Genomic DNA, 56926 nt, shown 5'->3' with positions numbered 1-56926 from the left:
ACCCTTACCAAGTAAGGGTTTTTCGCTTGTTTGGAGTCATTTGGTTAGCATGATTATGTGTCCAACCACACATATTTTTGCGGAACCTCTGACGAGAATGATATAAAGAACGCCCTCTATTTCCTGATTTCGGAATAAAGGGCGTCTTTTTTAATTACTATATAAGTTGATTGAAAGAAACGAAAGCGTGGAGCGGAGAGAGCAAATCGTTCTGGAGAAACGAAGTGGTCGCTTTTTGCAGTAAAACGTTACCTACAGGGTTTATATATTCAGATCATTTGGCTGGAACAGCGATCGTAAGAATGATTTGCTCTCGCAGCGATAACAGCTGATGTAAATCAATCGTTCAACTTATATAGACAAGCCTCTATTGTTGGATTCTTGCTCTAACGGGTTCACCCAGCTACGATTCCTGTGGAATATCGCATTTTGTTTGAATAAAGTGAATTTGATTCCGGATGCGATTGAGCTGCTGCTTTTGTTCTTCCGTATGGCTTGCCGCCGATGTTTGTTCCAGCTGCTCCAGCTCCTGGAGCAGATTCGGCAGGTCGGTTGAAGCGTTCGCGCAATTATAGTCGCTTTCCAGGTTATCAAGCATGGTCATTCCTCCAATTTGTTTAAGGCGAGCCCCATATTTTGATTTCTATTGACCCGATTAGTATGATCAGTTCAAGCGCCGATATGCACGTTTGAAAACGTATTCTATACGCAAGAGCTGCCGCATACGCTTAAAGAAAGCGTTCGGGAGGCGGTTTCTGATGGCTGCGCTATATGCTTTTTTGGCTATATGGGTAATTGGGATGTTTGGGATCATCTCTATTGTAATCGGAGCTGTCACGAAGCTCGTGCAAAGGGATTCCTTCGCTTATGACGAGCAGTTTGTTTGGGGAAGAAAGTTCCCGGCGGATGCGAAAAATGAATAATGACGAAAATCCGGCGTCCGCATCCGAATGCGAACGCCGTTTTTTTGTGTATTTGATGAATAAGATCAACGGCAGGCGGGGCAATATAGAAATTGGCGGCCCAAACGACTTACAATTAGGAGATGGAAAAAATGAATGAACAAGACGCAAGAGAGCAAATCGTTGCCGTTCAAAAAAATGGAGAAGGCGATATCACTGCATTTAAAACGTCCGGCGGGCGTGTTCTCGATTATACAACGGCGCTTCAGGAAGTGCAGTCCGGCCATATAGCAGGGGTTAACACATTTAAAGGCAGAGACGGGGAGACTTACATCCGCGGCGATGCAGACGGCGATCCGACGAACAATTTGGATAACCTGCCGAATTTCTAAAGAAGCAGCAGATGCCGCTTCTGGCGATCCATATGCATAACAAACCTCCAACTGCGACATGATGCGGTTGGAGGTTTTCATATTTCCTAGACTTCGTAACGCCGCTGCGGTTCCACGATACGCATATGACCGGTACGTCCTTGATATTGATCGATTGTGTCTCCATAATGCATGAGCCATGTTTTCTTCTGAACCGATTCGGGTAAAGTCAGAAGCTCATTCAGGCTGGCATGAACAACACCGGGTTCTTCCAGCTGGCAATCGTGAAAAATAGTTTGAACTCCTCCATCGGCCAACCGGAGCAGGAGCTCCTTATCAAACCTCATGTCTGCGGAGTAGAAGAAACGATCATTAAACAAAAACGAGTAGCTCGGTTTGTTCGGGATATGTTTGGTCGGCAGGAGCTTGACTCTCAAGCCGGGAAACAATTCCGTTTCCGTGTTCGCGATGATCGGCCGTACGTCAAAGAAATGCTCCAGCTTGTTCAGCGGATCCTGGGTTAACCCGCCGCGAAGCGTATGCTCCCATAACGGCTCGATCAGCGTATCGGCGATAAATAACACCGGTTTCCGGTTATATTTAAACATCATTTGAAAAGCAAATTCCTCCAAGCCTCCGACATGATCCGCATGAATGTGGCTGATCAATACGGCATCGATCTCCGGGAAGGCCAGTCCCATTTGATATAAAGCTTTTGGCAGCGTTATACCGCAGTCTATGAGCAGGCAACAGCCGTCCTGTTCCAGCAGTGCATTGTTGTTATCGAATTTTTTGGCAAAAGCGCTTCCTGTTCCAACCATTCGAATATGCATGGCAAGACCTCCTTATCATTCCGTAATTAATGTACCAAATAACCGATATCCCTGACAAATGCCGATGCATATTCGCCCTTCCTTACATACAATGCAAGAGCGATATGGGAGTGGGGGGAATTTGGATGAGTAAAGGAAAAGGGAAAACAGCGAAGAAAAAACTAGTATCGAACGACCGAAAACAAATATCGTATAAACTTGTCCTTTCGGATACGTGTGCGGTCTGTAAAACGCCTTGCGCAAAAGGAATGAGCTATTTGGCAAGGATGAGACAGCCGGGTGCGGTAGGAAAGGGAGTTCCTTGCATTTTAACGAGAACGTTCGGGTAATATCGGCTTATTTCCCAGGCAAGCGCAGCTTTCAACAGGATCTGACAGACCCGGTCGAAAGAAGCTGAGTTTAAAAAAGTTTGCGAACGAGCGCAACTTTGAATGATTTGTTGAGTATAACCATTCATCCAAGCATTCGGATGGAGGTTACAGCTATGAAAATCAGAAAAGTGGTTATTTTGCTGTTATTGCTGTCGCTATGGGGCGGTTCCATGCTGTTCGCCGACTCCGCTACGCAGAAGGTTCGCGTATTCATAAACGGGAGCGAGCAGGATGACGGCGGTCTGGTCGATGACGGCAAGACGTATTTGCCGCTTCGTCAAATTGCGTCCTCGCTGCAGGCAATCGTGGAATGGGATAACCAGTCTAAGCGAGCTGCCGTTTACAAGCCTAATGTACACATGTTTTTATTCGATGAAAAAGACAATAAAGTTTTTGGGAATGTGACCAAAGGGTATAAAGGCAGCTTTAAGGTATTTGCGCAGATTGATAATCTGAAGATTGATATTTCGGCTGTTAAGGTATCGATTTTCGATCCAAGCGGTAAAGAAAAAGTAATCCAAACGGGAAATGTAAATTCATCGAATGACAATTTCTGGTACGCGACGGAGTATATCGAATATAAATTCGAGTCCAGCGGGAAATATCCGATTCGATTCTTCGTTAAGCTGAAGGGCTCGGAGGAGTGGACTCCCGTATCGGAAAAAATCATTTCCTCGCTATAATCGTTTCCTTTCCGTCAACGGCTCTTCCTGGGAAGAGCCGTTTTGTTTGACCGGCTATATCGTGTATGGTACGATACGGTAGTCTGTACATATCACTGAAATGGGGTAATTTCATGAGCGAGCATCAGCATGGAGACGATTGCGGCTGCGGGCATGACCACGAGCATGAGGAGCATGTCTTTATCGTGACTGACGACGAGGGCCAGGAACGCGAGATGGTCATGGTTTATACGTTTGAATCCGAAAATAATGTGTACGCCGTTTTGCTGGATCGCAACGATCCTGAAGCGGATGGCGTTATTTTCCGAATCGAAGAAGAAAATGATGAATCGTTTCTGGTCGGTATCGAGGACGATGCCGAATGGGATCGAGTTACAGCGATTTACGAGGAAATTGCCCGTACGGAAAGCGAAGGCAAATAAAGCCTTCACCCGTAGGGACAAGTATACGAAGAGATCCGCGCGCATACGCCGCGGATTTTTTTGTATGCCTGATGCGTTCTCATTTTCTGGGATTATAATAAATCGTACGCCCATTGAACATGGTGAGCTCCGCTTGACATTGCTTGGCTAAATATTTGCAAAGCTCGTTCGCTTTGGCTTTATCGCCATGCGTGGCTTCGTCCGGCAGCACAACCTGCACGCAAGGAACGGATTGCCCTGCAGCGCTCCGCGTCTCGCCGGGACCGAATATAATATGCTTGTAAAGCGGGTTGGTTCCCTTCAAATAAAACCAGCGGTCATCCTGCTTGGATTCAATGGTATAAGGAAAAGCGGCATCCGCGTAATCCCAGTCCAGCTGCGAGCCGGTTAAGGCCGTCTGTTCCCGGTAATGCAGGAGCTTGCTCCGAATGTCTTCCAAGGTCATGGCTTCAACCGTAGATCCTTGCACGAATTTTATGTAAGCGCTTTGACTCATCGCCTCTCACCTCTGACAACATAATAGCATGCGGGGTATGGGTTTACAATATGTGGGTTGTACAGTTAGGGGACAAGAGAAATGCCGGCCGCAGCAGCCCTGTAACAGCTGTACGACCGGCATTCAGGATGAATTAAGAGATAGCCGTTTCTTCGACGATGACTTTGACGAATTCGATGCTGCGGTCCTCGGGTCCTTTGACCGGAAGTCCGACTTCGACATGATCGACGATGTAATCGATATTTTTTTGAGATATGACCTCGCCTGGCAGAAGGATCGGTATGCCCGGAGGGTATACGTATATAAATTCAGCGATAATCCGGCCAGCCGATTCCTTGAACGGAATGACCTCCGTCTCGCCATAGAAAGCGTCGCGAGGCGTGAGGGAGAGCTGCGGGATGTCCGGAATTTTGACGATCAGCTCTCTAGCCTCAGCGCCTTCATGGAAACGTTCGGAGAGGCCGCGCAGCGCAGCGATCAATTTCCCTATGGACTCGGAGGTATCGCCCGGCGTAACTAGGCAAAGAATGTTATACATGTCGCTCATTTCGATTTCAACATTATAATGATCGCGCAGCCAATTTTCCGTTTCGTAGCCGGTAATGCCTAGATGGCGGACATGGACGGATACTTTGGTCGGATCGTAGTCGTAAGTCGCTTCGCCGCCGAGAATATCTTCCCCGAAGCATTCCAGGCCGGGAATCTCGTTGATTTGCTTCCGGGCATATTGGGCAAGCTCGATGGCCTGTTCCGCCAAGGCATGTCCGTTCAAAGCGAGGTTCCGCCTCGATGTATCGAGCGATGCCAGCAAAATATACGATGTTGAGGTTGTCGTCAGCATGCTGATGACCGTTTGAATACGGTGCGGGTTGACCCGTCCTTTCCGGACGTTAAGCACCGAGCTTTGCGTCATGGAACCACCCAGCTTATGTACGCTGGTTGCCGCCATATCGGCGCCGGCTTGCATAGCTGACATCGGAAGCTTCTCGTGAAAATGGATCAGAACGCCATGCGCTTCGTCGACGAGTACCGGGATATCGTAGCTGTGAACCACATCGACGATTTCCTTCAGATTCGTGCAAATGCCGAAATAAGTCGGATTGATGACAAGCACCGCTTTGGCATCCGGATGGCGTTCCAGCGCCTTCCGAACGGAGCGCGTCGTTATGCCGTGATCGATTCCCAGGTTATTGTCTCTTGCCGGCGAAATAAATACGGGCCTGGCTCCTGCAAATATGATGGCAGCCATGATGGATTTATGCACGTTGCGCGGCACGATGATTTTCTCGCCGGGCGCGCATACCGTCAATATCATCGTCATAATCGCACCGCTGGTGCCCTGCACCGAGAAATAGGTATAGTCGGCGCCAAAGGCGTCTGCGGCTAGCTTCTGCGCTTCCTCGATGACGCCGATTGGCTGGTGAAGGTCATCGAGCGGAGCTATATTGATCAAGTCGATCGACAGCGCGTTATCGCCGATAAACTCGCGGAATTCCGTGTCGCTGCCTAATCCTTTTTTATGTCCGGGTATATGAAATTGAACGGGATCCTGCTCCGCATGCCGGCGAAGCGCACTGAAGAGAGGGGTTCTTGAATGATCCATCGCGTTCATCCCTGCCTTTCATTCGAGATTACAAACAAAGTTGAGTATAGCAAATACGGGTGGGATTGCAAGCTTCATTTTTTTTGCGGTCAGAGCCGGGAATCCGAATTTGTTCTTTAATTGTTCATACATGGCGGTTAAACGGTTATGGTAACATAGATTGGTGGAGGGGTTGCAGCATGAAAGATAAACGCATGTTAATCGTTATGGCCATTTTAATGACGACCTTTATAGGATTCGGAATTATCATCCCGGTAATGCCGGAAATTATTCAGGAAGCCGATCCGGCGAACGCAGAAATACATACAGGGTGGATGCTGGCCGTCTATTCCGCCGTTTCCTTCATTCTGTCGCCGATGTGGGGAAGTTTGTCCGACCGGATCGGCAGAAGACCGATCATTCTTGCCGGCGTGCTCGGATTCGCGGCAAGCTTCTTGTTGTTCGGATTGTCGTCGGGCAATCTGCTGCTTATGTATTTATCCAGAATCTTAGGCGGTTTCTTCTCCGGCGCGGTTGCTTCCGTTATCGTTGCGTATGTGGCGGATATTACGACGGCGGAGAACCGGACGAAAGGGATGGGGCTTGTCGGCATGTCCATCGGTCTCGGGTTTACGATCGGGCCAGGCTTCGGCGGTTTGCTCAGCATCATCTCATTGGAAACGCCATTTTACACGGCTTCCGCGCTGGCGTTGATTACATTCTTTCTTGCCGCATCCAAGCTGAAGGAATCGCTTGCGCCGGAGCGGCGGAGACCGAAGACAGAGAAACGGGTTTCACGCTGGTCCGCTTTTACGGGACCGCTTAAATACTTATACATACTCGCCTTTTTTGTTACGTTTACGCTGGCGGGCATGGAAGCGACGCTGCAGTTTTTCGGGATGCGCCGATTTGGCGTAACCCCGCTGCAGGTCGGCCTATTATTTTTTGTCTGCGGCTTTGTCGGCGCGGTTGTGCAAGGAGGCTTCGTACGGCGGAGGATCAAGGCGGGGGAGGAGCCAAAGTATATTGCGCTGGGGCTCATTATTTCGGCGCTGGGCTTCTTTCTTTTATTAGGCGCTCATTCCTTATGGTGGGCAACTATGTCGCTGGCCGTGTTCGGAATCGGCAATTCGCTCATCCGTCCATGCGTAACTTCGCTGATCACCCAGAAGACAACTGTCGGACAAGGGGTCGCTTCAGGTTTAAGCTCCTCCATGGACAGTCTCGGACGGATTGCCGGACCGCTGCTCGGCTCGTTTATTTTTACGATCCAAATGGGTCTGCCGTATTTGCTCGGCGGCATCTTGTGCTTGGCTGCGCTGCTTCTCCTGCTCCGCTTCCGCCAACTGGACAAAAACGGCGGTCGGACGGGTACTTCGGAAAGCGCGTAATAAGAAGAGGCTGTGCTCTAAGGTCGATCGTGACCTCGGGGCACAGCCTCTGACTTTGTTACAGGTTCGCCAAACGATAAATCGGCATAAGCGCCTCGCAGGTGGAGGAGGCGAACCGCAGCAGCGCATCTCCGTCTTGCAGCAGCGGATCGCCCGCCTGGACATGCCGGCCGATCAGAAGCTCCGCCTTCTGCACGTCGCGGAAGCGCACAAGCGCTTCTTTCCAGTCTCGTCTCGTCATTCCGCTGACGGCAGCGGAATCCTTCTTCATGTGATCCATGGAAAGCACGTAATCGTGCGGTACAGCGGCGATAACCTGATCGATCTGTTTCAATAAGGAAGCTGCAATCGCCTTTTTGTTCGGTACCTCATAAATAAAGGCCAGCCAAATGAACAAATGGTCGTCAAACAATCCGAGCTGGAAATGCGGATGAGCTTTATACCCTCTTTTATTGCTGCCTATCGCAAGCCACGTATCCTTTGGAGGATTTACTTTGCGGCGCGCATGCCTGGCCACATGCAAATGCATCTCTATGCCGGCGTGAACGGCTATGCCAGCGCTGAGCTGCTGGCCGATCGCGCGAAACTTAGGCTGGATTTGTTGCTGAATGGCTTCCATCCTCTCCTCAAGCCCCTGCAGCTGGAAAACGTCGAAGTCAGCCTGTGTAAAACCGGGCAGTCCGGCGGAAACGGTCTGTGTCGTCATCGGTTGTCTCTCTCCCTTACGTATGATCATTGATGTAATGATTTCAAATAAAAAATAGCGATTTGCGTGCGGTCCCGAAGCTCCAGCTTGTGTAAAATCTCGGAAATATAATTTTTGATCGTTCCTTCGCTAAGGAAGAGGGAAGCCGCAATCTCTTTATTCGACTTCCCGTCCGCAATTAGCCGGACGATCTGGGATTCGGCTTGCGTCAAGACGTCGAACGCAAGCGATTTGGATGAATCGCCGCGCGGCGATTCCAGCATGCCCGCCAGCTTCCTGGCGATGTCTGGATGAATAAGGATGGAGCCCTCATGGACCGTCTTAATGCCGTTGATAATCCGGCTGGGCGGGACATTTTTGAGCAAATAACCGTTTGCGCCGTTACGAATGGCTTGCGCGACATATTCATCATCATCGAAGGTAGTCAGAATAAGCACGGCCGGCGGCTGTTCAAGCCCCCGCAGCAGCTTCGTGCCTTCAACGCCGTCGCAGACGGGCATCCGAATATCCATAAGCACGACATCGACAGGCTGCCGGCGCACAAACTCGGCAGCTTCCTGTCCGTTGCCGCAAACGCCTGCGACAGACAGCTCCTTATCCAGATCAAGGATGACCTGCATGCTCTCCCGTATAAAAGGGTCATCATCAACGATTAATACTCGTATCATCATTACAAGCATCTCCATTCTTCAGCGGCTCATAAGGCGCTTATATTCCTAGAAGAGGCAAAGTCGTCGTTACCGAGAACCGGTCTGTTAACTGCCATTCCAGGCGCCCTCCGACCAGCGCGATCCGTTCCTTCATCCCCCGCATGCCAAGCCCCGCTTCGACGGGTCCTTCAGGGATCGCACCATTATTGGCTATCGTTAAGGAGACGCTTGACTCATCATACCGGAGCTCGATTTCCACTATTGTGGCATGTCCGTGACGGATAGCGTTCGTAATAGCTTCCTGCGCGTTTTTGAACAGGATGAGCTCCATGCTCGGATAGAGCGATCGAGGGATGCCGCGCACTTCAAAGCTGACTTGAATGCCTAATCCGTCCGCGGATTCTTGTACGAGCTTGTCCAGCGCATATTTTCTGGAGTCGCGCTCGTCGTCATCCGATAGCCTGCGCACCGTCCGGCGCATTCGCTCCATGCTGTCCTGAAGCTGGTCGCGGATTTGTTCAACCGTGCTCCTCGCCCTGTCCGTATCGGCATCGAACAAACGCAGCGCCGCTTCGGACATCATTTTGACGCGAATGAGCCGGTGGCCGAGATCGTCATGAATATCCTTCGCGATCCGGTTTCGTTCCTCCGTCTGGGCATATTGTCCGATCTGGGACGCATATTCCAGCATCCGCCGTCTGGCGGCGTCAAGCTCCTCATGACTGGCTGCCAGCGCTTCGTATAAATCTTCCATTCGATGGCGCTTGTCATTCAATTCATTGGCTGCATACAAAATAGCCGCAGTCGAAGCCCACAGCACAATAACGGCCACAAGCGTGACATGCCCGCTGCCGTGCATGCCCGTTATAAGCATGCCAAGCCCGAAGGCCGACCAGGCAATGCCTGTAAGACGGGCGGGTCCGGTCTGGAATATGGCGATTAACGTAGAGAATAATAGCAGAAACAGCACGCCGCCGTACGTATAGGAAAACCAGGCGAAGCTTATTAATTCGATGAGCAGCAGCAGTCTCGTTAGCCGGGGAAGCAGCGTCCCGGCCCTGATGATGAGCAGAGCCAGCAAGACAAGGGCGGTATACGAAGCATAGTCGTCCGCCTCAATGTCTGCAACGCTGATGACGATAGACGCGCCCGCAAGCATGATTCGAATCCGGTAAAGCAGTTTTTTCATGTCGAACGTGCTCCCGCAGCTGAATTTGCTTCATTATAGCACACGCCCGCACGACCCGACGAGCGCTTCGCTTTTAGAGAAATGACTTTTGTCACCTGGAGAAGGTGACTTTATAGACCTGCGGCTTAACCTTTCATTGGCTACAATTGACTTATCGAAGCAAATCGAAGGGAATGATCGCATAATGAGCCTAGTTGCATTTCGCGAGGTAGTCAAAAAATATGATACGGTCTTAACCGTTAACCATCTTACCTTTACGATCGAAGAGGGAGAAATTTTCGGCCTGCTCGGACCGAACGGCGCGGGAAAAAGTACGGCGATCAGCATGCTGTCGGGGCTGCTTGATTTGAGCGGCGGCGAAATTATGGTGGACGGTTACTCCATCCGCAAGCAGCCGCTTGAGGTCAAGCGGAGGATTGGGCTTGTTCCGCAGGAGCTTGCGATCTACGAGAGCTTGACGGCACGGGAGAACGTAACCTTTTTCGCCAAGCTGTACGGTTTAAGAGGGAAGCTGCTGCAGGAGAGAGCGGATGAAGCGCTGCAATTCGTCGGGCTGCGGGAGCGGGCCAAGGATAAGCCCTCCACGTTCTCCGGCGGTATGAAACGCAGGCTCAACATCGCTTGCGCCATTATGCACCGCCCTAAGCTTATTATTATGGATGAGCCGACGGTAGGCATAGATCCGCAGTCGCGGAATCATATTTTGGAATCGGTAAGAGAGCTGAACAGACTGGGCTCCACCGTTATTTACACAAGCCATTATATGGAGGAAGTCGAGACGATCTGTTCGCGCGTGGGCATCCTTGACCAGGGGAAGCTGATCGCCTGCGGAACGAAGGAGGAGCTTAAGCGGCAGGCCGGTCAGGAAGAAAAGCTTATTTTTGAAATTGACCGCCGGTCCGACTTGACGATGCAGGAGATGAAGGCCCATCCAAGCGTGAAGGAGCTGGCAGAGAGCGATAACGGCAGGACGGTTGAAGTAACGGTGAAGGAATCGCCGTCAATACTGCAGGACTTGTTGTTTATTATGCAAAAGCACGGGATTACGCTGCGCAAGCTGTCGCGGATCGAACCGAATCTCGAATCGCTGTTTCTGCAAATGACCGGACGTACGTTGAGGGATGAATAGGAGGTGTTCAGGATGCGGATTTGGTTGACAACCGCCTATTATGAGCTGGTGAAATACAGCCGGATGCGGTCGGTTCTTATTATATTAATCGGGCTGCCCTTACTGCTGATCCTTCTGCTCGGGAGCGCGTTCGATACGGAAATAAAGCCGGCAAAGCTTGCGCTTTACGTGGGGGATCAAGGTGAGCTGAGCGCAAGCGTTAACGAGTTCTGGATCGACGATTCCATCGCCTCCTATATTAAGGTGATTAAGGCGGACTCCGAGCGGGAGGTTCAGGATTTTGTGCAGGAGGGAACCGCCGATTACGGCGTGTATGTGCCCGCCGATTTCTCCAAGCGGGTGATGGCGGGGGAGAAAGCGGAATGGCAAACCTTCTCCGGGCGTTATGCCGAAAAAAATATTGCGGCGGATGCGGTTGTGAACAGCTATATGGCGAATATCAATCTTCAGCTTGCCGCGACGGCGGCGCTCGGCTCCGGTGCCGCCGTCCAAAGCGCCGGCCCAAGGGACGAGCCGCCGCTGATGATCGGCACGCTTGGAAATCCGGAGGACCGGCTGTTCGGCGAAACCTCGGCCATGCAGTATTACGCGGCGGCTTACTTGATCATGTTTCTATTATACAGCGGCATGTCGGCGGCTCTTGCGCTGCTGCAGCAGAAGGAGGATGGCACGCTTCAGCGGATGTATGCCTTGCCCGTATCCTTCCGGACCGTAGTGTCCGGTATACTTACAGGGGCCGTCTTCCTGGCGGCGCTGCAGTCCATTGTTATTATTACGTTTACCAAATACGTGTATCACGTGCAATGGAGCAGCCAATTTTTATGGATAGCATTAATATGTCTGCTGACGACTGCGTCGGGAGTCGGGCTTGCGATTATCGTAGCGTCAATTGCGGGATCGGCTAAGTCCACGCAAACCCTTTTCTCGATTCTCGTGTTTACGATGACTTTTGTAAGCGGCGGGATGATGGCGGGGATTCAAGACAGGATTGGAATAACGGGCAAGCTATCGGTCAATCACTGGGCGAACGAAAGCCTGCGCGCGTTGATGAGCGGCTCGGATTTCTCTGCCGTATCGCATGAAATCGGAATCTTAGCCGTCATCGCATCGGTTTTGTTTATGATTGCTATGATGAGGTTGCCAAAGGTGGTGAAGAAGCATGCCTAGCTTTCATATCGCTGTCCACCTCATAAGGAGAACGATGGGGTCGCGCCGCGGATTGCTGATGAATGTATTGATTCCTGCGGTCATTCTGGCGGTCATGATCGGTTTGTTCGCTAACTTGCAGGGCGGCAAAACCGTCATCATCGTAAATAATGCGGATATCGGCGGAATGGGCGAATATTTGGTTACACCTATAGAGAAGGAGAGCATATACGACGTAAAGCTGGAAACGGGTTGGACGGAGCAGGAGCTTCGGTCTGCGGTTAAGGACGGCAAGGCGGACGCCGCGGTCTATATTCCTCCTGATTATTCGCAAAACATTGCGGAAGGCCGGCAGCCGGGGGCTGTCTTATATCGGATGGATGAGCAGCTATGGAACGCTTCACTGGCGTCGCTGCTTGCGGCGGAGACGAATAAGCTGACGGCGGCGGCAGACGCCTTACGAAGTGCAGGCGGCGGTCAAACGGCTGATCCCGGCCTGCTGGCGGAGCTGGCCAAAGCGCAGGAATCGCCGATGGTCACAGCATCAAATGTAAGCATGAAGCTGGGCCGGGTGGTCTCCGAACCGATGATGATCGGTCTTATTCTGATGTTTGTTATGCTGCTGCTCAGCCAATCCATCGGTTTTATTATGGAGGACCGCGAGCAGCGGACGATGGCAAGAATGTTCACTGCGCCTCTTCGAGCGCTTGACATTGCGCTAGGCAATTATGCCGGCAGCTTGATTATAGGGTCTCTTCAGCTTGTTATCGTGCTTGGCCTAACCTATTTTGCATTCGGCTATTCGCCCGGCATTCCGTTTGGTTCCATGCTGCTTGTATTGGAATGCTTCCTGCTCGCCGCGCTTGGTCTTATATCGGCAGTAGCGGGGTTAGTCCGCAACAGCGCGCAAATGCAGCAGATCAATACGTTGACCATCTTGCCGACCTGTATGATCAGCGGCTGCTTCTTCCCGTTGTCGATTCTGCCGGATTTTATTCAGAAGCTCGCGAACTTCATGCCGCAGAAATGGGCGCTCCAAGCGATTGACAGGTTAGGAGGAGGACAAAGCATCGGCGACATCGGCCTTCAACTGTTCATTCTGCTGCTGTTCGCCGCGGTGATGCTCGCGTTCGGATCTGCGGTGCTGCGGCCGAATCGCACAAGATAATACTTCTTGACAGCGGCTTTGTTGTATTGTAAATTTGTCAGAAAGTTAAGAGCATAACAGCGCCGACCAAGGCTACGCTATTCAGCCAACGTTCATGCCAGAGAGGAAGCCCCCGGGCTGCAAGGCTTCCATGAACGATTGAATAATCCTACCTTGCGAGCTGCAGCGGCAATTCGAAGAAGCGGCCGCTGCCGGAATCTTATTCCGTTACCGATTGAGAGCTGTTCTGCGGTATTAGGCAGTCAGCTGTATGAGGGTGGTACCACGAACGCATTCGTCCCTTGCGAATGCGTTTTTTTGTTTTTCTATCAACGAAACTTATTAATAATTGATCGGGGGACAGTCAAATGAGACAAAGTCAACTATTCCTTCCTACCCTGCGTGAAGCGCCTTCGGAAGCGGAAGCCGTAAGCCATCAATTGATGCTGCGGGCAGGTCTGATCAGGCAGCTGGCTGCAGGCATTTATACGTATTTGCCGCTAGGGAGGCGCGTGCTGAGAAAGCTGGAGCAGATCGTGCGCGAGGAGATGGACCGTGCCGGCGCGCAAGAGGTATTGATGCCGGCCATGCAGCCTGCGGAGCTGTGGCGGCAATCCGGGCGTTATGACATTTACGGACCGGAACTGGTGCGCTTGCGCGATCGGCATAACCGGGAGTTCGCGCTTGGTCCGACGCATGAGGAGGTCATTACTTCCTTAGTTCGCGGCGAGGTAAGTTCTTACCGCCAGCTTCCGCTGACGCTGTATCAAATCCAAACGAAATTCCGCGACGAGAAACGTCCGCGCTACGGGCTTCTGCGGGGAAGAGAATTTATGATGAAGGATGCCTACTCGTTTGATGAGAGCTGGGAGGGGCTTCACCGCAGCTATATGGAAATGTATGAGGCGTACAACCGCATCTTTACGCGCTGCGGGCTCAGGTATCGTGCGGTTGAAGCCGATGCGGGCTCCATCGGAGGGGAGGGTGGAACGCATGAATTTATGGCTTTGGCCGATATTGGCGAGGATACGGTTGCGGCCTGCGATTGCTGCCGATATGCGGCTAATTTGGAGAAGGCGGAATACGGCCGTGAGCTAAAGGAGGCAAGCGGGCAGCAACCGTGCGTTGCAGAGCTCGAGAGGCTCTATACGCCGGGTATGAAGAAGATAGACGAGCTTGCGCCATATTTGAAGCTCGAGGCGAAAGCATTCATAAAGACGCTCATTTATATGGCGGACGGAAAGCCGACGGCGGTTTTGGTCCGCGGCGATCATGAAGTTAACGAGATTAAGGTCAAAAACGCGTTATCCGCGAATGTTCTGGAGCTGGCGGATCATGAGACGACCGAGCGGGTTACGGGCGCGCCAGTCGGATTTGCCGGACCACTCGGCTTGTCCGTCCCCCTCTTGGCGGATGATGCGTTGATGGTGATGAAGTCCGGAATTGCGGGAGCGAACGAAACGGATTACCATTACGGGGGCATCCGGCCATCCGTTCATCTATCGCACGCAATAACCGGTGATTTCCGAAATGCGGCGGCAGGCGATAAATGTCCCCGCTGTGAACAAGGGCGTTTGACCTTCTATCGCGGCATAGAGGTCGGTCACGTCTTTAAGCTGGGCACCAAATACAGTGAAACGCTGAATGCCGGGTTTCTCAACGCGTCGGGCGAAGAACGCCCGTATATTATGGGCTGCTATGGCATCGGCGTTTCCCGGCTGCTGTCCGCTGTTCTGGAACAGCATTATGACAGTAATGGAATCGTATGGCCTGACGAGATGGCCCCTTACCGCGTTCATGTTATTCCCGTATCCGCCAAGGATCAAACCCAAAGGGATCTCGCCGTGCATATTGCGGCCCGTCTTAGCGAGGCCGGCGTTGAAACGCTGCTGGACGACCGCGAAGAACGCCCGGGCGTGAAATTTAAGGACGCCGATCTCATCGGCATACCGCTTCGCATCGTTGTGGGCAAGCATGCGGCCGAGGGCATGGTGGAGCTTAAACGAAGAAATGAAGCGGTTGCAGTGACGGTCCATCTTGAAAATGCCATTTCTATCGCATGCGAAAAATAAAATTACCGGAGTCTTATCCGGAATATGGAAGCGAAAAAAGGGACTGGCCGTCCGCTTGAGATGACGGCTGAGCCCTTTTTTAAGTAAAGTCGCTTGGAAGCGTAAAATTAGTCAATAATCCAAGTTGCCAGAACATAAGATGGAGTATAAGATAAAGATAAGAAACAAATTTTCAGAACATTTCGTCAACTATTCTGAAGGTAGGGAGGGATTGCCGTGAATAAGAGCTATGAAGTCGAATATTGCAATTTGGAGCTGCGATTTGACCGTCGGCAAATCCAAAATCTCATCCGAGATCTGATTCAGGAAGGGTACTCCTTGTATTGGAGTGAGACGGAAGGTCAGTTTCTCGTTTCGATCCGAACTGGCCGCAAGCTCGTTAAGCTTCAGTTCCAGCGCATGAAGAGCCGGTACAAAATTGTCGGGGATTATATCATTAAAGACGAGAAGCTGTCAGAGTTGATTGAAAAGCTGATTAATGACACACGTGGACATGCGGTAGTAAAGCGCATTAAAGATCGTCAAATCGTCATTGAAAGCATTATGTTCGGTGAGATTATACGACTCGTGGAGGTGTCCGGTATGGAGCATCGGATTATTTATCAGAAGAAGCCATTCGTAACGATAGAAGAAATGATTAAGGCATTCCAATCGAAGCGGGCGGAGGAACGCGCGATCGTGCTCCGTTACGAGCTGGATTACGAGCTGTCGGTCCTGTCCGACGCATTGCGTGATAACGACGAGCAGGCTGCGGCGGCCGCGAAGGAAAAACTGCTGGCGCTTCGCTCGGAAATGTTGCAGTTGGAACTTTGATGATGAATGTCGGTTCCTATATGAAAACGTAAAAACGGCCAAATGCTGTGAAGTCCCCGCAGCCTTCGGTCGTTTTTATGTCTGGCGTTTCATTCATATATAAGATAACTTTCCGAATCGGTCAATAATTCTAATGCCAAGACGGCGACATTTTCCATGTAAATAGTTTTCATCTTGCCGCAAAAAGAGTAAAATAAAACTATTGTGACCAAAAATAAATATAAAGGATGGAAGAACCAGATGTCAAAACAACAAATTGGCGTTATCGGATTGGCCGTTATGGGCAAAAATTTGGCCCTTAATATTGAAAGCAGAGGCTTCACGGTTTCGGTATTTAACCGTTCCCGCGAGAAGACGGATGATCTTATGAAGGAAGCAACCGGCAAAAATCTCGTGCCTGCTTATACGATCGAAGAGTTCGTTCAATCGCTCGAAGTTCCGCGGAAAATTTTGATCATGGTTCAAGCTGGAGCGGGAACGGACGCTACAATCGACTCTCTTGTTCCGCATTTGTCCGAAGGCGATATTATTATTGACGGCGGCAACGCTTATTTTCCTGATACGGTTCGCCGCAGCAAGGATCTTGAAGCCAAGGGCTTCCGATTCATCGGCACGGGCGTATCCGGCGGCGAAGAGGGTGCTTTGAAGGGGCCGTCGATCATGCCAGGCGGCCAAAAATCGGCCTACGAGCTCGTTGAACCGATCCTGACGGCGATCTCCGCTAAGGTCGGAGACGATGCTTGCTGTACTTATATTGGACCGGACGGCGCCGGCCATTATGTGAAAATGGTACATAACGGGATTGAGTACGGAGATATGCAGTTGATCTGCGAAGCATATGATCTGCTTAAAAATGTCCTTGACGTAAGCACGGAAGAGCTTCATGAAATTTTCTCCGAGTGGAACAAAGGCGAGCTTGACAGCTACCTGATTGAAATTACAAGAGATATTTTCTCGAAATACGATACGGAGACCGGAAAGCCTATGGTTGACGTCATTCTTGACTCTGCCGGGCAGAAGGGGACGGGTAAATGGACAAGTCAAAGCTCGCTTGATCTTGGCGTACCGCTCTCGATTATTACGGAATCGGTATTTACCCGTTTCTTGTCCGCAATGAAGGAAGAACGCGTCGCTGCCAGCAAAGTGCTTAGCGGACCGGCGAAGGTTCCTTTCCAAGGCGACAAAGAGGCATTTATTGAAGCGGTGCGCAAAGCGCTGTTCGCAAGCAAGATTTGCTCGTACGCACAAGGCTTCGCTCAAATGCGCGCGGCTTCCGAAGAATATAACTGGGATCTTCGCTACGGCGATATCGCGATGATTTTCCGAGGCGGCTGCATTATTCGCGCACGCTTCCTACAGAACATCAAGGACGCCTACGACCGCGATCCTAACCTGCGCAACCTGCTGCTTGATTCATACTTCCAAAATATCGTGCAATCGTACCAAGGCGCATGGCGCGAAGTTGTCGCAGCAGCTGTCACGAACGGCGTACCGGTACCTGCATTCGCAAGCGCGCTTGCTTACTTCGACAGCTACCGTACAGAGCGTCTACCGGCGAATCTGTTGCAAGCGCAGCGTGACTATTTCGGTGCGCATACGTTCAAGCGCGTCGATAAAGAAGGAACGTACCACTTCAACTGGATGCAATCTTAATTTAATCGAACGATCCGGTTCGTTTGGGCGGTCCTAGTATAATCCGTAAGCTGCTTCCCGCAGCCAGTCGCGTAGCCGGTCGGCCTCTTGATCGTAATAATGTCTGCGATGGATGAGGGACATGGCCGCTTCGGCAAAAAAATGAAAGTTTTGCATTAGGCGTGGCTGCGATAGATCCAGGATTGCCGGATCTTCGTCAGCCACCTTTTTTTTAATAAATTCAAGCATCCAAATCACATCTTCCCTGCATAGGGGATGGTCAGGGTCGAGAATGCGGTGAATTCGCTTTTCAGTAAGGTCGAGAGAGGAGATATGGAGATCACTGTTCATATCGGGTTTCACTCCTTTCTTTGAATATGCATCATTATCATCCATACGGCATATGCGACTTTTTTATACCCCTGTTTGACAAAAAAGTGATATGATGTTGTTGAAAAACGGTTTGGAACCGCGAAAAGGGTGAAACGGCTACATGGGAAGGCAACGATTCAACAAATTAGTGCTAATCGGCTTTATGGGAACAGGAAAGTCGACGGTCAGCAGGCTGCTGTCGGAGCAGCTGGGATGGAAGCGGATCGACGGCGATGAGGAGATCGAGCGGCTTGAAGGCCGAACGATATCCGATATTTTCGCTGCTGACGGAGAAGCCGGCTTCCGAGCCATTGAAACGAAAGTGCTGGAAGCTCTGTTGAAGGACGAGGCTCCGGCCATCATCGCAACCGGAGGCGGAGCCGTTCTAAGCGAATACAACCGGGAGCTTATGCTGAACCATGCTTGCGTTGTAGCGCTGAAGGCAAACCCGGAGCAAATCATTGCGAGGGTGAAATCCGATACGTCGCGCCCGTTATTGCAAGGGAATGCCGCCGAGCGGGTGCATCTTCTGCTGGAGCAGCGTAAAAACGCTTACGATTTCGCGAACCTGACCGTCGATACGACTGGGATGACCGCGGATGAAGTTGTCGCCGCCATCTTGTTGGAATGGTCTGCTTTTCGTTGAAAGCAGGTAATCATGAAGCGTATAAATGAATGTAAAAGGAGATCATACGAACTATGGACGTTTTAGTTACGCCAACGCCAAGGCTTGCAGGAGAGCTTCAAGCGCTGTCATCCAAAAATTATACAACGCGTTACCTGCTGGTAGCCGCTCTTGCGGAAGGAACAAGCACGATTTTTTACCCGGCGCACAGTGAAGACAGCGACGCGATGCGCCGTTGTATCCGCGATCTGGGCGCGATTGTGGAGGAGGATGACGAGAAAATCGTCATTACGGGATTTGGACGGCATCCCAAGCCGGTTGATCAGCTTGACGTGGGCAACGCCGGTGCCGTTTTACGATTTCTGATGGCAATCGCAGCGCTATGCCCGGACGTTACGTTTATTAACCGTTACCCGGATTCGCTTGGCAAGCGTCCGCACAGCGATTTGATCGATTCGTTATCCTCCATGGGCGTTTCTATCGATCATAATGACGGCAAGCTTCCAATCAGGATCCGCGGCGGTGCGCCTAAGGGCGGGAAAATTCATGTTTCGGGCAATATCAGCTCCCAATTTTTGAGCGCGCTGTTATTTCTGACGCCGCTGCTTGAAGAGGACAGCGAAATCGAAGTGCTGCACGACTTGAAGTCGAAGGTCGTTATCGGCCAGACGCTCGAGGTGCTGGAGCAAGCCGGAATTGTTATTCATGCCGATGAGGATTACATGCGCTTCCGCGTTCCTGGCAGCCAGAGATATTCCGCGAAAACGTATACCGTGCAGGGCGACTATCCAGGCTCTGCAGCCATTCTTGCCGCCGCTGCCGTTACCCAATCGGATGTCATCGTTCATCGTCTGGAAGAAAAAAGCAAACAAGGCGAACGCGCTATCGTAGATGTGCTGAAGATGATGGAGGTACCGCTGACCCACGAGAACGGCATCGTTCATGTACAAGGGAACGGAAAGCTGAAGGCGGTAGAATTCGACGGAGATCACGCTACGGACGCCGTTCTGGCTATGGTCGCGGCTGCCGTATTCGCAGAAGGCACCTCCCGTTTCTATAATGTAGAAAACCTGCGTTACAAAGAATGCGACCGGATTACGGACTATTTGAATGAGCTCCGCAAAGCAGGGGCAAACGTAGAAGAACGGCAGGCGGAAATAATCGTCCAAGGCCGTCCGGAGGGTGTAGAAGGCGGCGTTGAGATTAACGCGCATTTCGATCATCGCGTCATTATGGCTTTGACGGTTGTCGGCCTGCGCGCCAAGCAGCCGATTCGAATTCGCGACGCGCATCATGTGGCGAAGTCGTATCCGATTTATTTTGATCATCTGCAGGCACTAGGCGCAAACGTCGAGTGGATCGAAGGCTAGAACAATAATCGAAAGATTGAGGTGTTATGATGGCTTTTGAAAACCCTGACCGCGAGCAAATTAAGGACATTTTGCTTAACAGCACGACGGTTGCCGTTGTTGGTTTGTCTGATAAACCGGATCGTGTATCCTATATGGTATCCGAGGCTATGCAAGCGAAGGGGTATACCATTATTCCAGTCAATCCCAATGCCGATATGATATTAGGCCAGAAAAGCTACGCCTCGCTGAAGGATATTCCCGTACCCGTCGATATTGTAAATGTATTCCGCAGGAGCGAGCATACGCCGCCGGTGGCCGAGGAGGCCGCATCCATCGGCGCCAAAACATTTTGGCTGCAGCTTGGCATTTCGAACGAAGAAGCAGCTCAAATTGCCTCTGCAGCCGGGCTGAATGTCGTTATGGACCGCTGCATTAAGGTGGAGGATTCGATTCTCCTGCCCGGCGGAAAAGCCAAAACCTGACTGTTATAAAAAAGACGGTACTCCTGCACAATAAGAAAGGCTTCAAGGACGAGCGATTATCTTGAAGACTTTCTTATCGAATCCAAGGAGGACACGACGTGAATCAATTGTCGCAACAATCGGTTAATTTCCAGGGTCAACAAGGCTTCCAGAATCAAGGGCCTACAGGCTATGTACAATCCCACTACCAAGGTCAGCTTAGACAGCCAACCTTCGGCAGACAAACGAATTCGATTGTCGGTAATGTACAAGGCGGCTATCAAGGCGCTAATCAACAATACAGCTCCTCTATGGGCCAATCGTCATTTAATCAACCGGTAGGTGCGTACAATTCATTCCAATCTCATCAACCTGTTCAAAGCCATGCTGCTTCTCCTGCTACGGCATTCGGTAACGTCGGCCCGGTTATTTCGCATTATGGATATCAAGCTGGCACTAATGCGCAGCAATCTTACCGTCAACCGGCATCTGCTCAATATAGCCAACAAGCGACTGCTAACTTTGGCGGTTATTCTCAATCCAATGCGCAAAGCGCTCAATTCGGTCAAAGCGGTCAAAGCGGTCAAAGCGGTTACGGTATGACACCAGTTCAATCTTACACATCTTCATCGCATCCTGTGTATGAAGCGACAAATGCCTACCAGAATGCCGGTCCTGTCATTTCTCATGTCGGCTGGCAAGCAAACAGTTCATCCGGATCTCCGTATACGGGCGGAATGCGTTAACCGTCACTTCAACAAAGAATAGAATCATCAACAGCGGCGGGCCTTGCGGCCCGTCGTTTTACTTTGACAAATATACGGTAAACGCTTAACATCGTTATAGATATGATTGGACAGGAGGTGCAGCATGTTTTTCATGGGAAGCCTGCAGCAGCTGGGTAGGGCTTTCATGCTGCCGATGATCGTTCTGCCGGGAGCCGCCGTTTTTTTGAGCTTAAGCAGACTGCCATGGCAGATGATCGGGTTGCCCGGTATGGAGAGTTATTTAATCGCTGCCAGCGAAACGATTTTCACTTTCCTGCCCTATATTTTTGCGCTCGGCATCTCGCTAGGGTTGACGGGAAACGCGCTTGCGGCAGGCATGGCAGCCCTCGTAGGCATGGTTATCTACAGCGGGATTACGGGGACATCCGAGGCTCCTATCGAGCCCACCGTTCTTATCGGAACCATCATCGGCATATTAGCCGGAGTGAGTCACGAGCGGTTTAAAAATCTGCGATTACCCGAATATATACAATTTTTTGGCGGACCTCGGTTTGTTCCTTTGTTCGTCAGCCTCGTCACCTTATTGTTCTCGATCGGGATGATCAATATTGCGCCGTACCTGCAGCATATCCTTGTTGAGCTTGGCGAGATCGTAGCCTCCGGAGGCGGATTCGGCGTATTTTTATATGGATTTGTACATCGGATATTAGTCGTGTTCGGTTTGCATCACTTGGTAAGCCATGTATTCTGGTTCCAGATCGGCGGATACGAGACTGCTTCCGGCGAGATGATATACGGCGATCTGCCTCGATTTTTCGCGGGAGATCCGGCAGCGGGCTCGTTTATGGCGGGCTTGTACCCGACCATGATGTTTGCCCTTCCGGCCATCGCCTTTGCAATCATTCACGAAGCGCGCGAGGATTTAAAGCCTAAAATTCAAAAGACTTTTCTTTATGCGGCGCTTGCATCATTTCTGACTGGCGTCACGGAACCGGTGGAATTCGCCTTTTTATTTGTAGCTCCTTATTTGTATGTTGTGCATGCGATTCTGTCAGGCATTATTATGTGGGTTACATATGAGCTGGGCATTAAGCACGGTTTTTCTTTCTCCGCAGGTGCGATCGACTTCGTAATCAATGAACATTTGGCGACGCGCGGCTGGCTTATTATTCCAATCGGTATCGTTGTGGGGCTTATTTATTATTTTCTGTTCCGATGGGCCATCCGAAGGTTCCGCATTCCGACACCCGGCCGTGAGGAAGGCTCGCAGCTGGACGAGTGGGCAGGCGATATTCCTTACCGGGCGCCGCTTATTTTGCAGGCGATCGGCGGCAAACAAAATATTATCCGGATGGAGTCATGTATTACCAGACTCCGGCTTAACGTATCTAATGAGAAGCTGTTAGACGTGAACGCGCTTCGCAATCTGGGAGCTGCCGGTGTCATTAAGCTCGGAGGCGGACATGTGCAGGTTGTGTTCGGAACGTATTCCGAGCTGATCCGCGAAGAAATATTTAAGACGATTCACCGCGATCAGGCTCAGGTGTTGTTCCATTCGCCGATGCAGGGCAGAATGATTCCGCTGGACGAGGTGCCCGACCCGATTTTTGCCGGCAAGCTTGTCGGACAAGGCGTCGCTTTCATACCGGATAGAGGGGAGCTTGTGTCGCCGGTTAAAGGGGATGTTATACATATTTACCCGACGATGCACGCGATCGGCATTCGAACGCCAGAAGGACTTGAGGTTCTGCTTCATATCGGTATCGATACGTCGAAGCTTAAAGGGAAATCGTATTTCAACGCGATGGTCAAGGAGGGCGACGAGGTTACGCCGGGCATGCTTCTTATTAAGTTTGACCTGCAGAGAGTGCGGAGGGAGAGCAAATCGCTTGCTACGCCGATGGTCATCACGAACTCCGATCTTGTGCATTCATGGAGGTACGCACCGTTCAAAGCTGTGAAGAAAGGTCAGTCCTCAGTCATGTCGGTAGTCCTGAAAGAGAGAAATGGTGGAGGGGAAACACAATGATTCAAGGTATAGGAGCGTCAGCAGGCATTGCGATCGGGAGAGCTTTCGTGCTTCCGAACTGGGAGTGGGAGCTTCCGGAGCAAAAAATTGACGTAGCCGATTTTGCCCGGGAATTCGAACGCGTATACGAGGGCATCCGTACCTCAAAATCGGAAATCGAGCAAATCAAGGACGAGCTTCGAGAGGTTGTCGGCTCGGAGGAGACTCATATTTTCGACGCGCATCTCGCCATTCTGGACGATCCTGTCTTTATGAATGAAATACAAGGCATCATCCAACGGCAGTACAAAGCGGCCGAGGTTGCCGTGAAGGAAGCGATCGACCACTTCGTTACGATGTTCGATTTACTTGACGACGAATACATGAAGGAGCGGGCGCTGGACATTAAGGATGTCGGGAACAGGCTGCTCAAGCATTTGCTTGGCGCTCCGGAAATCACGCTTCCGTCAGATACACAGCCTTTTATATTGATTGCAAAAGAGCTTTCGCCATCCCAGCTCGCCCATATCAATCCGCAGCACGTGCTTGGCATTGTTACGCTTGCCGGCAGCACGACTTCCCATTCGGCGATCATGGCCCGGGCGCTTGGCGTACCGCTGATCGTAGGGATCGAGGCGAAGCTGGAGGAGCCGATTCAAACCGGTCAAAGCTTAATTATCGACGGCAGTGACGGAAAGGTGTTCATCAATCCCGAGCAGCCCGTCATCGACGTGTATACCGAATTGCACCGTCGCCAAGTCGAGGCGAAGAATCGCCTGCACGATATCGCCGGTTACCGGCCGGTTACGCCTGACGGCAAAATGCTCTCTCTCGCCGCCAATATCAGCTCCTTCAAGGAGCTGGAAATAGCGCTGTCAAGCGGCGCGCATGGCGTCGGCTTGTTCCGGACCGAATTTTTGTATATGGATCGCAACAGGTTTCCGAAGGAAGAGGAGCAGTATGAAGTATACCGCAGCGTAGCGGAGAAGCTGGAGGGAGAACCGCTTGTCATTCGCACACTGGATGTGGGCGGCGATAAGCAGCTTGATTATTTCGAGCTCCCGGAGGAGGATAATCCTTTTCTCGGGTATCGGGCGATTCGAATTTCGCTTGACCGGCAGGATCTGTTCAAGACGCAGCTTAGGGCAATTCTGCGTGCCAGCCATCACGGCCAAGTGAAGCTGATGTATCCGTTAATTTCTTCCGTTGAAGAGGTACGGGCGGCTAATCGAATATTGGAAGAAGCTAAGCGCGAACTCGAACTTGAGGGCTTGCCATTCGATAATGGCATGAAAATCGGGGTTATGATTGAGGTGCCCGCAGCTGTAATGATCGCAGATCTGCTCGCTGAGGAGGTTGATTTCTTCAGTATCGGGACTAACGATCTGGTGCAGTTTACTTTGGCAGTGGACCGTATGAATGAGCAAATATCGCATTTATACGAACCGTATCATCCTGCCTTGCTGCGGATGTTGAGACTTACGGTTGAGGCTGCCAAGCGGCACGGCATCAAGGTCGGCGTCTGCGGCGAGCTTGCTGGCGATCTAAGGGCGCTGCCGTTATGGCTTACCCTCGACGTAGATGAGCTCAGCATGTCGTCGCATTCGATCCTGCAGGTGAAGGAGCGCCTGCTCTGCACCTCGCAAGCGGAGAGCCGCGAGGTTGTCCGCCAATTGTATGATTGCCGGACGAGTACGGAAATTTTGGACCGGTTAATTGCGTTTATGGAGCATATAGACAACAAAACAGCGAATGGTTAAACCATTCGCTGTTCCAATGCATCGACAAAAGCTTTCGCATAAGGAGGGAGATCAGGCGGCCGGCGGGCGGATATGAGGTTTCCGTCCACGACAACGGCCTCGTCGAACCAGGTTGCGCCGGCATTCTCCATGTCGTCGCGAATTCCCGGGGTCGAAGTCACTTTGCGTCCTTCTAAAATTTTAGCGGATATGAGCACCCACCCGGCATGACAGATTTGGCCGATCGGCTTGTCCGCGGCGTTAAGCTCTTGAACGAGCTGAAGCACCTTCGGATAACGGCGCAGCTTATCCGGCGCCCAGCCCCCGGGAACGAGCAAGCCGATAATGTCATCGCTGTTCACCTCATCGAAGGACAGATCGGCGACCGCAGGCACGCCATATTTTCCGATATGCTTTTTGCCTTTCTCCGGTCCGGCGTATAGGACGGCAGCACCAGCTTCGCGGACGCGGTATACGGGATACCATAGCTCCAGATCTTCGAATTCGTCATCGAGCAAGCAGATGACGGTTTTGTTTTGTAAGGACATGAGCTTCCCTCCATCTATTAAAATTCTCTATCATTGTAACGAAGGAGACACGATGAAGCAAACGAAGCCTAAGCAGCCCATGTTAAACTTTCGCAGATCGTTGCGATTTTTGCCTGCAATCATTTGGATGACGGTTATCTTTCTTTTATCTTCACGAACTGGAGATGAGATCAATACGCTGCTCCCGTTCTTTCAGAAGCTGTTTCCTTTCATGGAAGATTTCAATTGGGGACATTTGGTCTCTTATTTTGTGCTGGCGATGACGATAGATTATGGCATTGGGGGCAAAGCCGACCGCTTTCTGATGAAGCTTATCATTATTCTTCTAAGCGGAGCCTACGGCGTTACGGATGAATTTCATCAGTCCTTCGTCGGAGGCCGGATGCTCGATCCTGCCGATGTGCGCAACGATATGATCGGCGCGGCGCTGTGGACGGCAGCGGCGGCCATTCCGCCGGTTCGCAGGTTCTGGAGAACGGTTGCGCCATAATTGCCGGCATCCCAATCGCATAATAATTTGCGATGATAGCAAAAATTACATGACTATTTTAAGCAGGAGTTTTTGCAAAAAAGGTCGAATAATTTATACATTATAACTCTGAAAAGGCAATGCCAAGAGCATTCCCTGCTAGAAGAAGGAGTGGACCATTTTGCAAAAGCGGTGTCATTGTGGTGACATCATGAAGATGAAACTACGAACAGTTATTTATTCGGGGAAGGTCGAAATCGACAATGTTCCCATATATTCCTGCCCTTCCTGCAGCCGGAGCGAGGTTTTTCCCGAGGTGAAGCCCGATTTAACCGGATTGATCGCGCAGTTGGGAGCCAAGCCGGATAAGCAGACCTTTTTATTCAATGAATGCAATGAATGGGCCGACCTGCTGGTAGAAGCAAAGGCCGAGAAGCAGCAGACGGATCCGGATGCCGTTGAGCAACTGATCGAACAACGGATTAATAAGCTTCTTGATTTATACTTGCTTGCACAATCTCTGAATGATGAGGCCTGGATTACGGATATTAATAAGCGGCTTGAACAAATTAGCCGCCGCCCGCTCTTTACATAGCTCACAGATTTTGATACATATATGCGGCGCCCTCCGAGCGTGGTAAGCGTGAACATTGCGAAAAGTAATATTTTGTCGTATGATTACGTTAATATACGGCGAACGTAATGTTAAAATCTGAGCTAATGGAGAGAAGCACTGTGACGGTAACCATTTATGATGTAGCAAGAGAAGCAGGAGTATCGATGGCTACGGTTTCCCGGGTTGTCAATAACAATCCGAATGTGAAGCCCGCAACACGGAAGAAGGTTTATGAAGCAATAGAACGACTCGGGTATCGTCCTAATGCCGTTGCAAGAGGACTTGCAAGCAAGAAAACGACTACGGTTGGCGTAGTGATCCCCGACATCTCTAATGCTATTTTTGCCGAGGTTGCTCGCGGAATTGAAGATATTGCCAATATGTATCATTATAATATTATTTTGTGTAACGCGGATAAGAAGAAGGATAAGGAAATCCGCGTTATTAACACGCTGCTGGAGAAGCAGGTGGACGGCCTGTTGTTCATGGGCGGCGCAGTGACGGAAGAGCATTTGCAAGCCTTTAAGACAGCGAATGTCCCGATTGTTCTTTGCGCGACCTCCGACGAAAGCGGACAAATTCCATCCGTTGATATTAATCATGAAGATGCGGCCTTTGACGCTGTCAAAAATCTGCTGGAGCAGGGACATACGCGCATTGCGATGATTAGCGGGACGCTGCAGGATCCTTCGATCGGCTATGCCAGATTTCAAGGATACAAGCGCGCGCTTGAGAATGCGGGAATCGCGTACGACGACACGCTCGTTCGTATCGGCAACTATCGCTATGAGTCCGGAGCAGATGCGATGAAATATTTTATTGAGCTGGACAAGCGTCCTACCGCGATATTCTCGGCAACCGACGAAATGGCTATCGGGGCGATTCACAGCATTCAAGACCACGGGTTGAAGGTACCAAGCGATTTCTCGGTCATTAGCGTTGACAACAGCCGGATGGCTTCGATGGTTCGTCCGCAGCTTACTGCGGTTGCTCAACCGATGTACGATATCGGCGCTGTTTCCATGCGTTTGCTGACGAAGCTGATGAAGAAGGAAAACGTCGATCAGTCCAAAGTGGTGCTGCCGCATGAAATCGTTGTGCGACAATCGGTCGGAGGAGTTTAGAAGAAATGCCGTTTAATAAAATCGGAATAATCGGCGCGATGGCCGAAGAAATTGATTTGCTTCATAAGCATGTGAAAGTTTCGTCGCAAGTGACGAAAGCGGGAATCACTTATTATGAAGGCAAGCTTCACGATAAAGCCGTGATCTATTGCAAGTCGGGCGTCGGCAAAGTTAATGCAGCTGTCTGCACGCAGATCCTGCTTGATTTAGGCGCAGATTGCGTGTTGTTTACAGGAGTGGCAGGGGCTGTTGATCCTCGGTTAAATATTGGGGATATCGTCGTTTCCACAAGCTGCATCCAGCATGATATGGATTGCTCGCCGTTAGGCTTCGCCCGCGGCACAATCCCATTCAACGCCAGATCGGAATTTGCAGCCGACGGTCAGTTGATCGAGCTGGCAATCGCGGCATGCGACCGGCTCTTTGCCGGACGAAGCCTGAAAGGCAAAGTGCTGTCTGGCGACCAGTTCATCGCTAGCCGGGAGACGGTCAAACTGCTGCATGAAACGATGGAAGGCGCATGTGCGGAGATGGAGGGAGCTTCGGTCGCGCAGGTGTGCGACATGAACGAAATACCATTTGTCATTATTCGTTCCATGTCGGATAAAGCGGATGGCTCAGCCCACGTGAACTTCTCTGAGTTTACGGTAACAGCATCCAACAACTCCTATCAAATCATAGACGATATCGTTCTGCATATCGGATAACAAAAAAGCCGACGCCGGTCATTTACCAGCGTTGGTTTTTTTTCTTGAAAATACAACACGAATATATGTCAGTCAAGTTACGTCAATTCCAGTAGATGAGACATAGACCGAACTTCGACGTTCTGCTTTTTCTTCCTGATTGAAACTTTCTTCCACTTAGAAGCCGCAAAGAGAGAGGCGCTGGAAGAAACGGGGCTTGACGTCGAAGTTGGTCAATTAACTGGCATATATTATGACCCAACATATGACATGCACCACTTTGTCTTTATATCAAATAACAAATACAATAAAAACCTGAGCCGTGTTCACCTGAAATCTTAGAATGCAGATATTGCACGATGGATGATCTCCCTAGACCCATTAGTGACTTCACGATTCAACGGATACAAGATGCCCTTAATCGTAACAGTCAGCAATTATTCCACATCATAGGACCAAGACAATGGATTGAAGATTAAGCATTATGCGGATGCGAAGAACCGCCAGGCCGCAAATTAATCTCCTGACGGTACTTCTCCAGCTTGGATGCGGGCTAAAGATCTTGAATAACGATAGCCTGTGTCGCTTTATTCTTATTCGTAATCTCTTGACGGCGCGGCATGGCTTTAAAGGTCGATAGATCATCGAGCCAATGAACAGGCAATTTATTCGGGCTGAACGAAGCCCATTGCCGCAGCCAGTTCTCCGGAAGCAACCGCATTTGGCCGGCCGCAGCCGCAGCCGCAATCGGATGATCGATCATTGAGAGCCATACGAGCGACCACGCTCGGGGCACGACCCGGTAAATATCATATCCGCCGCCTCCAAGCGCAATCCAGCGGCCATTCGTATAGGAATGGGCGAGCTCATGGATGATTTCCGGGATTTCCGCATAGATGCGCATACTGCATTGCATATGCGAGAGAGGATCGTAAGCATGAGCGTCACAGCCGTGCTGACTGATTATAACGTCAGGCTTGAAGGCTTCAATCACTTTACGAACGGTGACATTAAAGCTTTCAAGCCATGAGTCATCCTCGGTATAGGGTTCTAACGGCATGTTGAAGCTTGCGCCAAATCCTCTGTCGACCCCTTTCTCATGTACGAAGCCCGTACCGGGGAACAGAAATTTACCGGTCTCGTGAATGGAATAGGTGCATACGTCCGGATCATCGTAAAATACCCATTGAACGCCATCGCCGTGGTGGACATCCGTATCGATATACAGCACTCTCGCGCCATAGGTTTGCCGGATATGCTTAATCGCCACAGCCGCATCGTTATACACACAGAAGCCCGAAGCGCGGTCAGGGAAGGCGTGATGCAAGCCTCCCGCCATATGGTAGGCATGCTGTGACCGGCCTGACATAACTGCGTCAGCTGCTGCGATCGAGCCGCTGACGATTGCAGCCGCGGCTTTATGAATACCGGGAAAGTAGGGCGTATCGTCCGTATTTAGCCCATACCGATCGGCTAGCGATGCATTCTCACCGGATTGGCCGTACTCGCTTAATCGCTTAACTGCATCCAGATAGTCCGGCCGGTGTACGAGCGATAGGACACTTTCTTCCATAGCCGAGAGGGGAGATATGATCCGGCTATCCGATAAAGCTCCCGCAGCTTTAAGCAAATCTATAGTCAGCGTAAGACGGAGGGGATTAAATGGATGTTCCTCTCCGAATCTATAACCGGTTGCATCCGAATGGTGAATGAATATAGCGTCTGAAGCCATTTTGATCCTCCTATAGGTTTGCGCAGCAAACCAGCATCGTAAGCATAGGCTTAGGTTTGCGCAGCAAACCAGCATCGTAAGCATAGGCTAAGGTTTGCGCAGCTTGCGCCTAATACATAAACCGCTGGCGGAAACGGACGCGGTCGAACTGCTCTACGGAGCTCAGCGGAACTTCATGACCGATCCGAACCATCAAGCAATTTGCGGGATGAGAGCATATTTCAGGATCGTCCGTGGCGTACCAGATCATCCCGGCAGATTTCATCAGATTCTCCATCATTTTACGGTAGTCCCATACCGACAATTTCGTGCCTTCCAGATCCCAATGCCAATAATACTCTGTCGTAAACACGATCATATTCTCCAACTGCTCTTCCGCGAAAGCGAGTTGAATCATCCGTTTCCCGAGCCCGTATCCGCGGTAGTCATCCGCCACCTCGATTGCTCCCAGCTCGATAAGATCGAGCATGCCGCCGTCGGACCAGCGTTCAAGCTCATCGGCGTAATGAAAGGTGACATAGCCTACAATGATGTCGCCTTCGCGCGCCACAATGATTCGCCCTTCGACAAGGTTCGCGATTTCGACGAGCGCTTCATGCTGCTCCCGCGGTCTTCGGAAAGCGTCCAGCGCCGCATTCATCTTCATGTCTGCCAATCTCTCCGCCGGAACGGGGCCCTCAATAATCAATTCACGGCTGGCGTCTAGAGCGAGCTGAGCCCGCTGAAAACGCTTTCGATGTTCCAAAGGCTTATTCCCCTTTAGCGATAGATTTTTATCACCAGCTGCAGCTTCTTTACTCTTTATAACAAACATTTGAGTAAATGAAAAGCGTAGTCGAATAGAAAAAGGTTGTGATATAATGGGAGTGTTGGTTTGTAAGCGTATTCCTATAGCGGCAAAAGAGAGATTTGATGGGAGAGTGATAGCATGATCAACCTACATCAAGAGCGAATTCCGGCAACGGCGACGAATCCGAATTTACCGGATTATGAAAGCGCGTCTGCGGCATTTGACTGGAACCAAGTCGAAAGTCAATTCAGCTGGCACAGCACAGGCAAGGTTAATATGGCTTACGAAGCAATTGATCGTCACGTCGAGCAGGGCAAGGGCGGCAAGATCGCGCTCTACTATAGCGATAATGAACGGGACGAATCCTTTACGTTCGAAGAGCTGAGCAAGCAATCGAACCGGTTCGCGAATGTATTGCGCGGGCTGGGGCTTACCAAAGGCGAACGCGTCTTTATTTTTATGCCAAGGACGCCGGAACTGTATTTCAGCGCACTGGGCGCATTGAAGATCGGCGCAGTTGTGGGTCCGCTGTTCGAGGCGTTCATGGAAACCGCGGTGAAAGACAGGCTTCTCGACAGTGAAGCGTCGGCCATTGTGACGACTCCTGCACTGTATAAACGAATTAAGCGCGATGAGCTGCCTAATCTAAAGCATATTATCGTATTCGGTCAAGATGTGCCCGAGGAAGACGGGGTAATCGATTTTTCGACGGAAATGTCGAACGCCTCCGATGCGGCGGAGATGGAATGGCTGGACCGCGAGGACGGACTAATTCTGCATTATACATCCGGATCTACCGGTAAACCGAAGGGCGTCTATCATGTCCAGAATGCGATGATCCAGCATCTGTATACCGGTCAAGTTGTTCTTGATTTAAAAGAAGACGATATATATTGGTGCACGGCCGACCCTGGCTGGGTAACAGGAACGTCATACGGCATGTTTGCTCCATGGCTTAACGGCGCTACAAACGTCGTTCGCGGCGGTCGATTCAGTCCGAGCGATTGGTATGGCGTTATTCAGAAATACGGCGTTACGGTGTGGTACAGCGCGCCGACGGCATTTCGCATGCTGATGGGTGCAGGGGATGACGTCTCGCAGCAGTTTGACTTATCGAGCCTTCGCCATGTTCTCAGCGTCGGAGAACCGCTAAATCCGGAAGTCGTGCGTTGGGGCATGAAGGTATACGGCCAGCGTATCCATGACACCTGGTGGATGACCGAAACCGGGGGGCAGCTGATCTGCAATTATCCGAGCATGGACATCAAGCCGGGCTCCATGGGCAAGCCTTTGCCGGGCGTGGAGGCCGCAATCATTGACGATAACGGCAATGAGGTTCCGCCTTATCGTATGGGCAATTTGGCAATCCGGACGCCATGGCCGTCGATGATGCGCAAAATATGGAACAATCCGTCTAAATACGAGGAATATTTCTACTTGAAGGGCTGGTACGTTTCCGGCGACTCCGCTTATATGGATGAAGAGGGCTATTTCTGGTTCCAAGGGCGGATCGACGATGTAATCAATACGGCTGGCGAAAGGGTCGGACCTTTCGAAGTAGAGAGCAAGCTGGTTGAGCATCCGGCTGTAGCCGAGGCAGGGGTAATCGGCAAGCCCGATCCGATGCGCGGCGAGATCATCAAAGCATTCATCGCATTGCGGGAAGGCTTTTCGCCTTCAGATGAATTAAAACAGGAAATCTCGCAATTCGTCAAAGTAGGCCTATCTGCGCATGCCGCGCCAAGAGAAATCGAGTTTAAGGATAAGCTTCCAAAGACGCGCAGCGGCAAAATTATGCGAAGGGTTCTGAAAGCTTGGGAACTGAACCTGCCGACCGGCGACTTGTCTACGATTGAAGATTAGGTCCGGTCCTTATAAGAATAAAGAAAGAGGATGTTTCCGTTTCGGAGACATCCTCTTTCTTTAGGCGAGTATGCGGCTACCGCTGAAATAATTCAATCCGCTCGCCGTCCGGACCTTGCACAAAAAAGTACCGGTAGCCGTTCGGCAGCGTTGTTATGCTTTCATCCACAAAGGAAACGTTAAGCTGCTTTAACCGTTCGAATTCGGCTTCCACATCAGAGACAAGGATGGCGAAGTGATGGACTTTGCCTTCAACCGGGAGGCTGTCATTATAGCCTTGAATTAACTCAAGCTCGGTTTCCTGATCATCTTTGAAACCGAGAAATGCAAGCTCAATGACGCCGTTCGTATGCAATGTACGGCCTTTGAGACCGAAGCCGAGAATATCGGTATAAAAGGTAATTGACATATCGATGTTTTTTACCATAACGCCGACATGATCTAAACGCATTTTTGCCATTGAAACCGCTCCTATCCATTAATTAATCGATATTTGTGAAGAAGGGGAGGACTCGCCGCTCCCATTCTCGGATGTAACATAAAAGGATCCTTTAATGAATGGGGCGACATACTCAAAGCTCGTCTCCGAGGTTGATCCAATCTTCGAATATTTGCCGTCATTATTGGAGCTGTAATAAATATGATATTGCGTAACCTGCTCAGTTGCGTTATTCGCACTCCAGCTCAACCGGACGCTGAGCTCGGTTTTCTCCGACTGCAAGCCAGCTGGCGCTGAAGGAACTCCTCCATTTTCATTTCCGACCGGTCCGCCGCTGCCGTCAGGCAGCCCGGGGATTATCGGAACGTTACCGTATTGCACCGGCTGACTTGGCGCGGATTCCTTGCCTGCAACGTCAACGGCAGTCACGTAGAATGTATTGCTGTTTTGGCTGGAGGCATAAAACTTCGCTTTTTTCTCCTCGCCAACGACGATTGAAGCTCCAACCTTCTCAAAGCTGCCTTGATTGACCGATTTGTAGACGCGGTAGCCCACGACATCTTTGGCGGTGCTATCGTTAAACGTCAGAACGAGTACGCCGCCGTCCGCAGCATTCAGCTTAACGATAGCCGGAGGAGGAGGCGCCGCTCCGTCGTCTACCCGCGGATCGGGCTTCGATGGAGCGCTCGTATCCGCGTCGGCAGGCATGTAAACGTCGATCGGTCTCCGGCTCTTTGCCGGTAATTTTGCTTGAGCCGCCTTAATTTCATCGAAAAGCACATCAAGCGGTTTTTTACGTTTAATAACCGTCTGTTCCTTTATGAAATCAAGGGGCGTAGCCGGATTTGGCACATAGTTTACGCCGTCGTAACTGATGAAAGCCATCTTCACTAAGGCATCGTCCGTCTTCTTCGGAATATCCTTTTTGTTGAACCAATCGGTAACGAGCAGTCCTGCTTCCTTTGTTATCTGGCTTGGAAGGAGGCCGCTGGCGCTCGATACGGTAGCCTTTACAATGCCAGAAGGTCTTTCGAATTTATCCGTGACGAACAATTCGGGTTTCTTATCAGCGACTTCATTCATGATAAGAGCCCAGATCGAGCGCGCTCTTGCTCTACCTTCCTTTGTTAACGAGTTAACTTGCTCCTCATAGCCGGCCCATACCCCCAAAGTTACGTCCGGCGAGAAGCCCATGAACCACACGTCCCCGTAGCTTTGCGTAGAGCCTGTTTTACCTGCAATCGGGATTTCCCCGTAATGCTTGAATTGCGAAGTGAGTTTGTGACCGGAGCCTTTTTTATCCGAAATAACGGTAGACAGCATATCCGTCATTAGGAACGCGCTTTGTTCCGAGAATACCCGCTTCGGTTCCGCTTTGTGCTCGTATACGATTTTTCCGTTCGGGTCGGTTATACGGTCTATCATGTAGGCATCGTTGAATACGCCTTTATTCGGAATAGAGCCGTATGCGTTCGTAAGCTCTTCTACGGATACGCCAATGCTCAGTCCTCCGATTACGCCCGTTTGCGCGTAGGCGTCTTCAGGCTGCAGCGTCGTAATGCCAAGCTTCTTAACGAACGCCCAAGCATTCTCAATTTTGACCTCGTCATTAAATATTTTTAATGCGGGTAAGTTTAAGGATTGATTTAACGCATCCCGCGCAGTCACAAGTCCTTTGAACGTATTCGTAACGTTCATTGGAATATGGAAGCCCTTCTGGCCATCCTTCATGACAATCGGAGCATCGTCGACAATGCTGGCCGGCTGGATGATGCCTTGCTCGATAGCCGGCAGGTACGCAGCGACCGTCTTCATTGTTGACCCCGGCTGCCTTTTCATCTGCGTGGCATAGTTCAGCTGTTCCTCGTAGAAGTCACGGCCTTCGAGCATACTGACAATGGCGCCGGTCTTATGATCGAGCATGATTGCCGCAATCTGCTCCAAGCCTTTTGTTTCGCTGAAAGGCGTGAAGTTTTTCTCATTGCTGCCGATTTCACGCATCAGCTGGTAAATTTCCTTGTCTATCGTCGTATAGACATGGTAACCGCCGCGAAGCAGGTGATCGCGCGCTTCTTCGATCAATGGCGCATTTTCCTTTGTGCTCAATTCCGCTTTGGTCAAGGTTGGGTCCTGCTGCATAAGCATAATTTCGGCAGCCTGGCGCTCCGCCTCCAGCATAAGATACGGATAGGTCGTATACGCTTTCTCCGTTGGAGGTGCGAGCGTTTTTCTAATGTCGAAGCTAATCGCTTTATCATATTCCTGCTGCGTGATGCGGCCGGTCTCCAGCATGCGCTTCAATACGGTGCGCTGGCGGCCCATGGCCAGATCAAAGCCTTCCTGGTCGAATTCGCCTTTGCCGGTAAATGCGGTGTATGCCGAAGGGCGCTGCGGCAGACCCGCTAAGTAAGCAGATTGCGCGATGTTCAGCTGATTTAAATCGGTAATGTTGAATATGCCCTTGGCAGCCGACTTGATGCCGAATAAGTTGTAGCCGCTCGAGCCGTTTCCGAACGGAACCTTATTCAAGTAAGCCGTCAAAATTTCTTTCTTGGTCAAATAACGTTCCATCCGCAGCGATAAGAAGATTTCTTTGAATTTGCGGCTGTCGGTTTTGTCCAGGCTCAAAAATACGCGGCGGGCCACTTGCTGCGTAAGCGTACTTCCGCCCGTCTGAATGTCCTCGTTCAGAAGCTTCTGCTTCACGGCGCGTCCGAGTCCGTTAATGTCCACGCCCTTATGCTCGAAGAAGTTGTTGTCCTCGATGCCGAGCACGGCGTTGATAACTTGCGGCGGCAATTCTTCATATGTAACAATCGTTCTATCTTCTGAAGTTCTTAGCTGTCCTACCAGCGAGTCATCGTTAAAATAAACATAACCGGTTATCGCATTTTCGCCGACCTTTTCTTCAATAGTGGTACGAGGCCTTACCTCTTCGCCTTTCACGAGCGCCGCAACATAGCCGGTAACAGCGCCTCCGGCCAGCAGCCCGATGAAGATTCCGAAGTATACCATCCATTTGACGATTATAAATGTTACGAGTCCGAATGTACGCCATTTGCTTCGTTTGATTGGCGATGGTTGACTTTCTTCTTGCATAGTTCTGTCTCCTCCTCCAAATAGCAGATTTATTATAACATAAAACGCCAAAGTAAGCAGTTCTATACCCGATTGACTTCTTAAGGGCGCATATGGTATAAACACTATAATGTTTTATCCAATCATGGCGTTGAAGGGCATGAGTAGACAGCGTAACGTGTTTGCAGAGAGCCGGTGGGTGGTGGGAACCGGTATGCGCCGCTTGTTGAATTACAGCCTGGAGCTAAGCGAAGGAACCGGATATCCGCTATCGGCGTCCACTGCCAGCCTTAAGGCTGAACAGACGCGCTGCGTATCCGCAGTAGTCCGCTTCGGAGCAGAACTCCGTTATCAAGCAATGAAGTGAGAGTTGCGTCTTGACCGATTGCCGGCAGTCGTACTCTAACGAGGGTGGTACCGCGAGCTAATCCTTCTCGTCCCTTGGGGCTGGAAGGATTTTTTATGTCCAAAATAGATAGACGTAAATGAGGGAGGAAATGTTTTATGGTGAAGTGGGAGCAGTTATCGAAGGAGCAGCAGACCGAGGTTGAACGTCAGCTTGCCGTGATTCGCCGCGGCGTTGTGGAAATCGTGCCGGAGGATGAGCTGAAGCAGAAGGTGGCAAATGCAGTCGCGACGGGCCAACCGTTAAAAGTTAAGCTGGGACTGGATCCATCGGCGCCTGACATTCATATCGGGCACACCGTTGTGCTGCACAAGCTGCGGCAATTCCAGGAGCTGGGCCACCAGGTTCAACTGCTGATCGGCGATTTTACAGGACGGATCGGAGACCCGACAGGCAAATCGGAAACGCGCAAGCAGCTGACGGAAGAAGATGTCAAGCGCAATGCGGAGACGTACCAGAAGCAAATTTACAAAATTTTGGATCCCGAGAAAACGAAGCTGTACTACAATTCGGAATGGCTGGCTCCGCTTAACTTCGCCGATGTCGTCAGTCTGGCGGCGAAAGTAACGGTTGCGCGTATGCTGGAACGCGACGATTTCACGAAACGTTATACGACCGGCCAGCCGATCAGCATTCATGAATTTTTCTACCCGCTCATGCAGGGCTACGATTCAGTCGCGCTGGAATCGGATGTCGAGCTTGGCGGTACGGATCAGAAGTTCAACCTGCTAATGGGAAGAACGCTTCAGAAAGAATATGGCAAGGCTGCGCAGGTCGCGATAATGACGCCGCTGATTGAAGGCCTGGACGGCGTAAACAAGATGAGCAAAAGCTTGGGCAACTACATTGGGATCGATGAGGAGCCTAACCAAATTTATGGCAAATCGATGTCCATCCCGGATGAGCTGATGTTTAAATACTATGAGCTTGCCACGGACTTAAGCAATGAACAGCTGGCCGCGTTAAAGGCAGACTTGGACAACGGAACCGTACATCCGCGGGATGCCAAGATGCAGCTTGCAGCCACCTTCGTACGCATGTATCACGGCGACGATGCGGCTAATGCGGCAGAAAATCATTTTATTACCGTGTTTCAGCAGCGGGCGCTTCCGGAAGATATCGAAGAAGTAACGGTTCCTGCAGCGGAGCTCAACAACGGCCAAATCCGGATCGTGAAGCTGCTGACGGTGCTTGGGCTGCAGGCGACCAGCAGCGAAGCGAGACGCAGTGTGCAGCAGGGCGCCGTACGGATTAATGAAGATAAGATTACCGACTTTAACGCGGACATAACGCCGAAGGACGGGGATGTTCTGCAGGTTGGCAAACGTAAATTTGTGAAAATAAAGCAAGGATAAGTTCTAATAAAGCTTGTTGAATCGATAAAATTCAACAGGCTTTATCTTTTTAGAAACAAATGGCCGTTTTCAACGTAATAAATAACGGAAGTGTTAACATGTATTGGATACTAAGAAAGGAGGAGGAAGTTGGAGACGTTATTTTGGGCTTGTCTCATCGGCGGTATTATTTATGCGGTAATCAGCGTTGTATTTGGCGATTGGCTTGGCCTGCTGTTCGACGGAGCACTCGATTTTCTATCGTTAGAAGGCCATTCCTGGCTGTCGCCAATGTCGTTTGTCGGCGGAATCACCGTTTTTGGCGGAGCAGGCATTTTATTTGAACGTTACTCGGGGTTCGGCATCACGACTATTCTGATCTTATCTTTATTGATCGCCATTCTCGCAGGTGTCGCCGTATTTTTCCTTTATGTCAGACCAATGGAAAACAGCGAGTCCTCGATCGCTTTTTCGCTTCATTCCTTGCCCGGCATGCTGGCGGAAGTCCTGGTGCCGATTCCAGCTTCCGGATATGGCGAGGTAATGGTAAAGGTGGGAGCAGGCTTTACGAATCAAATTGCCGCAAGCTTCGACAAGGTTGACATTGCCGGAGGGAGCCAGGTCGTTGTCGTCGAAGTGAAAGACAGCACGCTGTATGTGTCAGAGGTTCATCTCGATCCATTATTGAAGTAGAGAGGGGAAAACATATGCCGGATCAATTACTTATTCCCGCGCTTGTCGTTGGCGTTATCGTCGTACTGGGACTCGCGTTTTGGGCGCGTTACAAAACGGTCAGTCCGGATGAAGCGATGCTTGTCACAGGCTCATTTCTGGGGAGCCGCAATTCTAGCATTGATGAATCGGGCCGCAAGGTAAAAATTATTAGAGGGGGAGGAGCCTTCATTCTTCCGATCTTCCAGAAGTCGGAATTCCTTTCCTTGCTGTCGCACAAGCTGGATGTATCGACGCCTGAGGTGTATACGGAGCAGGGTGTTCCCGTTATGGCGGACGGCGTGGCGATTATTAAAATCGGCGGAGCCGTCGAGGATGTCGCAACGGCAGCGGAGCAGTTTCTAGGCAAACCGACGGAAGCGCTTAAAGGGGAAGCCCAAGAGGTGCTGGAGGGTCATCTGCGGGCGATTCTAGGCTCTATGACGGTCGAAGAGGTGTATCGCAATCGCGATAAATTCGCGCAAGAGGTGCAGGGAGTGGCAGCCAAAGATCTGAAGAAGATGGGGCTGCAAATCGTTTCTTTCACGATAAAAGATTTGCGGGATAAGCACGGCTATCTTGATGCGCTGGGCAAACCGCGTATTGCTGCCGTCAAGCGCGATGCGGAAATTGCGGAAGCCCAAGCTGTGCGGGACGCCCGAATCCAGAAGGCGCTTGCGGCCGAAGCCGGTCAGAAGGCAGAACTGCTGCGCGACACGAACATCGCGGAAGCCGAGAAGGATAAAGAGATGAAGGTGGCCTCGTTTAAGCGCGATCAGGATACGGCGAAGGCGGAAGCCGATCAGGCTTATTCGATTCAAGAAGCCCGGGCGAAGCAAAGCGTTGTAGAGGAGCAGATGAAGGTAGAGCTCGTCCGGAAGGAAAGGGAAATCGATCTCGAGGCGAAAGAAATATTGCGGCGAGAGAAGCAGTACGATGCGGAAGTTAAGAAAAAAGCCGACGCGGACCGTTACGCAGTAGAACAGGCGGCTGAAGCGAATAAAGCGAAGCAGCTTCGTGAAGCGGATGCGCTGCAGTACCGGATCGAAGCGGAAGCGAAGGCGCATGCCTCGCAAAAGCGTCTTGACGGTTTAGCCGTCGCGGAGGCCGAGAAAGCGAAGGGTACGGCGGAAGCCGAGGTTATAAGACTGCGCGGCTTAGCGGAGGCGGAAGCGAAAGAGAAGCTGGCCGAGGCGTTCGAGAAATTCGGCGAAGCGGCAGTACTCGATATTATCGTCAAGATGCTGCCTGAGCTTGCCGGCAAGGTAGCGGCACCGATCGGCAGCATCGATAAGCTGACCGTTGTGGATACCGGGAATGGCGAAGGAGCAGCGCGACTTAGCAACTACGTTACCTCGCTTATGGCGACTGCGCCGGAAATGCTGAAGAACGTGTCCGGAATCGATGTTCATTCGCTTATCAAAGGCCTGACGGCAAAGACGGCCCCAGCCCCAGCCCCTGTAGCACCGGGCAAGCCTGCGGACATGACGGCTGCATTGCTGCCGCCCAAGACAACGGATTGATGATCCGTCCACGGTACAATCTGCTCTTTAAAGCAGAAAAAAACCTCGAACCGGTTGGTTCGAGGTTTTCCTTTTGATTAACGGCTGTAGAACTCGACGATTTGTTTCTCGTCGATCTCTTGGGAAAGCTCGCCGCGGTCTGGCAGGCGAATATATTTACCTTCAACCGCTTGATCGTTGAATTCCAGATAGTTCGGAAGGTGGTGACGGCCTTCCATAGCTTCTTTTACCGTCTTAAGGCTGCGGCTGCGCTCACGCAGGCCGATTACATCGCCAACAGCTACGCTATAAGAAGCAATATCCACTTTCTTGCCGTTTACTGTAATATGACCGTGGGATACCAACTGACGTGAGCCTGCACGGGAGTTGGAGAAGCCAAGACGGTAAACGAGGTTGTCAAGACGGCTTTCAAGGAGGCCCATGAAGTTTTCACCGGCTTTACCTTTCATTTTTGCCGCTTTGTCAAACAAGTTGCGGAATTGTTTTTCGTTCAAGCCATACATGTGACGAAGCTTTTGCTTCTCTTGCAATTGAACGCCGTAACCGCTCAGCTTCTTGCGTTGGTTAGGGCCGTGTTGACCTGGAGGGAATGCGCGTTTTGCAAGTTCTTTGCCGGTTCCGCTCAAAGAAATACCAAGGCGGCGGCTTAGTTTAAATTTAGGACCAGTATAACGTGACATACGTAAAGTTAACTCCTTCATCAAATAAATTTGTGAATGGGGTTGTGTTTCGCCGAATACGCTCAATGTCCGAGCAAGCTCGTCCCTGTCAGGCTAGTCAGCCGCAGGCCTGCAGCGAACGTATTTCATGAGGGTGACACAAAACCGTACGCCCATCTATTCATCAATAAATAATATATGAAAAGTACGGCGGTTGTCAAGATTCAAACCTGATTGAAAGAGTTCAGAAAGATGTACCAAAAGCCCTGTGTTGTGATAGCCAGTCTCTAGGATTTTTGGAATAAGGAGCGCAAAGGATTGGGACCCTACAAAAGTAACAGGACGGGAGGTATGGCTTGTGAGAATAAATCGGGCAATAGCGGCTATTATAATGCTTGCCGTATGTATTGTTCCGCTGCTAGGATGCGGCAGCACCGGCAAACGCACGCCGGAAGAGTGGCTCACCCTTTCCTATTCGGGACTTGCGGCAACAGATCAATATGCGTTCACCGGCTCTATGAGCATGAAGACGGCAGACGGAGTGGAATTTAAGCCACAAATTTTCGAAGGCAAGGTCGTGGACCATCAGCAATTGACGCTCCAGACGAATAGCGAGGACCCGCTGCATTGGAACCCTGTACAGGTGCTGGGAGCTCTTAACGAAAAGAATGAAGAGGTGCGCATCGAAAACGGTAATGACGATAAGAAAACAGTAACGCTGCATATCAAGGAAAGCAAAGCTGCAGCGAAGACGAAATGGGAGCAGCGGCTGCGGCTGCAGCTTGACCAGCTGGGGGCTAATGCGCCGGCGTCAGACAGTGCTTACAAGGCGGAATGGGAGCAGGAACTCGGTCGGTCGAGAAAGCAGCTGGATGCCATGCTGTCGACGATGGAGGCGGAAACCGAGTATAAGCTTGTCATTGACCGCGACCGGCTGCTGCCGCTCAAGATGGATGAGAAAACAATCTTTCACTTCATCCATAACGGGTATAAGGTATCGGAGGAGAGAGACACGACCGTGCGTTTTCAATCCTTCGACGGCTCCTCGAGCCAAACTGTTCAAGAGGCGTTAAGTCATGTTACGATGGATTTGTTATCCAGTGATAGTTTGAAGGAGAGGAATTAATCATGCGTGATCCGAGATTGCAGAAACTAGCACAAAATTTAGTCGGTTATTCCATTGATGTACAGCCTGGAGAAAATGTATTCATCGATATGATCGGCTCCGAGCGCGAACTGACAAAGTGCTTAATAGAAGAGGTGGCAAAACGCGGAGGGAGGCCGTTTGTCGAGACGAGCGACCGGTCCGTCCTGCGTTCGCTGCTTCAGCATGCCACGAAGGAGCAAATGGAGCTGTGGTCGGCTATTGATCTGGAGCGGATGAAAAAGATGCACGGCTACATTGGAGTTCGCTCCGGAGAAAATGTCAATGAGCTTGCGGGCATACCTGATGCGAATATGCGGCTGTACGAGCAAATCTACCGCAACCCCGTACATATGGAGCAGCGCGTTAAAAAAACAAAGTGGGTCGTACTGCGGTATCCGAATGCTTCGATGGCGCAGCTGGCAAAGATGAGCACGGAAGCATTCGAGGATTTTTATTTTAATGTGTGTAATCTCGACTATGCGAAGATGGACAGGGCGATGGACCCGCTGCAGGCCTTAATGAGGAAGACGGATCGGGTTAGAATCGTTTCTCCGGGAACGGATTTGTCGTTTTCCATTAAAAACATCGGCGCCAAAAAATGCTCCGGTCATCGAAACATCCCGGATGGCGAAGTGTTCTCGGCTCCCGTACGCGATTCTGTGCAAGGGACGATCACGTACAATGCGCCCAGCGTATATTCCGGCGTAACGTTTCAAAATATTTCGTTTACGTTCGAGAACGGCAAAATCGTCAAAGCGGAGAGCAATGATACCGCAAAGCTGAACGAAATCCTCGATATGGATGAAGGCGCCCGTTATATCGGCGAGTTTGCGATCGGGTTCAACCCGCATATTTTACACCCTATGAACGACATTTTATTCGATGAGAAAATTGCCGGAAGCTTGCACTTTACACCTGGCCAGGCATATGAGGAGACGGATAACGGCAACCGTTCGTCCGTCCATTGGGATTTGGTGTTGATTCAGCGACCGGATTATGGCGGGGGAGAAATCTATTTCGATGATGTGCTCATCCGGAAGGACGGACAGTTTGTTATCCCCGAGCTGGAAGGATTAAATGCCGAAAATTTGAAATAATGCAATGGAAATCTAGCAGCCTTTTTTGCGCAAAAAATGGAAAATAAAGCGTTTTTCATTTTTTCGCTTGCTGGATGCTGCGTTTCGGGTTATCATGGTGACAAAGGTAAGCATTACTAAAAATTCTGGAGGGATCTCCCATGTCCAACAATGCAGCTATTGTAGAAATTTCCCAAACGGCTAGCCAATTTACTTCCTCGATCGTTCTGCAAGCCGAGAGCAAATATATCGACGTCAAAAGCATTCTCGGACTGTTCACTACGCTGGTAGGCGGCCACGCTTACGAGTTGCATGTACACGGTCCCGATGCAGAAGCTGCGAAGCAAGCGATGGCTGACGTTTTCGCAAAGCATAACCTAAACGTGACAGTCATTACGGATTAATAGAAGAATCATAAGATGGTAAGCGTTTCTTCCTTTGAGAAGAAGCGCTTTTCTGTTTTGTCCTTGTGTAATCGCTCTTTTTCGTCTAATATAAAGGATATAGAAGACGGCGGATACGCGCACAGGGGGGAAATCGATGTCTTCACCGGAAATTACGGTACAAATGCATGAGAAAGCGCTTCGTCTCCTTCAGGAAGATGCGGGTAAAATAGAAAAGCTAATTGAAGTTCAGATGGAAAACTTGACTACACGTCAATGTCCGCTGTACGAAGAGGTGCTGGATACGCAAATGTATGGATTCTCGCGAGAGGTTGATTTTGCGGTTCGGGCGGGATTGATCACCGAGATGGCGGGCAAAGAAATTGTGAGCAGGTTAGAGCGGAATTTAGCTTTATTATACGAAGCATTGGACAAAAAAGAGTAGTCTCCAAGAGGGACTACTCTTTTTTGTCTTCCATGTGAAGGCGTCCGTTATACAAGGTAGAAGGCAATGCCTAGAATAATATACACCATCAAGAGCAGCACGCCCTCGTACCAGTTCGTCTGACCGTCCCGCGACACTGATTTGGCGATGAAGACGGAGACGCCGATCGCGGTCAGCTCGATGGGCGTAAATACGATATCCATCGTATTGCCGAACATCGCGCTGATGAGAATAAGAACTGGTGCGACAAATAGGGCAATCTGCAGGCTGCTCCCGATTGCGATTTCGACAGCCGCTCCGATTTTGTTCTTCATGGCCAGAAGCACTGCGGCGCTGTGCTCAGCGGCGTTGCCGACGATTGCGATCACGAAGGCGCCGATAAACAGCTCGGAGAGGCCGAATTGCTCACTGAACGCATCGAGTGTATGAACGAGCCATTCGCTGACGAATGCAACCATAACCGTTGCAAGCAGCAGGTAAAGGATCGATCTGCCCTTGGACCAGGCGGGCTTCTCGCCGTGATCGGCGTTCATGACTTCATCCGACAGCATATCCTTGTGCGTGATCATGGAGAATATGAGCCACAAAATATACGAAATGATAAGGATACCGGCAACGGCCAGGCTTAGAAATTGATCCTTATCGAACGTGAATTTCTCGGAAACGACGAACACGGCCGGTACGAACAACCCGATGACCGCCATAATCATAAGCGTAGAGTTGTGATCGGCCAGGCGATTGTTGAACCGCTGCTCTTTGTACTTTAAACCGCCTAACAGGATGCTGAGGCCGAGCACGAGAAGCAGGTTCCCGATAATCGCACCGGTTAAGCTCGCCTTCACCATCTCGAATTCTTGGGCTCTGATCAGGAATATCGCGATAATAAGCTCCGCCGCGTTACCGAAGGTTGCGTTCAGAAAACCGCCTAACCGCTGACCGGCATAATGAGCGACGCTCTCCGTAGCCTTGCCGAGAAAACCGGCGACGAAAATGATGGCGATCGCCGATATGACAAATTGCAAGGTATTCCCCCAGTGCAAGAAATGTCCCGCTGCGCTCAGCGCGAACATTATGATTAAACCGGAGAAAAATAGCTTTTGATTCAAAGGTTCCACCTCTTCGTGTTATGCTGAAAATCTGTTATTAATATAGCGGAAATTGGCACATATGTAAACTTTACCAAATAAAAATAGATCTTGTTTATGGTTTCCAGCCGCTGTTCTTGCTTCACGCCTTACCATCCTATACAATAAACGTATATGGCAAAAAGAGGAGTGAGTCACATGAACGAGGAGCTTCAAACAGGCATAATCCGAATCTCTGATGACGTAGTAGCAACAATAGCAGGCCTTGCGGCGCTTGAGACGCCCGGCATAGCGGCAATGTCGGGCGGGATATCTGAAGGACTCGCTAAACGGTTAAGCGGAAAAAATGTGCAAAAGGGCGTTTCTGTCGAGGTTGGACAGCTGGAAGCGGCGATTGACCTTCGCATTATTGTTCATTACGGCATTCCAATCCAGGAGGTTTGCCGTCAGCTCCAGCTTAACGTGCGAGAGTCAGTCGAAAATATGACCGGACTTCAGGTCGTTGAAGTGAACGTAAAAGTTGAAGGTGTCGCTTTCAAAGAGGATGAGGTTGAGGAGCAGCAGCAGCAGCGGCTGAAATAAGCGGAGTCGAGCAGAAACGGCTATCGGCGTCCTTGTCTATGGACGCCGATAGCCGTTCGCGGTGAAGGTAAGCCCCTTTATAAGTGCTAAACTTGTAAAGACTTAAATTCGAGCAAAATAAAAAAACGGCTGCTCTCCATAGAAGAGTTGCCGTTTTTTTGTGCTGTCTAGCGCTTCGTGTTCTCTGTCCGGTTGGATTCTCGCGATATGCTCAGCAGCACGCCGACGGCCATGAGACAGAAGAGCAAGGAAGAGCCGCCGTAGCTGATAAATGGCAGGGTAACACCGGTTAGAGGAATCATAGACGTTACTCCGCCGACATTGACGAATGCCTGAACGGCGAGCAGACCGACGATGCCGACGCCAACGACCGTACCGTATTGATCGGGACAACGGAGGGATACGACAATACCGCGCCATAGGAAAAATAAATAAAATAGCAGGAATACGGCGCTTCCAATGAAACCGAACTCTTCTCCTATGATTGCAAATATAAAGTCATTATACGGATATTTTAAGTAATGCAGCTTCTGAACGCTTTCTCCAAATCCAGCTCCCGTCAATCCTCCGTGTCCGAGTGCCTGCAAGGAGGAGACAAGATGCCAGCCGGCAGCTTGAGAATCGCTAAGCGGGTCCCTGAAAATCGTAAGCCGGTCGATCCTGTAAGCCCATGCATCCCTTACCTCAGACGATATTGCCATGGATAAACTTATGATGACGGTCAATGAAATCGAAACAAGTGTGCCGACTATGAATACCTGCTTTATGTTGGCGCCGCCTGCCAAAATCATAATGGTTGCCGCCGAAGCCAGCACAAGGCAGGAGCCAAGGTCAGGCTGCAGCATAATGAGAGCGCATATAAATCCGACAATGACGACAACGGGAAGCAAGCCCTTCTTGAAGCTGCGGAACTTATCGCCTTTCTTCGTAATAAGGGCTCCAAGATATAAGATAATAGCAAGCTTGGCAGGCTCTGACGGCTGAATGCCAAGCGACCCGATTCCGAACCAGCTTCTCGCACCGTTAATTTCTTGTCCTACGAAAGGAACAAGCACGAGCATGACGACGACCGGAATAAAAAAAAGCATGAAGAAGCGTTGAAAAACTTGATAGCGGAGATTCATCATAAACAGCATGACCGTTACGCCAAGGCCAGCCCACATGAACTGGCGCTTGGTGAAATAGAGGGCATCATCCTTCGTGACGACGGCAACGCTTGAGCTTGCGCTGAATACCATCACAAGCCCGAAGCCTACGAGCAGAAGTGTTAAAATGAGAAGCAGAAAGTCCGGTCTACCGCGGCTACTATTCTGCGCAGCTTTCATAGTGGCACCGTTACGCCAGTAGCTGTTTTAATTGCTGAAGTCTCTGCGTCGCCACGTTCATAATCTGCTGCGGCACTGGCGATTCGTATTCAAGACCATGCGGGAACGTAGCGCGGCCGATGTAGACGGATTCGATGACAAGCACAGCATGCGGCGATTCAAGCTTGCCTTCAACGGCACGAGTCGCGATTCTCAGAAAGTATTCGGATCCGCTTGCTTGATCTTCAAGTTTCAAATCGTATGTAGCGCGATAATATTCCCACTGCCAACGGACAAATCCAACCTTCTCAGCGGATTCGTCTAAGTGGTCAAGTTCGCTTTTAACACCGTTTAGTCCGGTATTTTCAATAATCATGGTAGTTCCTCCCAAAGGTTTTGTGAAGCAAAACGGACTTCGTAAACGAATGCTTCCAGTTCAATAGACAGAGTTGTACATTCTTTTCTCATGATAGTATGTTTCCCCTGCTTGCGCAAGCCTTACTCGAGGATAGGTATCCCGTAAAAGTGACATTTTGAAGAAAAGTCGGATTCACAGCGTTTCCTTATCATGTAAGCTTCCTTCATATGACGTTTATCTGTTAAACTATATAAAATTGTTGAATATGTTCGGAAGCAAGCTTGACAAGCAGAGCTTTCGAAGCGACCCGTATTATGAACAAACGATTAGGAGGATGGCGAACATGCAGAGTGAGAATCACATAGATCTGGCGCTGGAGCAGCTTTACCCGAACATGATTCGCTGGCGCAGACATCTTCATCAATACCCCGAGCTATCCTTTCACGAACGCGTAACAGCAAGCTGGATTGCCGAGCGACTAACGGAGATGGGCTGCGCCGTTCGGACAGGCGTCGGGGGACACGGCTTGATTGCGGTTATAAAAGGGGATAAACCTGGGCCTGTTATCGCATTAAGAGCGGATATTGACGCGCTGCCGATTCAGGATGAGAAAAGCTGTGATTACGCCTCGAAGGTGCCGAATGTGATGCACGCTTGCGGGCATGATGCGCATACGGCAGCCCTGCTGGCGGTAGCCTCGTATTATTCCTCTAACCGGGCTGCTGTTAGCGGCGAACGCCGGCTGCTGTTTCAGCCTGCGGAGGAGGTGACTCCCGGCGGGGCGCTGCCCATGATTAAGGATGGCGCATTAGATGGCGCCGACGTCGTATACGGCGTTCATTTGTGGACGCCGCTCGATTACGGCCTAGTCGCCTCGAAACCAGGACCATTCATGGCTGCCGCGGATGAATTCGTCATTGATATTACCGGGTGCGGAGGACATGGAGGATTACCTCACCAAGCCATTGATGCTATTCTGATCGGCTCGCATCTCGTGCAGGCGGCGCAATCGATCGTAAGCCGGAATGTGAATCCGCTGCATCCGGCTGTAGTCACAATCGGGTCATTTCAAGCCGGCTCGACGAACAACGTCATTGCGGAGCGCTGCCGGTTGAAGGGGACCGTAAGATCATTCGATGAGCAAACGAGACGGATGATTCATGAGCGGCTGGAAATGCTAGTCAAACATACTTGCGCTATGCACGGCGCAGAGGTTCATTACGACATGCGTATCGGTTACCCTCCTGTTGTAAATGACAAGCCGGAGGCGGAACGGTTTTTTGAGGTAAGCCGCTCTTTATTCGGCGAACAGGCTGTTATCCATTCCGAAGCGATAACGGTTGCGGAGGATTTTTCTTATTATTTACAGCAGGTGCCGGGATGCTTCATGTTTGTGGGCGCAGGCAATGAAGAATGCGGAGCGGTGTTCTCGCATCATCATGCGAAATTTGATATTGACGAAAGGGCGATGCTTCGTTCAGCCCGGTTGTTAATTGGAATGGCGGAGGATTTTTCTTCCAAATTTTCTTTAGCCTAAAGATTGCGGGTGCGGATGAACTTCGGCTATTTCGGAAATGCTAATTCTCGAATTCATATTTGAGGAGGCCGCATGATGAAAACGGTAAAGCAAATTATGACTACGGATTGTGTTACGGCTACTTTGCAGGATAACATCTATGAGCTGGCGGTAAAAATGAAGCAGCATGATATTGGATTTATTCCGATCGTCGAAGGAAAAAAACTGATCGGGGTCGTGACTGACCGTGATCTTGTCGTTCGCGGTTATGCGGAGAAGCACTCCGGATCGACAACGGTTGAAGAGGTCATTACGAAGGACGTGGAGATGATTACTTCCGATACTTCGACGGACGAAGCAGCAAATATCATGGCATCGAACCAGATCCGCAGGCTGCCGGTTGTCGATAACGGCGAATTGATCGGCGTGTTGGCCATAGGGGATTTAGCGGTTAGGGAAATATTCGTTAACGAAGCCGGTGAAGCGCTGAGCGCGATCTCCGAGCATGATCATACAGCCGTTCATTAATCGCGCATAACTCCAGCCGCCTTGAAACATAGGCGGTGACGGTAAAAGGGGATGTTTCAGAAGGTCAGCGACCTTATGAAACATCCCTTAGTTGTCTTCCCATACGGATACGAGTTCGTTACTGGTATTATACAGTTCAGCAGGATCGGACTCCTTGTTGTTCCAAATGTTCGTCGCTCCCCATAACAGCACGCCAGTGTCTTGCCCTTTCGGCTCGTCCGCTGAAGTAATAATCACTTTCTTCTGCGGCGCAAGCACATATCTGCCGAACGGGTAAGTTTGATTCCCTCGCACGCTTACCAGCTTCCAACCGTCCATGACAATCGGTTTCTCTGTCGTATTCGTTATGGTAACCAGCTCTGTTTGCTTGTCAACCTCAATAAGGATGCCGCTGTGCGCCGCTTTCAGAACCGCAATGTCAGAGCCGGCATTTTCATTCATGCTGCTCCAGATTCCGCTCTTGGCTTGTCTCGCCTGCTGCTCGATTTGTTTGTATACGTTTTCCATTTTGACGTTAGGCTCGACAATAAGCACCTTGGCCAACCCTTTTTCCAGCAGAAGCTCATTTAGGATGCGTCCATCCTTCAATTCAACAATGGCAAGCGTACGGCCATACGGGTCGTCCCGTTCCTTGTCGAAGGTCAAACGAACCTCTTTCGATTCACCCAGCAGCTTCTCCGTAAAAGCGGATGCTTCCATCCCATAGGGTTCAACCGGGGTATTCGGTTTCTTGGTTTCAGGTGTGTCAACATAAAGCATTCGGACCGTAGTCTCGTCGGACCCCGTCTTAATTTTAAAGGTATCGCCATCCACAAATCCGGAAACCGTATACCATTGATTCGTCTGGATAACGCTCGAGGAGAGATTGGATAAAGCCGTGCAGCCGGCAAGCGGCATACATATGAGCATGAGGAGTATAATAATTTTTTTTCTCATCGTTTGATGCCTCCAGCTCATTTATCTTAAAAAAAAGACGTACTTCATCATTATAACATAGAATCGCGTCGAATTCTGCTAAAAGGTAAGCGGAGCAGGGGGATAAAATAATGTAAAACCCTTCATACTGACAAAAGAGGCTTTCTGTTTACAACGATGCAAAGGAGGGAGACGATGCACGATCGTCACGATTTTCCATTAATTGTACAGTCGGATTTAACCGTTTTGCTTGATGAGAGCAAGTCCTGCGCGCAACAAGCCAGAGAGAAACTAGTTCTCTTCACGGATGCTATAAAACGGGCGGGATCTATCCATACTTACCGGATGACGGCTCTGACGCTTTGGAATGCGGCTGCCTCGGGAATCAGCTCCGATGATATTATAGGCTGTCTATCGGAATACGGAAGGTATGAGCTCCCGTTTCAAACGGAATCGACGGTACGGAAGCTGATCGGGAGATACGGCAAGCTGCGGCTTACGACAGACGCAGGGAAATTGCTGCTGCAAGGCGACGCCGGTTTAATGCATGAGTTGCAAGAGAACCTTTCCATACACGAGTATGTCAACGTCTTTCGGCAGTCGAGCCTTTGGGAGCTAAAGGAAAATGCCAGAGGCCGTCTCAAGCAGGAGCTGACTCGGCTGGGTTATCCGGTTATTGATTTGGCGGGTTATCATGCCGGTGAGGAATTATCCGTTCGGATAAAAAAATACACGAGTCAAAACAAGCCGTTTGCCTTCAGGGATTACCAGGAAGCGGCTGTAAATACCTTTTACAAGGAAGGAACCGTTCAAGGCGGGAGCGGCGTCATCGTATTGCCGTGCGGCGCCGGGAAAACAATCGTCGGAATCGCCGCGTTAGCCCGGTTAAGCAGGGCGACGCTTATTTTAACCTCGAACAGCACGTCGGTAAAGCAGTGGAAGGAAGAGCTGCTGGACAAAACGACGCTGACCGAAGCCGAAGTCGGTCAATACGGCGGCACGTTGAAGCAGGTTCGTCCCGTTACGATCGCTACATATAACATTCTAACCCACAGGAAATCGAAGGAAGCGGACTTCTCGCATATGAATCTGTTCTCCGAGCGCGATTGGGGTCTTATTATCTACGATGAAGTCCATTTGCTCCCCGCACCGGTATTTCGGATGACGGCCGATATTCAGGCGACGAGGAGACTAGGCTTAACTGCGACGCTCGTGAGAGAGGACGGCTGCGCGGAGGACGTTTATTCGCTGATAGGGCCAAAGCAATACGATATGCAGTGGAAAACGGCGGAAAATGAATCATACATCGCAGCAGTGTCCTGCACGGAAATTAGAGTTCCGATGCAAAAAGAAAGGGAGGCGCAGTACCGCGGCGCAAACGCCCGCTCCAAGCTGAGGCTGGCTGCCGAGAATCCTGGTAAAATACCGATCGTCCGGCAGCTGCTTCAGGAGCATGCCGGCAAGCCGACATTAATTATCGGTCAATATTTAGACCAGCTGCATGAAGTAGCCGGTTTGCTTAAGGCGCCGTTACTGACCGGCGAGGTGCCGCAGCAGGAGAGGCAGCTGCTTTATGACCGGTTTAAGACAGGTTCGATATCGGTGTTGATCGTATCGAAGGTAGCGAATTTTGCCGTTGATTTGCCCGATGCGGCAGTCGCCATTCAACTATCGGGCAGCTTCGGCTCGCGCCAGGAAGAGGCGCAGCGGATCGGGCGGCTGCTGCGTCCGAAGCAGGGCAATAATTCGGCATGGTTCTATACGATCGTCACCGACGAGACGAAAGAAACGGAGTTTGCGATGAAAAGACAGTTATTTATGCTTGAACAGGGTTATCACTATGAGCGGCTTCGTTACCCTGTCGAGGCTAACGGTGTCAGAGAGGCCGCCGCGCCATGAATATAAGGCTATTGCTGAGCAAGCTGAGCGTTGAACGCCAGCAGCTTTTTATTCGGAACCCGGTATGGCAAGAGGCGGCGAAGCGCGGTTTAAGCTGGGCAGAAGCGGCTGGAGACAAGCGGGCCGTTCATGCTGCCTCCCTTCAGTTGCCGGAGTATGCCGCCGTTGTCCTAAGAGAAATGCTCCGACTATTTGCAGCGGAGCCGGTTGAAGGGGAGAAGCTGTTAAACGATATCCGGAGAAACACATTATTGTCAGGCGCCGAATGCCAATTGGGGTTGAAGGAATTAGAAGAAGCCGGCATCCTGTTCTCCGTCCGCAAAGTTTGGGGAGAAAGCCTATATTTTATGCCGGCGGATTGCTTCTGCTTATGGCAGCAAGCGCTTATGCCGTTTGAGCCTAAGCCGCTATCTGAAAGCGGCCGAGATAAATTAATGCGGGGTACGATGACGCCCCGCTACAGATCGTTCGGGCGGCAGCTGCTGTCCGCGATGGCGTCGCTTGCGGGAAGCGGTTTAGAGCTGACGGCTAAGGGGGCGCTTCCTAAAAAGACGATTGCAAAGCTCGTGCAGGCCGTTGAGCTGGAGGAGGAACGGCTGATTCCATTCGGACTGAATTGGCCTCTTCGCGAGCACTATCCGCTTAAGGCGGCCTTCATCCTGGAAGCTTGCTCGGCACTGGAGCTATTGGAGATGGAAGAAGGTTCGCTGAAATGGAATGAACCGAAACTTCACAAATGGTTAAGGCTTAATGAAGCAGAGAGGGAACTGCAGCTCCTGAACTGGTGCTTAACGCTGCTCCTTCCCGCCGGTGCAAGCAGCGCACACGCCGGTGCGGCCTTAATCGGCACGGAGGAAGGAAAATGGTTCTCGGAACGGGATGTACAAGCATGGCTGGAAGCCGTCCGCATCGAAATAACGCCAGGCGATTCACAGGCTAGGGACAAATCTGCAAGACTTTGGTATGGCCTGCTGCATAGCTTGGGCTGGCTCGAATGGGTAGATTACGCGCATAGCGGCGAACAAGAAAGGTTTATCAGACTGAAACTTCCTCATTCATCGCCGAAGGAAACCCGCGGGGAGGAATCGGCGAATAAACGCTTCATAAATGTACAGCCTAATGGCGAGATCCTGGCAGCTCCGGACTGCCCGTTTACCGTAAGGTGGGAGCTTGAGCTGGTTGCTGAACGAATTTCGGAAGAGCAGATGGCCGTCTATCGTCTTGAAGCGTCAACGGTCGCCCGCGCATTGGAGAACGGCAGGACAAGGCAGACGATTCGTCGGACGCTTGAAGCGGCATCCGGAGAAGCTTTGCCGATTGCGGTTGAAGCGCTGCTTGAAACGTGGACAAACCGCGCATGCCGAAGTGAATTTGCGGAAGTGGTCCTGCTGCGCTGCGACAATGATCAAATGGCTCACATTGCCGAGAATCATCCGGGCGTCAAGGCTTTGTTGTTGGAGAAGCTGGGGGCGATTGATTTTATTGTAGATAAGTCAAATTTGAATGAAATAAGGCGACTCCTCCAGCAGGCGGGATATCCTCCGCGCAAAGGGGTTCAAGCCACCGGCACATCCGTTATTCAGCGGTATCCGACTTTTCATTGCCCAGGCACGGATGAGGAAATCGGGCCCCCTATGGGAGAGGAAAAAGGCATGAAAACGGCGTATCCTTTTATATATGAGCCGTTTCCGCTGCGGCATTTTGAATTGACGGAAAACGCGGGGGGAGAAAACATCCTCATCGTCTCCCAGCTGAAACGGGTTCCTGCGATGTGGACCAAGCAATTGCGCGCTTATCATCATTCGACGAGGAAAGAATTGATCGAGCAGGCATTGGAATGGCAGACGCCGGTTGAGCTTCGAATGAAGCGCGGGCTCCGTTCGTTTGTGCCCGAGAAGCTGGAGCAAACGGACGGAAGCTGGGCGGTTATCGGATTGCTGAGGGATGAACGGGAGCGTGAGCTTATCCGTCTTACTCCGGATATGTGGGAAGAGATGCGGCTCATCATTCCGGGACGCGCGGATCCAATATAATCTCTATCTATTGGCTTAACGGTTATGTTATGATAGTGTAGAAATTAGCGAAATGGAATGAGGTGGATGAATGCCTGCTGCAGATGGGTTAACGGCTGTTCAAACCGAGCAACCGCAAGGCGGCGTTTCTTCGCTGGACATGGCGTCGCTGCTGCTTTGCGCTTATGAATTGGGAGATTGGATCAATCAATCGGCTGAAGTCGCCGAATACTTATATTGGAAATCGGTTGTAAATGAGAACGAAGAAGTGAAGCAGGTGACGAAGAAATTCGCGAAAGCGAAGGAGTTATTCGTCGAATGCGAGCGTTTCGGACGTTTTCACCCCGATTATAATGCCGCGAAGGATCAAGTGAAGCAAATCGAACGGGAGCTGGGCGAGATCGAATGCGTCAACCGCTTTAAATTTGCCGAGCAAGTCGTAGATCAGATGCTGTACGACGTATCGCGAACAATCGCGGAGTCGGTTTCCGAAAATATTAAAGTGCCGAGCAACGAGAAAACCGGCGGCGGCTGCGGAAGCGGCGGCTCATGCGGCTGCGGAAGCGGCGGTTGCGGATAAACTTGCGATGCAGGCTTGCTGCGCAAACCTAAGCGAAAGCTTACGATGCAGGTTTGCTGCGCTACCTTTCAGGAGGGAAGAGATGTTACCGGATCGAATGGGATATATCGTATGGGTAAGTGATTTGAAGGCGGCAAGGTCGCTGGAGAGATTCGGGACGGTCCATTACATGTCGCGCAAGATGCATTATGTCGTGATGTATATGAATGCCGATCGTTCGGAAGAATCGGTCAAACAAATGGGGAAACTCCCTTACGTCCGCAAAATCGAACGTTCCTACCGTAACGAGATTAAAACCGAATATAGCAAGGATATCGAGGATAAGACAAGATTTTATAGTTTATAACGTCAGATAGCAATAAAGTCGCTTCTCGGCATGCAAATCATGCTGCGGGGCGCTTTTTTTATACAGCAACACCCAAAAATTTACATTAATGGTCTGACTTTATTTTATTGTTGAAATATCGGACAATCGTGGTAAAATGTACTTAATAATATAGTATAAAAGCCCTGGTTCCTTGGAAGGAGTAGGTAGCGAAATGAAAGATAAAATGACGAAGAGATGGAGTACATACGAGTCGTTTTATATCGAACTGGGTGATAAGAAAGTAGCGGACATTGTCATAACGAATCATGCCAAAAGCCGGTGGCTGGACCGAATCGAAAGTGAAAAAACGGGGTTCGAGGATATTGCCGAATTTTTATGGGAATGCTTGAAGCAAGGCCGGATCGAGCCGTATTATCGCAACGAAGAGGATGTATATTTAATTGACGATGATCTCGTATTTGTCGCTGAATTTTCAAATTCGATAACGGAGACCGATATTCTCGGCAATCCGCTGCATAAGATGATTATCGTAACCTTCCTTGGAAGGATGTCGGAAACGATTGAGTTAAGGGACCTAAAGTCCTATTATTCATGGCTCCGGCACTCCCGCCGCATGACTTTGGTAAAGAGCAGCAGGAAACGAAAATAAAAAGTCCTATTCTAATTATATAAAAATGAGCGTGAAATCTGCGAAGATGGAGCGCTTTTTTTGATTCCCGTACACGATTTTCCCCAAAGCTTGTAGTATAATAACGACAGAAGAAAGGATGGTTGGATCATGGCTCTAAATTTTCATCAGCTGCATATTTTTTATACGGTTGCGGAACGGGGCAGCTTCTCGGCTGCCGCGCAATCTTTACATATGACCCAACCGGCCGTAACGATGCAGGTTCAGTCGCTGGAGGATTACTTTGGCACGAAGCTGCTGCAGCGTTCGACCAAGCGAATTGAGCTGACGGAAGCCGGCAGAGCGCTTATGCCGTACGCCCAGCGAAGCATCGATCTTATCCGGGATACCGATCAAGCGATGTCCGCATTTACGAAGCAGTTGAAGGGCAGATTGCAGCTCGGTTCGAGCCTGACGATCGGCGAATACATTTTACCCCGCCTGCTTGGGCCGTTCGGGCAGGAATATCCGCATATTTCGATTAGCATGAAGGTGATGAATACTTCACAAATCATGGAGGATATTTTGAATCACCAGCTGAATTTCGGGTTGATCGAAGCTCCTGTCAATCATCCCGATATGCATATGGAAGCGGTCATGAGCGATGAGCTGCGGCTTATTGTATCCAAGGACCACCCGCTTGCGGAGCGGACTTCGGTCACGCTGGATGAAGTGATGGAATATCCGTTTGTGCTCCGCGAACAGGGCTCGGGTACCCGACTTGTCATGGAAGAGCAGTTGAAGGTGAAAAACATCGATCCCGCGTCCATGAAAATTATTATGGAGCTGGGAAGCACGGGGGCGGTGAAATCCGCTGTGGAAGCGGGACTCGGCATATCGTTCGTATCTTCCTCCTCGGTGAAGCACGAGGTTGCGCTGGGTCTAATTCGAATGGTTAAAATATCGGATACCAAATTTAAAAGGCAGTTTTATTCCATCTATTTGAAATCGGCGCTGCTTCCTATTTCGGCGGTAACCTTCCTGACTTTCCTGAGAGAGAGGGATTTGAACCAATGGCTGTAACATTCGGAAACGCTGATTTGCACACGCATACGACCGCTTCGGACGGCATGCAGCCGCCTGCCGAAAATGTGCGGTTGGCGAAAACCGCCGGACTAGCGGCAGTTGCGATTACCGACCACGATACCGTGGCCGGAGTCGAAGAAGCCGCGCGCGAGGGAGAACGGATCGGCATTACCGTTGTTCCTGGTGTGGAGATCAGTACGGTGGCCGATGGCCATGACATCCATATCCTCGGGTATTACACGGATAATGAGGATAAGAAGTGGCTGGAGCGGCTTGC

General features: G+C 50.6%; 58 protein-coding genes and 1 other annotated feature (1 of these 59 running past the window's edge). Of the genes, 40 read left to right on the top strand and 18 right to left on the bottom strand.

Going from position 1 to position 56926, the window contains the following annotated elements; all coding sequences use genetic code 11:
- Positions 1 to 403 precede the first annotated feature (403 nt).
- Positions 404 to 598, bottom strand: coding sequence for a hypothetical protein (locus H581_RS0117690; protein ID WP_028611185.1), 195 nt, complete (start codon positions 596 to 598; stop codon positions 404 to 406).
- A 160-nt stretch (positions 599 to 758) separates the two neighbouring features.
- On the opposite strand from H581_RS0117690, the gene H581_RS38440 reads away from it, so the two are divergent.
- The 3 genes from H581_RS38440 to H581_RS0117675 are packed head-to-tail and all read left to right on the top strand — an operon-like array spanning position 759 to position 1294.
- On the top strand, positions 759 to 923 hold the full coding sequence (locus tag H581_RS38440) for a hypothetical protein (protein ID WP_169507514.1): 165 nt from the start codon (positions 759 to 761) through the stop codon (positions 921 to 923).
- Positions 916 to 1062, top strand: coding sequence for a hypothetical protein (locus H581_RS37960; protein WP_156889601.1), 147 nt, complete (start codon positions 916 to 918; stop codon positions 1060 to 1062). Before H581_RS38440 ends, H581_RS37960 begins: the two co-directional genes overlap by 8 nt.
- On the top strand, positions 1055 to 1294 hold the full coding sequence (locus H581_RS0117675) for a DUF3892 domain-containing protein (protein WP_156889600.1): 240 nt from the start codon (positions 1055 to 1057) through the stop codon (positions 1292 to 1294). Before H581_RS37960 ends, H581_RS0117675 begins: the two co-directional genes overlap by 8 nt.
- 86 nt (positions 1295 to 1380) lie before the next feature.
- Here the strand turns inward: H581_RS0117675 and H581_RS0117670 are convergent, their stop codons facing one another.
- Positions 1381 to 2106, bottom strand: a complete 726-nt coding sequence (locus tag H581_RS0117670) for an MBL fold metallo-hydrolase (protein WP_028611183.1) — start codon at positions 2104 to 2106, stop codon at positions 1381 to 1383.
- A 484-nt stretch (positions 2107 to 2590) separates the two neighbouring features.
- Between H581_RS0117670 and H581_RS0117665 the strand changes: the two genes are divergently transcribed.
- The gene (locus H581_RS0117665) at positions 2591 to 3160 is read left to right on the top strand and encodes a stalk domain-containing protein (RefSeq protein WP_028611182.1); all 570 of its coding nucleotides are present in this window, start codon (positions 2591 to 2593) and stop codon (positions 3158 to 3160) included.
- 113 nt (positions 3161 to 3273) lie between these two features.
- Positions 3274 to 3582 carry a DUF1292 domain-containing protein gene (locus tag H581_RS0117660; RefSeq protein ID WP_028611181.1) on the top strand — a complete coding sequence of 103 codons (309 nt, stop codon included), beginning with the start codon at positions 3274 to 3276 and terminating at the stop codon, positions 3580 to 3582.
- A 79-nt stretch (positions 3583 to 3661) separates the two neighbouring features.
- On the opposite strand, the gene H581_RS0117655 is transcribed toward H581_RS0117660, so the two are convergent.
- Together H581_RS0117655 and H581_RS0117650 are read right to left on the bottom strand one after the other, a co-directional pair.
- The gene (locus H581_RS0117655) at positions 3662 to 4078 is read right to left on the bottom strand and encodes a DUF1885 family protein (protein ID WP_028611180.1); all 417 of its coding nucleotides are present in this window, start codon (positions 4076 to 4078) and stop codon (positions 3662 to 3664) included.
- 133 nt (positions 4079 to 4211) lie between these two features.
- On the bottom strand, positions 4212 to 5681 hold the full coding sequence (locus H581_RS0117650) for an aminotransferase class I/II-fold pyridoxal phosphate-dependent enzyme (RefSeq protein WP_028611179.1): 1470 nt from the start codon (positions 5679 to 5681) through the stop codon (positions 4212 to 4214).
- Positions 5682 to 5860: 179 nt separating this feature from the next.
- Between H581_RS0117650 and H581_RS0117645 the strand changes: the two genes are divergently transcribed.
- On the top strand, positions 5861 to 7051 hold the full coding sequence (locus tag H581_RS0117645) for a tetracycline resistance MFS efflux pump (protein WP_028611178.1): 1191 nt from the start codon (positions 5861 to 5863) through the stop codon (positions 7049 to 7051).
- 58 nt (positions 7052 to 7109) lie between these two features.
- Here the strand turns inward: H581_RS0117645 and H581_RS0117640 are convergent, their stop codons facing one another.
- The 3 genes from H581_RS0117640 to H581_RS36525 are packed head-to-tail and all read right to left on the bottom strand — an operon-like array spanning position 7110 to position 9596.
- Positions 7110 to 7757 carry a YktB family protein gene (locus tag H581_RS0117640; RefSeq protein ID WP_028611177.1) on the bottom strand — a complete coding sequence of 216 codons (648 nt, stop codon included), beginning with the start codon at positions 7755 to 7757 and terminating at the stop codon, positions 7110 to 7112.
- Positions 7758 to 7783: 26 nt separating this feature from the next.
- Positions 7784 to 8425 carry a response regulator transcription factor gene (locus tag H581_RS0117635; RefSeq protein WP_028611176.1) on the bottom strand — a complete coding sequence of 214 codons (642 nt, stop codon included), beginning with the start codon at positions 8423 to 8425 and terminating at the stop codon, positions 7784 to 7786.
- Positions 8426 to 8465: 40 nt separating this feature from the next.
- Positions 8466 to 9596: a sensor histidine kinase gene (locus H581_RS36525; protein ID WP_051250907.1), complete on the bottom strand. Its 1131-nt coding sequence runs from the start codon at positions 9594 to 9596 to the stop codon at positions 8466 to 8468.
- A gap of 184 nt (positions 9597 to 9780) precedes the next feature.
- Between H581_RS36525 and H581_RS0117625 the strand changes: the two genes are divergently transcribed.
- The 6 genes from H581_RS0117625 to gndA all read left to right on the top strand — a co-directional run bounded on the left by H581_RS0117625 (position 9781) and on the right by gndA (position 17556).
- The gene (locus H581_RS0117625) at positions 9781 to 10725 is read left to right on the top strand and encodes an ABC transporter ATP-binding protein (RefSeq protein ID WP_028611175.1); all 945 of its coding nucleotides are present in this window, start codon (positions 9781 to 9783) and stop codon (positions 10723 to 10725) included.
- A gap of 12 nt (positions 10726 to 10737) precedes the next feature.
- The gene (locus H581_RS0117620; protein WP_028611174.1) at positions 10738 to 11892 is read left to right on the top strand and encodes an ABC transporter permease; all 1155 of its coding nucleotides are present in this window, start codon (positions 10738 to 10740) and stop codon (positions 11890 to 11892) included.
- Positions 11885 to 13039 carry an ABC transporter permease gene (locus H581_RS0117615; protein ID WP_028611173.1) on the top strand — a complete coding sequence of 385 codons (1155 nt, stop codon included), beginning with the start codon at positions 11885 to 11887 and terminating at the stop codon, positions 13037 to 13039. Before H581_RS0117620 ends, H581_RS0117615 begins: the two co-directional genes overlap by 8 nt.
- A gap of 347 nt (positions 13040 to 13386) precedes the next feature.
- The gene (locus H581_RS0117610) at positions 13387 to 15090 is read left to right on the top strand and encodes a proline--tRNA ligase (protein WP_028611172.1); all 1704 of its coding nucleotides are present in this window, start codon (positions 13387 to 13389) and stop codon (positions 15088 to 15090) included.
- 216 nt (positions 15091 to 15306) lie between these two features.
- The gene (locus H581_RS0117605) at positions 15307 to 15903 is read left to right on the top strand and encodes a hypothetical protein (protein WP_028611171.1); all 597 of its coding nucleotides are present in this window, start codon (positions 15307 to 15309) and stop codon (positions 15901 to 15903) included.
- Positions 15904 to 16143: 240 nt separating this feature from the next.
- Positions 16144 to 17556: an NADP-dependent phosphogluconate dehydrogenase gene (gene gndA, locus H581_RS0117600; protein ID WP_028611170.1), complete on the top strand. Its 1413-nt coding sequence runs from the start codon at positions 16144 to 16146 to the stop codon at positions 17554 to 17556.
- A gap of 33 nt (positions 17557 to 17589) precedes the next feature.
- Here the strand turns inward: gndA and H581_RS0117595 are convergent, their stop codons facing one another.
- Positions 17590 to 17886, bottom strand: a complete 297-nt coding sequence (locus H581_RS0117595) for a hypothetical protein (protein WP_051250903.1) — start codon at positions 17884 to 17886, stop codon at positions 17590 to 17592.
- A 142-nt stretch (positions 17887 to 18028) separates the two neighbouring features.
- Here H581_RS0117595 and H581_RS0117590 point away from each other — a divergent pair, with 142 nt between their 5' ends.
- From H581_RS0117590 to ptsP, 6 genes are all read left to right on the top strand, one after another.
- The gene (locus H581_RS0117590; protein ID WP_028611168.1) at positions 18029 to 18553 is read left to right on the top strand and encodes a shikimate kinase; all 525 of its coding nucleotides are present in this window, start codon (positions 18029 to 18031) and stop codon (positions 18551 to 18553) included.
- A gap of 53 nt (positions 18554 to 18606) precedes the next feature.
- Complete coding sequence (gene aroA, locus H581_RS0117585; protein WP_028611167.1) at positions 18607 to 19902, top strand: 3-phosphoshikimate 1-carboxyvinyltransferase; 1296 nt, start codon at positions 18607 to 18609, stop codon at positions 19900 to 19902.
- A gap of 29 nt (positions 19903 to 19931) precedes the next feature.
- A complete protein-coding gene (locus H581_RS0117580) occupies positions 19932 to 20366 on the top strand; it encodes a CoA-binding protein (RefSeq protein WP_028611166.1) in 435 nt (144 codons plus the stop codon).
- 98 nt (positions 20367 to 20464) lie between these two features.
- Entirely contained in the window at positions 20465 to 21091 is a 627-nt protein-coding gene (locus H581_RS34370; RefSeq protein WP_036718766.1) for a hypothetical protein, read from the top strand.
- A 124-nt stretch (positions 21092 to 21215) separates the two neighbouring features.
- Positions 21216 to 23102: a glucose PTS transporter subunit IIA gene (locus tag H581_RS0117570; RefSeq protein WP_028611164.1), complete on the top strand. Its 1887-nt coding sequence runs from the start codon at positions 21216 to 21218 to the stop codon at positions 23100 to 23102.
- A complete protein-coding gene (ptsP, locus tag H581_RS0117565; protein WP_028611163.1) occupies positions 23099 to 24841 on the top strand; it encodes a phosphoenolpyruvate--protein phosphotransferase in 1743 nt (580 codons plus the stop codon). Before H581_RS0117570 ends, ptsP begins: the two co-directional genes overlap by 4 nt.
- Here ptsP and H581_RS0117560 read toward each other — a convergent pair.
- A complete protein-coding gene (locus H581_RS0117560) occupies positions 24838 to 25368 on the bottom strand; it encodes a type 1 glutamine amidotransferase domain-containing protein (RefSeq protein ID WP_028611162.1) in 531 nt (176 codons plus the stop codon). The two genes, ptsP and H581_RS0117560, sit on opposite strands and share 4 nt — an antisense overlap.
- 52 nt (positions 25369 to 25420) lie before the next feature.
- Between H581_RS0117560 and H581_RS0117555 the strand changes: the two genes are divergently transcribed.
- The 4 genes from H581_RS0117555 (at position 25421) to H581_RS0117540 (ending at position 28284) form a co-directional block, all read left to right on the top strand.
- Positions 25421 to 25858 carry a VanZ family protein gene (locus tag H581_RS0117555; protein ID WP_051250901.1) on the top strand — a complete coding sequence of 146 codons (438 nt, stop codon included), beginning with the start codon at positions 25421 to 25423 and terminating at the stop codon, positions 25856 to 25858.
- A 160-nt stretch (positions 25859 to 26018) separates the two neighbouring features.
- The gene (locus H581_RS0117550) at positions 26019 to 26432 is read left to right on the top strand and encodes a hypothetical protein (RefSeq protein ID WP_028611160.1); all 414 of its coding nucleotides are present in this window, start codon (positions 26019 to 26021) and stop codon (positions 26430 to 26432) included.
- Between the two features lie 140 nt (positions 26433 to 26572).
- Positions 26573 to 27577 (top strand): catabolite control protein A, encoded by a 1005-nt coding sequence (gene ccpA / locus H581_RS0117545; RefSeq protein WP_028611159.1) that lies wholly within the window; start codon positions 26573 to 26575, stop codon positions 27575 to 27577.
- 5 nt (positions 27578 to 27582) lie between these two features.
- Positions 27583 to 28284 (top strand): 5'-methylthioadenosine/adenosylhomocysteine nucleosidase, encoded by a 702-nt coding sequence (locus H581_RS0117540; RefSeq protein WP_028611158.1) that lies wholly within the window; start codon positions 27583 to 27585, stop codon positions 28282 to 28284.
- Positions 28285 to 28816: 532 nt separating this feature from the next.
- Here the strand turns inward: H581_RS0117540 and H581_RS0117535 are convergent.
- Positions 28817 to 29995, bottom strand: a complete 1179-nt coding sequence (locus H581_RS0117535) for an acetoin utilization protein AcuC (RefSeq protein WP_028611157.1) — start codon at positions 29993 to 29995, stop codon at positions 28817 to 28819.
- 109 nt (positions 29996 to 30104) lie between these two features.
- The gene (locus H581_RS0117530; protein WP_028611156.1) at positions 30105 to 30740 is read right to left on the bottom strand and encodes a GNAT family N-acetyltransferase; all 636 of its coding nucleotides are present in this window, start codon (positions 30738 to 30740) and stop codon (positions 30105 to 30107) included.
- Positions 30741 to 30923: 183 nt separating this feature from the next.
- On the opposite strand from H581_RS0117530, the gene acsA reads away from it, so the two are divergent.
- The gene (gene acsA, locus H581_RS0117525) at positions 30924 to 32648 is read left to right on the top strand and encodes an acetate--CoA ligase (RefSeq protein ID WP_028611155.1); all 1725 of its coding nucleotides are present in this window, start codon (positions 30924 to 30926) and stop codon (positions 32646 to 32648) included.
- 76 nt (positions 32649 to 32724) lie between these two features.
- Here the strand turns inward: acsA and H581_RS0117520 are convergent, their stop codons facing one another.
- Both H581_RS0117520 and H581_RS0117515 read right to left on the bottom strand, forming a co-directional pair.
- Entirely contained in the window at positions 32725 to 33108 is a 384-nt protein-coding gene (locus H581_RS0117520; RefSeq protein ID WP_028611154.1) for a VOC family protein, read from the bottom strand.
- An 18-nt stretch (positions 33109 to 33126) separates the two neighbouring features.
- Positions 33127 to 36186, bottom strand: a complete 3060-nt coding sequence (locus H581_RS0117515) for a transglycosylase domain-containing protein (protein ID WP_028611153.1) — start codon at positions 36184 to 36186, stop codon at positions 33127 to 33129.
- Between the two features lie 121 nt (positions 36187 to 36307).
- Positions 36308 to 36610 (top strand) — a binding site (T-box leader).
- A gap of 62 nt (positions 36611 to 36672) precedes the next feature.
- Between H581_RS0117515 and tyrS the strand changes: the two genes are divergently transcribed.
- The 3 genes from tyrS (at position 36673) to H581_RS0117495 (ending at position 40139) form a co-directional block, all read left to right on the top strand.
- The gene (tyrS, locus tag H581_RS0117505; RefSeq protein WP_028611152.1) at positions 36673 to 37926 is read left to right on the top strand and encodes a tyrosine--tRNA ligase; all 1254 of its coding nucleotides are present in this window, start codon (positions 36673 to 36675) and stop codon (positions 37924 to 37926) included.
- 129 nt (positions 37927 to 38055) lie between these two features.
- Positions 38056 to 38598, top strand: a complete 543-nt coding sequence (locus H581_RS0117500) for an NfeD family membrane protein (protein ID WP_028611151.1) — start codon at positions 38056 to 38058, stop codon at positions 38596 to 38598.
- A gap of 14 nt (positions 38599 to 38612) precedes the next feature.
- Positions 38613 to 40139: a flotillin lipid rafts scaffold protein FloT gene (locus H581_RS0117495; RefSeq protein ID WP_028611150.1), complete on the top strand. Its 1527-nt coding sequence runs from the start codon at positions 38613 to 38615 to the stop codon at positions 40137 to 40139.
- 77 nt (positions 40140 to 40216) lie between these two features.
- Here the strand turns inward: H581_RS0117495 and rpsD are convergent, their stop codons facing one another.
- The gene (gene rpsD, locus H581_RS0117490) at positions 40217 to 40819 is read right to left on the bottom strand and encodes a 30S ribosomal protein S4 (RefSeq protein WP_028611149.1); all 603 of its coding nucleotides are present in this window, start codon (positions 40817 to 40819) and stop codon (positions 40217 to 40219) included.
- A 337-nt stretch (positions 40820 to 41156) separates the two neighbouring features.
- Here rpsD and H581_RS0117485 point away from each other — a divergent pair, with 337 nt between their 5' ends.
- From H581_RS0117485 to H581_RS0117470, 4 genes are all read left to right on the top strand, one after another.
- Positions 41157 to 41924: a hypothetical protein gene (locus tag H581_RS0117485; RefSeq protein ID WP_028611148.1), complete on the top strand. Its 768-nt coding sequence runs from the start codon at positions 41157 to 41159 to the stop codon at positions 41922 to 41924.
- 2 nt (positions 41925 to 41926) lie between these two features.
- Entirely contained in the window at positions 41927 to 43042 is a 1116-nt protein-coding gene (locus tag H581_RS0117480) for an aminopeptidase (protein ID WP_028611147.1), read from the top strand.
- Positions 43043 to 43182: 140 nt separating this feature from the next.
- A complete protein-coding gene (locus H581_RS0117475; protein ID WP_028611146.1) occupies positions 43183 to 43425 on the top strand; it encodes an HPr family phosphocarrier protein in 243 nt (80 codons plus the stop codon).
- A 136-nt stretch (positions 43426 to 43561) separates the two neighbouring features.
- A complete protein-coding gene (locus tag H581_RS0117470; RefSeq protein WP_028611145.1) occupies positions 43562 to 43849 on the top strand; it encodes an Fpa/YlaN family protein in 288 nt (95 codons plus the stop codon).
- A gap of 47 nt (positions 43850 to 43896) precedes the next feature.
- Here the strand turns inward: H581_RS0117470 and cax are convergent, their stop codons facing one another.
- Positions 43897 to 44955: a calcium/proton exchanger gene (cax, locus tag H581_RS0117465; protein WP_028611144.1), complete on the bottom strand. Its 1059-nt coding sequence runs from the start codon at positions 44953 to 44955 to the stop codon at positions 43897 to 43899.
- A gap of 177 nt (positions 44956 to 45132) precedes the next feature.
- Between cax and H581_RS0117455 the strand changes: the two genes are divergently transcribed.
- Positions 45133 to 45516, top strand: coding sequence for an Asp23/Gls24 family envelope stress response protein (locus H581_RS0117455; protein ID WP_028611143.1), 384 nt, complete (start codon positions 45133 to 45135; stop codon positions 45514 to 45516).
- Between the two features lie 167 nt (positions 45517 to 45683).
- Here H581_RS0117455 and ftsW read toward each other — a convergent pair whose 3' ends face one another.
- Both ftsW and H581_RS0117445 read right to left on the bottom strand, forming a co-directional pair.
- Positions 45684 to 46841, bottom strand: a complete 1158-nt coding sequence (gene ftsW / locus H581_RS0117450; RefSeq protein ID WP_028611142.1) for a putative lipid II flippase FtsW — start codon at positions 46839 to 46841, stop codon at positions 45684 to 45686.
- A gap of 10 nt (positions 46842 to 46851) precedes the next feature.
- The gene (locus H581_RS0117445; protein ID WP_028611141.1) at positions 46852 to 47196 is read right to left on the bottom strand and encodes a YugN family protein; all 345 of its coding nucleotides are present in this window, start codon (positions 47194 to 47196) and stop codon (positions 46852 to 46854) included.
- A gap of 325 nt (positions 47197 to 47521) precedes the next feature.
- Here H581_RS0117445 and H581_RS0117440 point away from each other — a divergent pair, with 325 nt between their 5' ends.
- Positions 47522 to 48715, top strand: a complete 1194-nt coding sequence (locus H581_RS0117440; protein ID WP_051250897.1) for an amidohydrolase — start codon at positions 47522 to 47524, stop codon at positions 48713 to 48715.
- Between the two features lie 72 nt (positions 48716 to 48787).
- Positions 48788 to 49222 (top strand): CBS domain-containing protein, encoded by a 435-nt coding sequence (locus tag H581_RS0117435; RefSeq protein WP_028611139.1) that lies wholly within the window; start codon positions 48788 to 48790, stop codon positions 49220 to 49222.
- Positions 49223 to 49309: 87 nt separating this feature from the next.
- Here the strand turns inward: H581_RS0117435 and H581_RS36520 are convergent, their stop codons facing one another.
- Positions 49310 to 50158, bottom strand: coding sequence for a thermonuclease family protein (locus tag H581_RS36520; RefSeq protein ID WP_051250895.1), 849 nt, complete (start codon positions 50156 to 50158; stop codon positions 49310 to 49312).
- Positions 50159 to 50332: 174 nt separating this feature from the next.
- Here H581_RS36520 and H581_RS0117425 point away from each other — a divergent pair, with 174 nt between their 5' ends.
- The 7 genes from H581_RS0117425 to H581_RS0117395 all read left to right on the top strand — a co-directional run.
- Complete coding sequence (locus H581_RS0117425; protein WP_028611138.1) at positions 50333 to 52036, top strand: DNA repair helicase XPB; 1704 nt, start codon at positions 50333 to 50335, stop codon at positions 52034 to 52036.
- Positions 52033 to 54069 (top strand): helicase-associated domain-containing protein, encoded by a 2037-nt coding sequence (locus H581_RS0117420; RefSeq protein ID WP_028611137.1) that lies wholly within the window; start codon positions 52033 to 52035, stop codon positions 54067 to 54069. Before H581_RS0117425 ends, H581_RS0117420 begins: the two co-directional genes overlap by 4 nt.
- Before the next feature lie 70 nt (positions 54070 to 54139).
- A complete protein-coding gene (locus tag H581_RS0117415; protein ID WP_028611136.1) occupies positions 54140 to 54628 on the top strand; it encodes a YlbF/YmcA family competence regulator in 489 nt (162 codons plus the stop codon).
- A gap of 82 nt (positions 54629 to 54710) precedes the next feature.
- Positions 54711 to 54974: a YlbG family protein gene (locus tag H581_RS0117410; RefSeq protein ID WP_028611135.1), complete on the top strand. Its 264-nt coding sequence runs from the start codon at positions 54711 to 54713 to the stop codon at positions 54972 to 54974.
- A 193-nt stretch (positions 54975 to 55167) separates the two neighbouring features.
- Positions 55168 to 55605 carry a hypothetical protein gene (locus H581_RS0117405; RefSeq protein ID WP_028611134.1) on the top strand — a complete coding sequence of 146 codons (438 nt, stop codon included), beginning with the start codon at positions 55168 to 55170 and terminating at the stop codon, positions 55603 to 55605.
- A gap of 129 nt (positions 55606 to 55734) precedes the next feature.
- On the top strand, positions 55735 to 56646 hold the full coding sequence (locus H581_RS0117400) for a selenium metabolism-associated LysR family transcriptional regulator (protein ID WP_028611133.1): 912 nt from the start codon (positions 55735 to 55737) through the stop codon (positions 56644 to 56646).
- A protein-coding gene (locus H581_RS0117395) for a PHP domain-containing protein (RefSeq protein ID WP_028611132.1) crosses the window boundary here: on the top strand, positions 56637 to 56926 show its 5' end (the start). Its footprint extends 571 nt past the window's final position; 290 of the gene's 861 nt are visible here — the first part of the coding sequence; its start codon is at positions 56637 to 56639; the stop codon falls past the right edge of the window. Before H581_RS0117400 ends, H581_RS0117395 begins: the two co-directional genes overlap by 10 nt.

The sequence above is a fragment of the Paenibacillus harenae DSM 16969 genome, assembly GCF_000422465.1.
GTDB lineage: Bacteria > Bacillota > Bacilli > Paenibacillales > Paenibacillaceae > Pristimantibacillus > Pristimantibacillus harenae.
Note: the sequence above shows the minus strand (reverse complement) of the source record. Positions and strands in the feature narration are given on the sequence as shown.

Bases quoted from the DNA above. Each gene is read 5' to 3' on its own strand.
- ftsW (WP_028611142.1), bottom strand. From the start codon at position 46,841: ATGAAAGCTGCGCAGAATAGTAGCCGCGGTAGACCGGACTTTCTGCTT.
- H581_RS0117440 (WP_051250897.1), top strand. From the start codon at position 47,522: ATGCAGAGTGAGAATCACATAGATCTGGCGCTGGAGCAGCTTTACCCG.
- H581_RS0117675 (WP_156889600.1), top strand. From the start codon at position 1,055: ATGAATGAACAAGACGCAAGAGAGCAAATCGTTGCCGTTCAAAAAAAT.
- H581_RS0117495 (WP_028611150.1), top strand. From the start codon at position 38,613: ATGCCGGATCAATTACTTATTCCCGCGCTTGTCGTTGGCGTTATCGTC.
- H581_RS0117625 (WP_028611175.1), top strand. From the start codon at position 9,781: ATGAGCCTAGTTGCATTTCGCGAGGTAGTCAAAAAATATGATACGGTC.
- H581_RS0117475 (WP_028611146.1), top strand. From the start codon at position 43,183: ATGTCCAACAATGCAGCTATTGTAGAAATTTCCCAAACGGCTAGCCAA.
- H581_RS38440 (WP_169507514.1), top strand. From the start codon at position 759: ATGGCTGCGCTATATGCTTTTTTGGCTATATGGGTAATTGGGATGTTT.
- H581_RS0117615 (WP_028611173.1), top strand. From the start codon at position 11,885: ATGCCTAGCTTTCATATCGCTGTCCACCTCATAAGGAGAACGATGGGG.
- H581_RS0117515 (WP_028611153.1), bottom strand. From the start codon at position 36,186: ATGCAAGAAGAAAGTCAACCATCGCCAATCAAACGAAGCAAATGGCGT.
- H581_RS0117690 (WP_028611185.1), bottom strand. From the start codon at position 598: ATGCTTGATAACCTGGAAAGCGACTATAATTGCGCGAACGCTTCAACC.
- H581_RS0117595 (WP_051250903.1), bottom strand. From the start codon at position 17,886: ATGAACAGTGATCTCCATATCTCCTCTCTCGACCTTACTGAAAAGCGA.
- H581_RS0117610 (WP_028611172.1), top strand. From the start codon at position 13,387: ATGAGACAAAGTCAACTATTCCTTCCTACCCTGCGTGAAGCGCCTTCG.
- H581_RS36520 (WP_051250895.1), bottom strand. From the start codon at position 50,158: ATGAGAAAAAAAATTATTATACTCCTCATGCTCATATGTATGCCGCTT.
- H581_RS0117560 (WP_028611162.1), bottom strand. From the start codon at position 25,368: ATGTCCTTACAAAACAAAACCGTCATCTGCTTGCTCGATGACGAATTC.
- H581_RS0117410 (WP_028611135.1), top strand. From the start codon at position 54,711: ATGTTACCGGATCGAATGGGATATATCGTATGGGTAAGTGATTTGAAG.
- ptsP (WP_028611163.1), top strand. From the start codon at position 23,099: ATGATTCAAGGTATAGGAGCGTCAGCAGGCATTGCGATCGGGAGAGCT.
- H581_RS0117620 (WP_028611174.1), top strand. From the start codon at position 10,738: ATGCGGATTTGGTTGACAACCGCCTATTATGAGCTGGTGAAATACAGC.
- H581_RS0117455 (WP_028611143.1), top strand. From the start codon at position 45,133: ATGAACGAGGAGCTTCAAACAGGCATAATCCGAATCTCTGATGACGTA.
- H581_RS0117570 (WP_028611164.1), top strand. From the start codon at position 21,216: ATGTTTTTCATGGGAAGCCTGCAGCAGCTGGGTAGGGCTTTCATGCTG.
- H581_RS0117665 (WP_028611182.1), top strand. From the start codon at position 2,591: ATGAAAATCAGAAAAGTGGTTATTTTGCTGTTATTGCTGTCGCTATGG.
- H581_RS0117635 (WP_028611176.1), bottom strand. From the start codon at position 8,425: ATGATACGAGTATTAATCGTTGATGATGACCCTTTTATACGGGAGAGC.
- rpsD (WP_028611149.1), bottom strand. From the start codon at position 40,819: ATGTCACGTTATACTGGTCCTAAATTTAAACTAAGCCGCCGCCTTGGT.
- H581_RS0117535 (WP_028611157.1), bottom strand. From the start codon at position 29,995: ATGGCTTCAGACGCTATATTCATTCACCATTCGGATGCAACCGGTTAT.
- H581_RS0117580 (WP_028611166.1), top strand. From the start codon at position 19,932: ATGGCTTTTGAAAACCCTGACCGCGAGCAAATTAAGGACATTTTGCTT.
- H581_RS0117480 (WP_028611147.1), top strand. From the start codon at position 41,927: ATGCGTGATCCGAGATTGCAGAAACTAGCACAAAATTTAGTCGGTTAT.
- H581_RS0117400 (WP_028611133.1), top strand. From the start codon at position 55,735: ATGGCTCTAAATTTTCATCAGCTGCATATTTTTTATACGGTTGCGGAA.
- H581_RS0117555 (WP_051250901.1), top strand. From the start codon at position 25,421: ATGAAGCAAACGAAGCCTAAGCAGCCCATGTTAAACTTTCGCAGATCG.
- H581_RS0117425 (WP_028611138.1), top strand. From the start codon at position 50,333: ATGCACGATCGTCACGATTTTCCATTAATTGTACAGTCGGATTTAACC.
- H581_RS0117655 (WP_028611180.1), bottom strand. From the start codon at position 4,078: ATGAGTCAAAGCGCTTACATAAAATTCGTGCAAGGATCTACGGTTGAA.
- H581_RS0117415 (WP_028611136.1), top strand. From the start codon at position 54,140: ATGCCTGCTGCAGATGGGTTAACGGCTGTTCAAACCGAGCAACCGCAA.
- acsA (WP_028611155.1), top strand. From the start codon at position 30,924: ATGATCAACCTACATCAAGAGCGAATTCCGGCAACGGCGACGAATCCG.
- gndA (WP_028611170.1), top strand. From the start codon at position 16,144: ATGTCAAAACAACAAATTGGCGTTATCGGATTGGCCGTTATGGGCAAA.
- H581_RS0117470 (WP_028611145.1), top strand. From the start codon at position 43,562: ATGTCTTCACCGGAAATTACGGTACAAATGCATGAGAAAGCGCTTCGT.
- H581_RS0117445 (WP_028611141.1), bottom strand. From the start codon at position 47,196: ATGATTATTGAAAATACCGGACTAAACGGTGTTAAAAGCGAACTTGAC.
- H581_RS0117590 (WP_028611168.1), top strand. From the start codon at position 18,029: ATGGGAAGGCAACGATTCAACAAATTAGTGCTAATCGGCTTTATGGGA.
- H581_RS0117650 (WP_028611179.1), bottom strand. From the start codon at position 5,681: ATGGATCATTCAAGAACCCCTCTCTTCAGTGCGCTTCGCCGGCATGCG.
- H581_RS0117405 (WP_028611134.1), top strand. From the start codon at position 55,168: ATGAAAGATAAAATGACGAAGAGATGGAGTACATACGAGTCGTTTTAT.
- H581_RS0117420 (WP_028611137.1), top strand. From the start codon at position 52,033: ATGAATATAAGGCTATTGCTGAGCAAGCTGAGCGTTGAACGCCAGCAG.
- H581_RS0117640 (WP_028611177.1), bottom strand. From the start codon at position 7,757: ATGACGACACAGACCGTTTCCGCCGGACTGCCCGGTTTTACACAGGCT.
- H581_RS0117540 (WP_028611158.1), top strand. From the start codon at position 27,583: ATGCCGTTTAATAAAATCGGAATAATCGGCGCGATGGCCGAAGAAATT.
- H581_RS36525 (WP_051250907.1), bottom strand. From the start codon at position 9,596: ATGAAAAAACTGCTTTACCGGATTCGAATCATGCTTGCGGGCGCGTCT.
- H581_RS37960 (WP_156889601.1), top strand. From the start codon at position 916: ATGAATAATGACGAAAATCCGGCGTCCGCATCCGAATGCGAACGCCGT.
- H581_RS0117645 (WP_028611178.1), top strand. From the start codon at position 5,861: ATGAAAGATAAACGCATGTTAATCGTTATGGCCATTTTAATGACGACC.
- H581_RS0117660 (WP_028611181.1), top strand. From the start codon at position 3,274: ATGAGCGAGCATCAGCATGGAGACGATTGCGGCTGCGGGCATGACCAC.
- H581_RS0117520 (WP_028611154.1), bottom strand. From the start codon at position 33,108: ATGGCAAAAATGCGTTTAGATCATGTCGGCGTTATGGTAAAAAACATC.
- aroA (WP_028611167.1), top strand. From the start codon at position 18,607: ATGGACGTTTTAGTTACGCCAACGCCAAGGCTTGCAGGAGAGCTTCAA.
- H581_RS0117670 (WP_028611183.1), bottom strand. From the start codon at position 2,106: ATGCATATTCGAATGGTTGGAACAGGAAGCGCTTTTGCCAAAAAATTC.
- H581_RS0117435 (WP_028611139.1), top strand. From the start codon at position 48,788: ATGATGAAAACGGTAAAGCAAATTATGACTACGGATTGTGTTACGGCT.